Genomic DNA, 55395 nt, shown 5'->3' with positions numbered 1-55395 from the left:
CCGCATCCCGGTGTCCGTGATGATCACCCCGGCCTCCCGCTCGTCGGCGACCCGGCGCAGCAGCCGGTCCAGGCCGCCCCGCCGCCACTGCCGCCGCTCCACGAAGACGTGGCAGTAGGTGCGGAACTCCGGCTCGGGGTCGTCGCTCTGGAGCCAGGTGCGCCAGTGCCTGGCGTCCCGGTGCATGCGGGGGACGCTCGTCCTGCTCGTCCACCGGGGCGTGAGGACGTACACCTCGGCGCCGGCGAACAGCTCGTCCAGCACGGTGTTGTGGCGTTCCAGGACGATCGCGTACTCGCGCTCGTCGTCGGGGTACCGCTTGGACTCCGGCAGGCTGTGGAAGCGCACCCAGACGTCCCGCGCCCGGCTGTCGATCTCGTGCCCGACGGGCTCCGTGCCGGGCCACCGCCGCTCCCAGAGCGCGGTCAGCGCCTCGCGATCCACCTGGTTCCCTCCTCCGTTCCGACGGGCGAGTCTGCCACATCCGTCCCACCAGCCCCGGCCTGGTGAAATCCCCTCGTCACGGCCGCCCGGCTCCCGTAGCGTGGTTCGGTCGATCTTGAGGGCAGAACGGGGCACCACATCATGCAGCAGCACCACGGCTGGGCCGACGAGCGCTTCGGCGCCGTCGCGGACGCCTTCGCCGCCAACTTCACCGAGTTCCCCGAACTGGGCGCCGCCGTCACGGTGTTCTCCGGCGGCCGGAAGGTGGTCGAGCTGTGGGGCGGCACGGCCGACGACCGCACCGGCCGGGCCTGGACGCAGGACACCGTCGTACCGGTGTTCTCCTGCGCCAAGGGCCCGGTGAGCATCTCCGCGCACCTGCTCGCCCAGCAGGGCCGGCTCGACCTGGACGCGCCGGTCGCCCGCTACTGGCCGGAGTTCGCCCGGAACGGCAAGCAGGCCGTCACCACCCGGATGATCCTCGGCCACCGCGCCGGCCTCCCGGCCCTGGACGCGGCGCTCTCCTTCCAGGAGGTCGCCGCCTGGGATCCGGTGATCCGGGCGATCGAGGCGCAGCGGCCGCTCTGGGAGCCGGGCTCCACCCACGAGTACCACGGCCATGTGTTCGGCTTCGCGGTCGGCGAGGTGATCCGCCGGATCACCGGGCTGACCCCGGGCACGTTCCTGCGCGAGGAGATCGCCGAGCCGCTCGGGCTGCCGGTCCGGATCGGCCTGCCGGAGAGCGAACTGCCGCGCCTGGCCCGACTGGTGGAGGCCGAGGGCCGCCGGCCGATGCCGGGCCCGGAGCACCTGCTCACCCGGATCGTCACCATGAACGGCGCCCTGGTCTTCCCCGGCCTGGACGTGCCGCACGGCTGGAACGACCCCGACCTGCACGCGATCGAGCTGCCCGGCGCGGGCGCCGTCGCCTCGGCCACCGGCCTGGCGGGCCTCTACGCGGCGGCGGCCACCGGCCTGGACGGCGGCGAGCGACTGCTCTCCGCCGACACCGTGACCGACGCGGTGCGCGAAGTCTCCTCCGGCGCGGGCTTCCTGGGCTTCGACCTGGGCGCCCGCTGGGGCTCCGGCCTGCTGCTGGACTCCCCCGCCTTCCGACCGCTGCTCGGCGCGCGCAGCTTCGGCAACGACGGCGCCGGCGGCCAGTTCGCCTTCGGGGACGACGAGTTCGGCGTCGGCTTCGGCTACGTCGCCAACCGGATGATCGGCCACGGCGACGCCCGGGCGAACCGCCTGATCGAGGCGGTGCGCGGGTGCCTGGGCTGACGGGCTTCCTCCCGCTCGTCACCGGCCTGGCCACCACCGGCGGCCTCGGCGAGCTGCGCTACGGTGCCTCGCTGCCCGAACTCGCCGCCCACTACGGCGATCCGTGGGACGGCGGCCGCGTCCACCGCGGCCACCGGTGGCCGCACGCCTTCGGCTGGGGCGACGTGCAGACGGTGTTCTGCCGCTGCCGCCGGCTCCACGCGCTGTCGCTGCCGGTCTGGCACGGCGAGCTCGACCTCCCCCGGCCGGGCGGCGGTTCGGTGACGGTCGACACCCACGTCTCCGAGCGCGACCTGATGGCGGCGCTGACCGCCACCGGCCGCAGCTGGCGGACGGTGACGTACGAGAACCTCCCGGGCCAGCGGAACCTGGAGTTCTCGCCGGCCGAGGAGGTCCGGGTCGAGCTGGTGCTCACCGACCGCGACGGCTACGACCAGCCGCCGCTTCCGGAGTGGGTGCTGCACAAGGCGGTGCTGTGGGGCTTCGAGCACGTCGAGTGCCCCGCGCCGGACGGAGACCTGCCGGACGACGGCTGGGGCGCCGGCGACCGCTAGCCGCCGCCGACCGCTAGGGCGGCCACCGACCGCCCGGGCCGCGCGGGTCGCGGTGGGCCGTTCCGTCCCCTGTGCGCAACGGCCCACCGCCGACCGTCCGCTACTTCAGCAGGAAGTCCCGTTCCCGGCGGACGGTCGGCCCGCCGCAACCGCGACGGCGCGCCTCAGCCCAGCGCCCTCGGCAGCACCACGCGCACCCACTCCTCCGGCTGCGAGAGGTGCGGGGCGTGCCCGGCGCCCGCGTACAGGTGGCGTTCCGGCTTGGGCAGGGCGAGGTCGATCAGGTCCAGCACCTCGCCGAACATCGGGGCGCTGTCATCGCTCTGGGTGAGCAGCGCGGGTTCGCCGAACCGCGCGAGCCCGGTGAGGTCGAGGTCGAGCGCGTCCGGGTCGCGCAGCTCGTCCAGGTAGGTGGGCGCGTTGCGGATGTAGGTGTGCCGGACCGGCGCGGGCAGCTGCTCCCAGGCGCCGGGGCCGAGGGCGAGGCTGTCCACGTACAGTTCGGCGGCGGCGGCCGACTCCGCCTGCTCCAGCAGCTCCCGGACGGCGGCGATCCGGCCGGCGAAGGCGGTGCCGATCGGGCGCAGGTCCGGGTCCGCGAGCAGGATGCCGGTCCCCGGCGGCTCGTGCACGGCGATCCCGCGCAGCAGGTCGGGCCGGGCGGCGGCGAGCCGGAGGGTGACCAGCGCCCCGTAGGAGTCGCCGTAGGCGAAGGCGGGCGCCAGGCCCAGCTCCTGGATCAGCCCGGCCAGGTCGGCCGCGTCCTCGTGCACCGAACCCTGGGTGAGCGGGTCCTCGCTGCGACTGTGCCCCCGGCGGTCGTAGGCGACCGCGGTGGTGGACTCGGCCAGGCCCGGCAGCACCCGCGCCCAGGAGTCCGCGTCGCTCCAGGAACCGTGCACCAGGACGACGCCGGGGCCCTCACCACGGGCCTCGTAGTGCAGCGCCACCCCGTTCACCCTGATCTCGGCCATCACGAGTCTCCCGATCTCGGCGGTGCTCCCCCACCAGCGTGACACAACCGCCCGGAAGGCTCAGGTCCTCCGGTGGCGGGCCCGCCGAGGGCGGCCGGGCGGATCGCGAGGGCCGCCTCCGCTGGTGGTCGGGCGGATCGCGAGGGCCGCCTCCGCTGGTGAATCGGGCGCCGCGCGGCCGTGCCGGACCGCCGTCCCCGGCCGGCGCGGTCGCCCGGCGCCCCGCCCACGGCGGTCACCCGGCGTCACCGGCCGCCCCGCCACCGCCCCATTGCGGTGACGGTCCGTTACCGGTTTCCCGGGCGCGGGCCTCAGCTCAGCACCCGCACCGGCGGCTCGTCCCGGGTCCCGTCCTCCGCGACCACCGTGAACCGCTCCGGGCCAGACACCGACAGGTCCACCGGGTAGAGCGACGCGGTGTCGTTGACGTCCAGCACGGCGCTCTGCCGCCCGGTCGCCACCTCCACCCTGGTCACCCGGCCCCGGGTCATCGCCCACACCGAGCCGCCGTCCACCACCAGGCCGGTCACCTGGTCGTCCAGCCCCGCCGTCCAGCGCCTGCCGCCGTCCGTGAGCGAGTACGCCAGCAGCCGGCCGGTGGCGGTCCGGCTCGGGTGCTTGCCGCCGCTGATGCCGATGTCGCCGGGCTTCTCCCCCGGCACGACGAACAGGTCCCCCACCACCACCCCGCCGAACAGCGGCCGGGCGGTGAACTCGTCGAAGGCGTGCAGCCCGCCCAGCATCACGTCCAGGTCGTACTCGTCCCCGGCGACCGGTATCGCCGCCCGCTGCCGGCCGGTCCGGTCGTAGCTGAGCACCGCGTGGGTGCCGCGCTCGGCCTGGGCGTCCACCCACACCGCGAGCGGGTCGACCGACACCACCGCGAGGTTCTTCAGCCCGCCAACCGCGGGCAGCGCGATCCGCTGCTGCTCCCGGCCGTCCGCCGGGGCCAGCGAGCGCAGCACGGGAGCGGTGTCGCCGCACTGCGCGACCGTGACGGCGTCCGCGGGGCCGCCCGCGACCTGCAGCGGGGTGCAGCCGGGATCGGCCGCGCTGTGCCAGACGTCCCGGCCGTCCGCCAGCCGTACGGCGCGCCAGCCGGCCTTCTCCTGGAGCAGGGCCTGCTGCCCGGCCACCGCGACCACGTCCGGCGCCGCGTCGTCCCCGTCCCGGGCGGGCGCGTCCACGGTGGCGGTCCAGCCCTCCCGGCCGTCGGCGAGGTCGAGTGCGGTGACGGCGGAGCAGGGCCCGTCGTGCGGCGAGTGGCCGATCAGGCCGAGGGCGTCGCCGCGGGCCGTCCCGTCGGGCCCGGTGCCCCGGCTCATCGCGCACACCGTGTCCTGCCCGGGCGGGGACCAGCTCCAGGCGACGGCCCCGGTGGTGCTGCGGTAGGCCACCACCAGGTCCGGGCGGACCCGCACCACGAGGTCCCCGCTGGTCCAGCTGCCCACCGCACGGACCGTGGAGGGCCGGTCCAGCGGCGCCTTCCAGGAGTCGTTGAGGCCGTCGCCGGCGAAGCCGACGAAGATCGTGAGCCCCAGCAGCGCCCCGACCGCGGCCGAGGGGAACCCGGCCTTCGGGTGGATCAGCGCCCAGACGAAGCCCGCACCGCAGGGCATCAGCCCGAGGATGCTAATGATCCCCATGTATGCGAGGCTCTCGCCGCCGAACCCGTTCGCCGGGCCGAACAGCACCGCGAGCCCCATGCTCGCGAACATCGCCCCCAGCACCCCGCCGGAGACCACCATCCAGGTCTCCTTGTCCCAGGCGAACCTGGCTCCCCACCTCGCCCGGACGACAGTGTCCTCGGGCCGAACGGCCATGCCGGTCTCTCCCCTGCGACGCGCCGCCCACCGCGTCGGGGCGACGATCATCGGATCGTCGCAGAGCGCGCCATGATCCGGAACAAAGAGCAGGGAAAACCCCGGCCATGACCCGCACATACCAGGCCCCGAGCGCAGGGACCGTGACGAACCCTCCCCCGCGCGCCGGCGGCCGCCCGTCCGCGCCCCGTCCACCGTCGGCCCTGTCCGGCCCCTGTCCGACCCCTGTCCGACCGCCGTCCGGCCCCGTCCTGCCCCTGTCCCACCGCCGTCCGGCCGCCGGAAATCGATTGCCCGCCACTGGGGCGCTGGCTAGCGTTGCCCGACATGACCGCGACCCCCGCCATCCCCGACTGGCGCACCGCCAACCGTGCGAACTGGGACGAGCGCGTGCCCGTCCACGCCACCGGCCCGTTCTACGACCTGCCCGGCTTCGTCGCGGGCCGTGACACCCTCCAGGACTTCGAGCCCGCCGAGGTCGGCGACGTCACCGGTCGCACGCTGCTCCACCTCCAGTGCCACCTCGGGCTCGACACCCTCTCCTGGGCCCGCCGCGGCGCCGTCGTCACCGGACTGGACTTCTCCGCCCCGGCCGTCGCGGCCGCCGCCGACCTCGCCACCCGGATCGGCGCCGACGACGCCCGGTTCGTCACCTCCGACGTCTACGAGGCCGCCGAGGCGCTCGACGGACGGACGTACGACATCGTCTACACCGGCTTCGGCGCGCTCTGCTGGCTCCCCGACCTCGCCCGCTGGGCCCGGACGGTCGCCGCGCTCCTCACCCCCGGCGGCTTCCTCTACCTCGCCGAGCACCACCCGGTGGCCGACGTCCTCTCCGACGACGGGCGCAGCTTCGAGGAGGACTACTTCGAGCGCACCCCGATCCTCGTCGACCACCCCGGCACCTACGCCGACCCGGACGCCCGGCTCGACGCCACCGTCACCGTCCAGTGGCAGCACGGCCTCGGCGAGGTCGTCACCGCGCTGGCCGAGGCCGGGCTCCGTCTGGACTTCCTCCACGAGCACGCCCACGCCCACTACCGCGTCCCCGCCGGCTCCCCCGCGCCGCAGTCCTACTCCCTGCGTGCCACCCGGCCCCGCTGAGCCGGCCGCCGCACCCCTCACCGTCCTCGCGGCCCGCGCCGCCGTCGAGACCCCCGTTCCCTACGCCGACCCGCCCCCACGGCTCCACTGAGCGCGGTCCCCCTCATGCTCACGGCGGGCACAGATGTGCCCCCTCAGCTCCAGCCCGTGTCCCCGCCCGGCACCCAGTTGCCGTGCAGGCCCAGCGGTACCCGCACCGGCAGGTGGACACGGGCGAGGGGCTCGCCGGTGAAGTCCTGGGCGGCGAGGATCACCAGGTCCGCCGCGCCCCGGTCCGGGTCGTGGACGTAGGCCATCAGATAGCCGTCGTCCTCCGCCGTCGGCGACTCCGCGGGCACGAACACCGCCTCGCCCACCGCCCCGTCACGCCCGAAGTCGTGGACCTCGACGGTTCCCCGGCTCAGGTCGTGCTTGAGCAGGGCGTTGCGGAAACCCTCGTCCGGGCGGCCGCCCCCGGGGCCGGCCGCGGGCGCGTAGAGCTCGACGGCGGCCGCGTAGCCGTAGCGGTGAGGGCGCCCGGTGTGACGGGAGTTGACGCGCGGGAAGTCCTGGACCCGGTCGTCCAGCCGCTCCTCCCGCACCGTCCCCGCCGCCAGGTCGATCGTCCAGCGGTCGAGCGTGGGCCGGCTCGCGCCGATGTCGCGCAGGTCGAGGCCCGGCGGGTGCCGCACGACGTCGACCACCAGTGAATCCGCCGTCCGCTCGTACGCGTTGAGGGTGTGGCCGACCAGGTGCGGCGCGAGCTCGAACCACCGCACCGCGCCGCCCTCGCGCGGCATCACCCCGATCCGCGCGGCGCGCCGCCCGTCCCAGGTGAAGGGCACCCCGGTGGCCAGGTGCGCCGCACTGAACACCACCGGCGTGTCGTACAGCAGCACGAACCGCTCGGTGAGCGCGAAGTCGTGCATGTACGGGTTCCCGGGCACCTCGATCAACGTGCTGCGCCGGACGGCGCCGGCGGCGTCCATCACGATGTGCTGCACCCGGTCGGAGCCGTACCGGAAGGCCAGCGAGTGCAGTTCCCCGCTGTGCGGGTCGAGGATCGAATGGGCGTTGGCGCTGAACCCCTCCGGTGTGGCGCCCAGTTCGCACGGCCCCACCGTGTCCAGCTCGTAGGTGAGTTCGTACGGGCGGAGGCCGCCTTCGATCAGCGCGTAGGTGCGCCCGGCGAGGCCCGCGACCTGCACGTTGGGGGAGATGTCCAGCCGTTCGTCGACGGGCGTGCCACGCCGGGGCTCGCCGAGCCGGTCGGCGACCGCACCGGAGCGGACCCAGCGGTTGCGGTACCACTCGGCGCGCCCGTCCCGGATCCGGACGCCGTGCACCATGCCCGCGCCGAGGGTCCACAGGTGCGCGGCCGGGTCCTCGATGCCCAGCGGATTGGGGCCGTTGCGCAGGTAGCGCCCGTCGAGGTGGGCCGGTATGCGGCCGGTGACGGGCAGGTCGTGAGCGGTGGTCTCCTCGGTCACCGGGGCGAAGTTCCCGCGCAGGAAGCGGTTGCGGCTCGTGCCGTCACGGTCCGGACCGTCGGTGCTCATGGTGTCGACCTCTCGTCAGGTGATGGGGAGGCGGCGAAGGCCCGTCCCAGCGCGGCCATCAGCGCCTCGTAGCGCGCCCCGGCCTCGGCCGGCGCGAAGTGGCCGGCGAGTTCCAGGCTCACCGCGCCGTGGGTGGCCGCCCAGAAGAGCTTGGAGACCTCGTGGGCGTCGCCGGGCCGGAAGACCCCGGCCGCGATGCAGGCCTCCACGGCAGTCACCGAGGCACCGAACGCGCCGTCCGCGACGGCCAACGCCTCGGCGCCCGGCCGGAATCCGGGGACCGGCTGCTCGAACATCACCCGGTAGTAGGCGGGTTCGGCGATCGCCCGCTCCCGGTAGGCCCGGCCGAGCGCGGTCAGAAAGGCCAACGGGTCGTCCCCGCGGGGGACTTGCTCCTGCGCCCGGCGCAGCCGAGCGAAGCCTTCCCGGTACAGCGCGTCCAGCAGCCCCTCCTTCCCGCCGAACATCGTGTACAGCACCTTGGTCGAGGAGCCGATCTCGGCGGCGATCCGGCGCACGGTCAGTGCGGCGGGGCCTTCGGCGACGAGGAGGACGATGGCGCGGTCGAGGATCACGGCGCGCACGGCATCCTGGCCGACCCGCTGCGCGTCCTGGTAGGGCGTGCTCATGGGTAACAACGTAACTAGCGGGAAACAGTGTTACCAGCCTTTGCGTGCAACGGATTTCGAAACCCACCCGGCCCGACCGTCCGGCCACCCCGACTAGACTGGCGCGCTCGAAGCCGAGGGAGTCAGCGATGAGCGGTGCCACCCGCTGCGACCAGGTCGCGGCCGAGGCGGGCCTGGGTGAACGGCGACGGCTGTACCGGACGAGCCGCCGGATCGGCGACGGAGTGGGCAAATGGGGCCTGGGGCTGCCCGGCATCCTCGTCGTCGCCGCCTCCGGCTGGACCTGGTGGGGCGCCGTCCTCGCGGTCGCCGCCGTAGTGGCGGCCGCCTGGGCCTACAAGAACGTGCCGCCGCGCTCCGGGCTGGTCGCCGTGGCGCGCTACGAGGGCGGCCTCGTCCTCCACCACGCCGGCGGCGACTTCCGCGCCCTGCCCTGGGAGGCCATCGAGAGCTACGAGTACATACCCTCCCGGATGGAGTTCCGCGGCAACCTGGGCATCGAGCACTTCGGCCGCGTCGTCATCCTGGCGCGCGGCCGCGAAACCCCCTTCGTGGTCTCGAAACTGGCGGGCCGTTATGAACCGGGGCTGGCCGAGGCCATCCGCGCGGGGCTGATGCCGCGCCGCACCGCGCCGCTGCACGAGCGGTTCGAGGCGGAGGGGCACGTCGTGTTCGGGACGGTGCTCGCCGTGCTGCCCGCGGGGCTCCTCCTCGACCCCGGCAGCGACCACCTCGCGGCCCCGCTGCCGTGGAGCGAGCTCCAGGACGTCACCGCCGAGGACACGCGCGAGCTCCGGATCACGGCGCGCACCGAACCGGGCCCGGGCGGACGGGTCGTCACCCGCGTCCTCACCGATGCGGACGTCGTCGCGGCGTTCCTCCGGGAGACCCGGGAGAAACTCCTGCCGGAGCAGCACGCCGAGTGACCTGGCCGCGCGACCGGAGCCGCGCGACCGGAGCCGCGCAACCGGGGCCGCGGCCCCACCCCGAGCGCACCGGTCGACTCGACCGCCGTTCGCCAGGGCGCGCCAACCCCGCGCCACGGTGCGACCGTTGACATGCGCCGGGCATCCGTCGCGGCACCGGCGGCACCGGGTCCGCGAGCCGTGCTGCGCCGACCGGGTCAACCTCGGCACCGGACTGTACGCGGACGCCCGGTCGGCTCGTTCTGCTGTACATGCCTCCCCCGATCCCGACGCCACCACCGCTGCCCGCGCACAGCACCGCACGGAACGCCGCTCGGAGGTTCCCGTGGCCGTGATCGGCCGTGCGGCGGCCACCGTGGTCGCGCTGGGCATCCTGCTCATCCCGGCCGCCGTCACGGCGGGCACCGACCTGCCGCCCGAGCTCGGCGCGGGCTGGTGGGAGGTGTCGGCCAACGCCGCCAACGTCCGGGTCGACCACTTCGGCGAGGAGACCGTCATCGGGTTAGCCCGTTCGGGTGACCGGGTCGAGGTCGTGGACACCTGGACCTCACCGCTCGGCGCCCGCTGGGCGAAGGTCATGGTGGTGCGCACCCGGGACTCCGGCTGGGTCCTGTGGTCCCTCCTCGCGCACCGGGACCCGTCCTCGGAACCGTAGAATCCGCCTGTACACATCAGGAGGGATTTCGCGTGTTCCGAGCGCAGCGTCCGCGCACCGCAGAGCTGACCCCACGACCGGGCGAGGAGCCGGTCACCGGCGTCGCCCTGCTGCTGCCGGGCGGATTCCTCCGTAGCCGGCGCGCACCGATGAAGGTCGCCGAGCTGGGCCTGCGGGACCTGGCCGCCGAGCTCACCGACCGCGGCCGTCCGCACGGCCTCGCGGTGCACCTGCTGCGCTACCGCCACGGCGGCTGGAACGGCGCGGACGCCGACACCGCCGTCGACACCCTGTGGGCGCTCGACGAGCTGGCCCGGCTGTACCCCGGCGCACCCGTCGTCCTGATCGGCAACTCGCTGGGCGGGCGCGCCGCCTTCTGGTGCGCCGGGCACCCGTCCGTGGTCGGCGTGGCCGGGATCGCCCCCTGGCTGCCCAGCGGCGACCCGGTCGACCAGCTGGCCGGGCGGCGGGTGCTGATCGTCCACGGCACCGGGGACCACAGCTCCGCCAGTGCCACCCAGTCCCTGGAGTACGCGCTGCGCGCCCGCCGGGTCGTCCCGGACCTCGCGCGGTACGAGGCCCCGGGCGCCAACCACCTGCTGATCCGCGAGTCCCGCGACATCAGCGCGCTGACCACCGCGTTCACCCTCGCCACCCTGGGCGCCGAGCCCGCACCGCTGATGACGGGAGCGGTCTGCACCCGGCTCCCGGCCCGGGTGTAGGCCCCGGCCGGGAGCACCCCGCCGCGCCCCGCGCCGTCCAGCGCCGTCCCGCACCCCGGGCCTCCCCTGCCGATCGGCAGGGGAGGCCCGGTCGCTTTCCGGCAGGATTCCTGCCGATCGGCACATGCGCGAACGGGGTTCCGGCGATCAGTCTTGGAGTCACCGCGACGGCGGCCACCCGGGCCGCCGTGGAAGGGAGTCTCCACCGTGTTCCCCGACCACGATCTCCACCTCCGCACCGATCGGATGCAACTGAACGACCGTCAGCTTCTTGTTCTCCGGGGCGGATCACTCCGCCCCTCACTCGTCCTCACGACACCGGAGAACCCATGCCCGTCACCAAGCCTGCCGCCCTCGCGCTCGACCTCGCCGCCCTGCTCCTCACGGCCGTGCCTGCCGCACCCGCCCTCGGCCAGGCGCCGCCCGGCGGTCCCGATCCGGCCGTCCTCGATGCCGCGATCGCCGCCCGGCCGGGAGACCCTGCCGCGGGTGTGATCGCCCGGGTGACGGTCGACGGCCGGGCCTGGCGCGGCAGCGCCGGCGATCCGGTGAGCGGGCGGCCGGTGGCAGCGAACGCCGCGTTCCGGATCGGCAGCATCAACAAGACCTTCGTTGCCGCGGTGGTGCTCCAGCTCGCCGCCGAACAGCGGATCTCCCTGGACGGCACCGTCCAGCAGTACCTGCCCGGCACGCTGCCCGCCGGCTTCACCCTGCCGATCACCGTACGTCAACTCCTCGACCACACCAGCGGACTGCCACAGGTCGTCGAGGGTCCGGACACCCAGGATCCCGACGAACTGATAGCGCGCCGCTTCGGGCTGGAGACGCTCGACCAGGTCGTCCAGAAGACGCTCCACCCCGAGGACGGGCACGAGGTCACTCCGTCCTTCGCCCCGGGAGCCGCCCAGGAGTACAACAACTTCAACTACCGGCTGGCGGGCCGGATCATCGAGCAGGTGACCGGGCACACGATCAGGGAGGAAGTGACGGCCCGCATCCTGAAGCCGCTCGGCCTGCGGCACACCGAGGTGCCGGAGGGCAGGCCCACGATGCCCGAGCCCCACCTGACCGGCTACTTCGCCGACAGGGCCGGCACCCCGGTCGACGTCTCCGAGCAGGGCGGCAACTCGGAGTCGATGGTGTCCACCCCGGCCGACCTGGACGTCTTCCTGCGCGCCCTGCTGGACGGCGAGCTCCTGCCGCCCCAGCAGCTGAACGACCTGCTCACCCTGCCGCGGGACGCCTCCGGCCGGCTGCTGCCCGTACGCGGAGCCGGCGAGTGCCGGTTCGGTCCGGACAAGGGACGGGCCTGCTACAGCGCCGGGCTGATGGCCATCCCGCTGCAGGACGGCACGGTGCTCTGGGGCAAGACCGGGCACGACCTCGGGTACTCCGACGGCCTCTTCACCACCCCGGACCTGCGCAGGAGGCTGGTCTACTCCGTCGGCACCGGGGACGGCACCCCGGCACCGGCGCTCCGCCTCGCCGCCACGACCTTCGGGCCCTTCGCGCCCTGAGCCCGACCGAACCAGCGACGACCGAACCTAACCGCCCCCTCCTCCCCCACCATCGAAGGGAACCGAATGATCAGCATTCCCGGCGGGCTCGCCCGCGCCACCGTCGACCGCGAGGGAGCCCCCGGCGCGGCCTGGATCGCCGAACTCCCCGGCCTCGCCGCCGAGCTGCTGGAACGCTGGGGCTGCGTGCCGGACGGCGCCGCCACCCACGGCGGGGTCGGCCTGATCCTCCCGGTCCGGCAGGCGGCCGAGCGCGCGGCCGTACTGAAGATCTCGTTCCCGCACCCGGGCAACGTGCACGAGCCGGACGCCTTCGCGGTGTGGGCGGGCCGGGGCGCCGTCCGGCTCTACGAACGGGACGACGAGCGCTTCGCGATGCTGCTCGAACGGGCGAGCCCGACCACGCTCGCGGAGGTCCGGGACGGCGACGAGGTGCTGACGGTCGCCGGGCGGCTCAGCCGGCGGCTCGCCGTCCCGGCGCCCCCGGGCCTGCCCCGGCTGAGCGGGCAGGCCGCGGAATGGGAGGCCGGCCTGCGTACCGACGCGGCCTCCCTCTCCCACACCCTGCCGGCCCGCACGGTCGGCGCCGCCCTCGCGACCGTCCGCGAACTCGCCCGCGTCCAGCCGGAGGTGCTCGTCCACGGCGACCTCCACCCCCGCAACATCCTGCGGGCGGAGCGCGAACCCTGGCTGGCCGTGGACCCCAAGGGCTGCGTGGGAGACCGCGCCTACGACGGCGGCACCCTGCTCAAGGTCCACGCCCTGACCCTGCTCGACGCGCCGGACCGGCAGCGCGCACTCCTCCGCGCGCTCGACGTCTTCTCCGAGGCCGCCGAGCTGGACCGCGAACGCCTCCGCCGCTGGGCCCAACTCCACGCCGTCCAGGCCGCCTTCCACGGTCGGCGGCACGGCTTCCGGCGCGCCCGGGAAGGCCCCGGGATCGACCGGCTCACCCGGTACGCGGACGGGCTCGCCGAAGCACTCACCCCCGACTGACCGGCGCACACCACCACCGACCACCACCGACGACCGCCTACGGGCACCCACGGAGGCCCGCGACCACCGACCGCCACCGAAAAACGCCCGGCCCAGGAATCACGTTGGCGGCCGGCGGCCCGCACTGCCTATGGTCGGGGGATGACCACTCGAACCTTCCGCATCATGGTGCGCGGCGTCTTCGACGGCCTCACCGACGAACAGCGCGCCGAACTGCTCGCCGCCGCACCCGCGCACGACGTGCTGCACGCCGCCTTCACCCGCGAGGGCCACCTCAGCTACGACCTCTCCGCACGGGCCGCCTTCACCTTCCGCTTCCTCGACGAGGGCGAGGCCGAGAAGGACATCCTGGAGGCCACCGAACGGGCCGAGCAGTCGGCGCGGGACTGGCTGACCGAACGCGGCTACGGCTGCAAGAACCTCCGCTCCCAGGCCGAGGACCTCTCCCAGGCGCCGCTCGGCAAGCGTCAGCGCCGCGCCGCCGCCACCGGTCGCTGAGCCGACCCCCTCCCCCTCCGCCACCTCCTTGACGGCTTCCTCCCGGGATATACTTGAGCAGTCAAGGAGGTGGCAATGACAGACCAGCCGGTCCAGCCCGAGCAGTCGGACCGATCGAAGCAGGTGGGACCCGTGCAGCAGACCGAGACCGCACCGGCCACGCCGGGCCCGAGCCCCGACCCGTTGGACACCGCCCTGCGGCTGGTCCGCGCCCAGACGGCCGTGGTCAAGCGCTTCGACGCGAGCCTCAGCGGCCTGCACGGCGTCAGCCTGGCCGACTTCACGATGCTGCTCCACCTCTCCCAGGCCCCCGGCGGCCGGATGCGCCGGGTCGACCTCGCCGAAGCCCTCGGGCTCACCGCCTCCGGCGTGACCCGCGGCCTCGCGCCGCTGGAGCGGATCGGCCTGGTCGCCCGCGAGGCCGCCGCCCGCGATGCCCGAGTCGCCTACGCCGCCCTCACCCCGACCGGCCGTGAGCGTCTCGCCGAGATGCTGCACACCGCCCGCCAGGTCGCCGCCGAGCACTTCGCGGCCGAGCAGTGGAGCCCCGAGGACCTCGGCCGGCTGTCCACCCTGCTCACCCGCCTCGGCGGCACCGCCCCCGGCCAGCGCCTCACCTGATCCACCCGGACCGCGCACCCACCACCCGCCCACCCTGCCCGCACGCACCGCCACCACCCCCGCCAGTCCCGCCGTCGGACCCCACCTCCTAGGCTGGCCCCGCACGACCCGTACCGCCCGCACCGACAGCACCACCCGCACCGACAGCACCGCGCGCACCGCACCACCCCGCGAAGGGCAGCACCATGACCGACACCCCCGGCACCGGGCCCGGCCTGGAAAGCGCCCTCGCCGACGCCCAACGCGCGCACTGGCAGCAGACCTACGCCGCCAACCCGGGCATGTACGGCGAGCGGCCCTCGGCCCCCGCCGAGTACGCCGCCGAGGTGTTCGCCGCCGCCGGGGCCCGGGACGTACTGGAACTCGGCGCCGGCCACGGGCGCGACGCGCTGCACCTCGCCCGTACCGGCTTCCGCGTGCTGGCCGCCGACTTCAGCCCGACCGCCCTGCACCAGCTGCGCACCGCCGCCACGGACCAGGGACTGGCCGACCGGCTCTCGGTCCTCGCCCATGACGTCCGCGACCCGCTGCCCCTTCCCGACGCCTCCGTCGACGCGGTCTTCGCCCACATGCTGCTCTGCATGGCGCTCTCCACCGAGGAGATCGAGGCGCTCGTCACCGAGGTCCGCCGGGTCCTGCGCCCGGGCGGCACCTTCGTCCACACCGTCCGCCACACCGGCGACGCCCACTACGGCGCCGGCACCGGCCACGGGGACGACATCTGGGAGCACGGCGGCTTCGCCGTCCACTTCTTCCCCCGCGAGCTGGTGGACGCGCTCGCCGAAGGCTGGCGCCTGACCGACGTCCATCCCTTCGAGGAGGGCGAACTGCCCCGCCGCCTCTGGCGCATCACCCAGGAGACCCCGCGATGACCGCACCCGACGCCGCCGCCCCCGACGCCGCCGCCCCCGACCTCACCGTCGACGGCACCGGCCTGCTCTGCGTCCAGCTGCTGCTCCGGCTGTGCGCGCAGATCGCACACCTCCCGGCCGGCGCCGTGGTCCACATCCACACCACCGACCCCGCCGCCCCGCTCGACCTCCCCGCCTGGTGCCATCTGACCGGCCACGCCTACCTCGGCCAGGTCCCGTACGAGGCCACCGACCGCGAGGTGTACGCGCTGCGGCTCACCTCCGCCCCGGTCCGCACCCGCCCCGACCGCCCCTGGCACCCGGCACCCGCCACCGACTGACCGACCCCACCCTCCGCTCGCCCCACGCCGCCGCTCGCGCCGTCCCGCCGGACGCCCACCCCGCCCGACCGCGTCGCCCGGAAACCCCGCGCATCCATCCCCACCGCCGGGACAGACTGCGTCCATGCCCGCAGCCGACGCCACACCCACACCCGCACCCCCGCACTCACCCGCACCCCCCACCGCCAACCACCTCCTCGGCCACCCGCCCGACGCCCGCCTCCTGCTGCTCAACTGCGACGACCTCGGCCTGGACGAGTCCGTCAACCTCGCCGTGGTCGACGCCGTCCGGAACGGCATCGCCGCCTCCTGCAGCCTGATGACGCCCTGCGCCGCCGCGCCGCACGCGCTCCGGCTGCTGCGCCGGCACCCGGAGGTCCCCTTCGGCGTCCACCTCACGCTGGTCTGCGAGTCCGCGGACCGCCGCTGGGGGCCGCTCGCCGCCCGTGACCGGGTGCCCTCCCTCCTCGACGCCTCCGGAGGGTTCTTCGCCCCTACCCCCGCCGGACGCGCCGCACTGCTCGCCCGGGCCCGACTCGACGACGTCGAGCGCGAGTTCCGCGCCCAGATCGACGCGGTCGCGGTGGCCGGCCTCGCCCCGACCCACCTCGACTTCCACTGCCTGGCCGACGGCGGCCGCGAGGACGTCCTCGACCTCACCCTCGCCCTCGGCGCCGAGTACGGCCTGGCGGTCCGGGTCTGGCTGCCGCCCGCACTCGCCCGGCTGCGCGCGCAGGGCCTGCCGGTGGTGGACCACGGCTTCCTCGACAGCTTCACCGTCCCTCTGGACGACAAGCCCGCCCACTACGCCCGCCTGCTCGCCGCGCTCCCCCCGGGCCTCACCGAGTGGGCCCTGCACCCCGGCACGGCCGACCCGAGGACAGACCCGAACCACCACGCCCCGGAGGACGGTTGGCGCGTCCGGCACACCGACCACGCGTTCCTCGTGTCCCCCGGGGCCCGCCGGCTGCTCACCGAGCTCGGCATCACCGTCCTCGGCTACCGCACGCTCCAGGAGGCCTGGCAGCGTGCCCGAGGACGGCTCACGGCCGAGGCCCCCGGGCCGCCCGGTGTGCCACGATGAGGAGGTACGAACGATCCAGCGCCACAGGGAGGTTGACCGCCGTGGACCCGATCATCAGCTGCCGTTGGCAGGACCCGAACGGCGAGTGGGCCCTGACCGTCGGCCACAACGGCGACGACTGGGAGCTGCTCGCCTCCGCCCCCGCCTGGTCGGAGTCGATCCCCTTCTCGCACCCGGACGAGGTCCGCCGGCTCGCCCAGGCGCTGCTGGACCTGCCCGCCGACCCCGAGCCTTACGAGTTCGAATGGCAGCTCTCCCGCGCCGGTTCGGCCCGGGCCGAGGGCAAGCAGCAGCCGCACTTCGCGACCTTCGCCGTCGGCCTCGACCCCACCGACGACCACCGCCCCTACCTCGCCTACCAGTCCTACTACGACCTGGGCCGGGCGACCGGAATCGGCCTGGAGGTGATCTGCGAGGACCCGCCGGTCGACCACCTCCGCGCCCAGGCCCACGCCTTCCTCACCACCTTCCCCGGCCCCGCCCGCCGATAGCCCCACCCCACCCTCCGGCACCCCCAGCCGCATCCGCACCCGCCGTCACGCTGCCCCGACCCCCGCGCCGGCTCACGCCACGGCGCGCACCGCCCAGTTCACCTCGGCCGCCCAACTCTTCGGTGCGGACCAGTCGTTGACCACCGCCAGCAGCTCCAGGTACCGCTCCCGCCGCGGATCGGCCATCGCCCCCAGCCGCTCCGCCAAACGGCCACGCAGCGCCCCGGCATCTCCCGGCACCGCCCCCGCGCACCACCGCCCGTACCGCTCCACCAACTCCGCGACGACGGCCGCCGCCTCCACCGACTCCGGCTCCACCCCGGCCGCGACCGCCGGTCCGGCCAACTCCCTCACTGCCACGGCCAGTCCGGGCCTCGGCACATGCGCAGCGGCCCGCACCGCCCCGGCCACCTCCTCCGCCGCCGCCGCTTCCGCCTCGGCCGCCTCGGCCGCCTCGGCCTCGGCGAGCCCGCGCAGCAGCGCCCGGAACCCGGTGTCCCCCGCCAGCCGCGCCAACTCCACCCAGGCCTCGACCTGTTCGACCGACGGTTCCTCCGGCAGCTCCGGCGTCAACGAACGCGCCGCGGCGGCGAACCGCCCGCCGTTCCCGATCCCGCCGTCCCCGATCCCACCGCCCCCTGTCCCGCCGTCCCTGATCCCGCCGAACACCCCCGCCAGGAACTCCCCGATCAGGTGCCCCCGTTCGTCCTCCGTGAGCCGGGCCAACTGGTGCACGAGCGTCAACTCCTCAGGCGTCGACCCGAGCCTGGCCACCGTCCCGAGCACGGCCCGCCGCAGTCGCAACACCCGGATCTGGACGTCGATCGCCTCCGCCTGCGCGGCGGCGACATCGGCCGGCGTCAGTTCGCGCTCCACCACCCGCCGGATCGCGGGCAGTCCGAGCCCGAGCTCCCGCAGGGTGCCGACCAGTTCCAGGCGGGCGACGGCGTCGGCGCCGTACCGCCGGTGGCCGGCCGGGTTGCGGTCGGCCGGCGGCACGATCCCCTGGTCCGAGTAGAAGCGGACGGTCTTGACCGTCAGCCCCGTCCGCCGGGCCAGCTCACCGATGGTGTAGGTCGTGTCGCCGTTCATGGCACCACCCTGCTACCTCCCCCCACGGGAGGTGCAAGCCTCCTCACCCGCGAGGCCCGCGAGGCCTGCGAGGCCCCTGGGACCCCTGGGACCGGTGGGGCCCGTCGGGCCCGCGCCGGTGCTCGCCCTCCCGCCCGGAGCGCCCGGAGCGCCCGGACCGCCGGGGCGTCCGCCAGGCGGCGAACAGCACGCCCGCCGCGCCGATGACCGCCTGGAGTGCCCCCGCACCGGCCGTCAGGCAGATCAGGGTGCACACCGCCAGGATCGCCATCAGCGCGATCAGGTCGAGCTTCCGGCCGTCCGTCACGACCCGGCGCACCCCGGATCCCCGGGCGCCGTTCCCCGAGCCGGCGGGTTCCCGCTGCGGCCGCTGAATCTCCGATGACACTGCGCGTCTCCCAGGGTCCGGGAGGGCAGCCGCCGGGGAACGCGCCCAGCACGCAGAACAGCCGCTTCGCGCCGCATGTCTCGTGGGGTTGCTTCCCCGGCTCCGCCGCGCGACGCGACGAAGCCTGCCCCCCAAAGATCATGCAGCCGAGCGGCTACACGAGAACCATGGAAACCGACGCCTGACGCGGTGTCAACCCGCCCCGGGCCGACGTCGGATCCCCGACGGAACGAGCCGCCGGGGTCGCCTCCCCGCCGGGGGGAGGCGACACCGGAAGGGCCTCAGGCGGTGCGGCGCAGCAGCGCCAGGTACATCGCGTCGGTCCCGTGCAGGTGCGGCCACAGCTGCACGTCCGGCCCGTCGCCGAGCGCCGGGACGCCGGGCAGCAGCGGGCGCGCGTCGATCCACTCGACCCGGCCGTCCTCGGCCCGCAGCACGTCGTCCACGACCGCGCGGGTCTCCGCGAGGTGCGGCGAGCAGGTCGCGTAGCCGACCACGCCGCCGACCCGGGTGGCCTCGATCGCCGAGCGCAGCAGGTCCCGCTGGAGCGGGCCGAAGGCCGCGACGTCGGCCGGCCGGCGCCGCCAGCGCGCCTCCGGGCGGCGGCGCAGCGCGCCGAGGCCGGAGCACGGCACGTCGACCAGCACCCGGTCGAAGCCGCCGGACCGCCAGGCCGGGCGCGTCCCGTCGGCCGCGATCACGGTGTACGGGCCGGGGTTGCCGGCCAGCGCCCGCGCGACCAGTCGGGCCCGGTGCGGCTGCTTCTCGCTCGCGACCAGGGCCGCGCCCCGCTCGGCGGCGAGCGCGCCGAGCAGCGCGGCCTTGCCGCCGGGGCCGGCGCAGCCGTCCAGCCAGAGCCGGTCCGGCCCCTCCAGCGGCGCCGCCGCCAGCGCCAGCGCGACCAGCTGGCTGCCTTCGTCCTGAACGCCCGCCCGGTTCTCCTGCACTGCCTCGATCGATCCCGGGTCGCCGCCCTCGGCGAGCCTCAGCGCGAACGGGGACCATCGGCCCGGCTCGGCCTCCGGCAGCGCCTCGGCGAGCTCGCCGACGGTGGCCCGGCCGGGGCGTGCGACCAGGGTGACCTCGGGCCGCTCGTTGTCGGCCCGCAGCAGCTCCTCCATCGCGGTGCGCCCGGAGGCGTCCGGCTGCCAGCGGCCGAGCGAGTCCCAGAGCGCGGAGACGACCCAGCGCGGGTGCGAGTGGACGACGGCCAGGTGGTCCTCGGCGTCCTTGTCGTACGGCGGGGCGACCTTCTCGATCCAGGCGTCCAGGTCGTTGGCGCTGATCCGGCGGAGCACGGCGTTGACGAACTTGGCCTTGCCGTCGCCGAGCACCACCCGGGCCAGTTCGACGGTCGCCGAGACGGCCGCGTGGCTGGGGATGCGGGTGGTGAGCAGCTGGTGCGCGCCGAGCGAGAGCACGTCCAGCACCGGCGGGTCGACCTTGCCGAGCGGCCGGTCGATGCAGGCGGCGATGATCGCGTCGTAGGTGCCCTGCAGGCGCAGGGTGCCGTAGACCAGCTCGGTGGCGAGGGCGGCGTCGCGCCGGTCCATGCCCTTCTGCTCGGCCTCGCGGAGCAGCGAGGGCAGGATCAGGTTGGCGTACGCGTCCCGCTCGTCGACGGCGCGCAGGGCGCGGAACGCGACGATCCGGGCCGGGTCCTTCTTCGGGCGGCGGTGCGGGCGGGGGGCGCGGTTGGCGCTGGGGGTGGTCACAGGTGCCTCAAGGTGCTGCGGTGGTTATCGACGTACTCGGACGAACAACAGATTTGAACGAACAAGGGCGATCTCAATCGATCTCAAACGAACAGTAGCGCCAAACCGGAGCGTCAGCCCCCGAGGCGCTCCCCCTCCTCCAGCCGTGCGCCCCGGGCCCAGTCGGCGGCCCGCATCTCCTTCTTCCCCTGCGGACGCACCTCCCCCAGCTCCACGTCGTGGCTGCCGGTGCCGACCCGGACGCTGTTCTTGCCCGCCATCGCGACCTCGCCCGGCGCCAGCTCGGCGGAGTCCGGCAGCAGCCGGACCGGCCCGGTGACCTTCAGCCGCTCGCCCCGGAACTCCGTCCAGGCGCCCGGCGCCGGCGCGCAGCCGCGCACGACCCGGTCGATCCGCAGCGCGGGGTGGCTCCAGTCGATCCGCGCGTCCTCGACGGTGATCTTCGGCGCGAGCGTGACGCCCTCGGCCGGCTGCGGCACGGCGTGCAGGGAGCCGTCCGCGATGCCGTCCATGGTGGCCGCGAGCAGTCGCGCGCCGGAGAACGAGAGCCGGGTGAGCAGCTCGCCACTGGTGTCGGCCGGGCGGATCTCCTCGGTGATGACGCCGTAGACCGGGCCGGAGTCCAGGCCCTGCTCGATCAGGAAGGTGGACGCGCCGGTGACCTCGTCGCCGGCCAGCACCGCGTGCTGGACCGGGGCCGCGCCGCGCCAGGCCGGCAGCAGCGAGAAGTGCAGGTTGACCCAGCCGTGCTTGGGGATCTCCAGCGTGCCGGGGCGCAGCAGGGCGCCGTAGGCGACCACCGGGCAGCAGTCGGGCGCGAGTTCGGTGAGCCGGGCGACGAAGTCCGGGTCGCTCGGCTTCACCGGCTTGAGGACCTCGATCCCGGCCTCCTCGGCGCGCTGGGCGACGGGGCTGGCGACCAGCTTGCGTCCGCGCCCGGCCGGAGCGTCCGGGCGGGTGACCACCGCGACGACCTCGTGCCGGTCCGAAGCGAGCAGGGCGTCCAGGGCGGGAACGGCGACCTCGGGGGTGCCGGCGAAAACGAGTCGCATCAAGGGCCTTTCTGCAAAAAGAAGTTCGAGAAGCCGGCGGAACCCGACCGGAGTCGGCGAGGAGCCGGCGGACGTCTGCCGAGCCCGGCCGACGTCAGCGGAAATCAGCCGGAACCGGCGGAAGTCAGCGGGCGGAACCGAAGGTGCTGTGCGGCGAGACCTTGACCACCGGAGCCGACCCGCCGTCCCAGTCCGCCTCCCGGATCGCCTTCAGCGCGGCCTTGCGCTGCTCGCGGTCGAGCCGGTCGATGAAGATGATGCCGTCCAGGTGGTCGGTCTCGTGCTGGATGCACCGGGCGAGCAGCTGCGTGCCCTCCAAGGTCACCGGATCGCCGTACATGTTGAAGCCCTTGGCCACCACGCCGTACGCGCGCTTGGTGTCGTAGCGCAGGCCGGGCAGCGACAGGCAGCCCTCGGGGCCGTCCTGCTCCTCCTCGCTCAGCGACAGGTCCGGGTTGATCAGGTGCCCGGTGACGCCGTCCACGTGGTACGTGAACACCCGCAGGGAGACGCCGAGTTGGGGCGCGGCGAGGCCGGCTCCGGGAGCGTCCAGCATGGTGTCGGTGAGGTCGTGGACCAGCTTGCGCAGTTCCTTGTCGAAGGTGGTCACCGGCTTCGCGGTGGACCGCAGGACTGGGTCTCCGAAGAGACGGATCGGCTGGATCGCCACGGGGTACGGGCTCCTGTCCGTAGGGGCGCGGGCTGCGGTCGGCCGCTGGTTCACCCGCCAGTCTATGCAACCCCTGCGGCCGTCCGCCGGGGGCTTCCCCGGGGCCCGGATCGACAGCCGGCAGGGCCCGACTGTGCCCAGCCGCGTTACCCCGGCCCCCGCTTCGGCGTTGGTCAAGAGAGATTGACCGGGCCGGGCGCACGGGACACCGCGTGCCGGCCGAGCCGAACCGTACGGAAGGTGGCACGTAGGCCATGGCCGAGCAGATCAACCACGACGCACGGGCGCGGGCGAGCCTGCACCTGCTGGTGCGGGACATCGAGCGGGTGAGGCGGCAGGTCGACGCGCTGCGGACGCTCACCGCTCAACTGGGCAACGTCTACCGTCCGCGCCGACCGAGCACCTCGGCCGGCTTCGTGGTGTACGGGCGGGCGCCGGCGCCGACCGTACGCCTGGCGCAGGAACTGCGGGAAAGCGTGGAGACCCTGGTGGCGGCGGCGGTCGAGTTCGACCGCGCGCTGGGCTTCTCCTGGGACTCGGTGGGCTCCGCCCTCGGGGTCACCAAGCAGGCCGTGCACCGGCGCTACGGCATGCGCCGCCCGACCAGCGAGCTCCTCGCCGCGAGCGGTGGCGTCCCTGGCCAGAGCCGCCCGGACCGCGTCGACGAGCTGCCCCCGGCCGTCGAGCGCACCGGTCTGGCCACGACCGTCCCGGCGGCCCGCCAGGGCGGCCTGGACCGCAGCAGCCTGGACCGCGGCGCCCTGGAGCGCAGCACGATGGACCGCACCGCGATCGACCGCACCGCGATGGACCGCACCGCGATCGAGCGGGCAACGATCGACCGGACGGCGATCGACCGCGGCCCGATGGAGCGCACCCCCGTCGACCGCGGCACGCCCGACCGCGGCACCCCCGCCGACCGCCCCCAGGCGGACCGACCCGGCATCCCGCTGCGCGGCTGACCGAGCCGCCGCAGCCGGGCCGTCCGGGGCGGGGTGGCCCACTCACCCCGCCCCACCCGCCCACCACCCTCGCCCCCGACCAAGCCCCCGCCTCCGACCAGGCCCCGACCAGCCCCCGGCCGACGCCGCTCAGCCGATGTCCGTCGGATCCACCCGCACCCGCACCGGCTCCGCCGTCCGCAGCGCGATCCGCGCGATCTGCGCCGCCTTGAGCGCCTCCGCCAGCGCGGCCCCCTGCCCGGGCGGCACCCGCAGCAGCGCGCGTTCCTGCTCCTCCCCCCGCAGCGCCGGTACCGGCACCGGCCCGAGCACGTCCGCCCCCTCGGGCAGCCGGATCAGGTTCAGCAGGTCCGTCACCGCCGAGGGGGTCCCGCTCACCGAGGCCATCCGGGAGACCGGCGGGAAGTGCAGCTGGGCCCGTTCGTCCCGCTCCAGCCCGGCGTGCCCCAGCGGGTCCCAGCGCACCAGCGCCTGTACCGGACGGGCCGAGGGCTCGGCCACCACGACCACAGTCCCGCCGTCCGTCGAGGGCCGCACCAGCGCGGCCGCCGCGAGCCAGAGCCGCAGCGTCTCCTCCCCCGCCCGCAGGTCCGGCCGGCCGAGCAGCGCCCAGCCGTCCAGCAGCAGCGCGGCCCCGTACCCGCCGCCGCCCTCCACGACCGGCTCCGCACCGGGTGTGGAGATCACCAGTGAGGGCTCGTCGGGCACGGTGGTGAGCACCGCTTCCCGGCCCGAGGTCCGCACCGGGAGGCGCGGGAACGCCTTGCCGAGTTCCTCGGCCGTCCGCCGGGCCCCGACCACCTGGGCCCGCAGCCGGAAGGACCCGCACTCGGGGCAGTGCCAGTCGTTCTCCGCCTCCCCGCACCAGCCGCAGCACAGCGGGGCGTCCGCCGAGGGCGCCTCCAGCGGCCCTTCGCAGCGCCGGCAGCGCGCGGGGGTCCGGCAGCGCCCGCAGGCCAGCCGGGGCACGTAGCCGCGCCGGGGCACCTGGATGAGCACCGGGTGCCCGGCGGCCAGCGACTCCCGGGCGGCCTCCCAGGCCACCGAGGGCAGCCGGGCGGCCTGGGCGGCGGCGTCCCGGTGCTGGTCCTGGTCGGTGACGGTCCGCACCCGGGGCGCGACCTGCCGCACCGTCTCCCGGTCCGCGACCAGCGGGCGCGCCCAGCCGGTGCTGACCAGCTGGGCGCCCTCCACCGTCACCGCGTGCCCGCCGAGCAGCACCGCCGCGCCCTCCTCGGCGGCGCGCAGCAGCGCCACCTCGCGCACGTGCGGGTGCGGGGCGCGCGGGTCGCTGTGGCTGCCGTCCCCGTCCGACCAGACGACGACCAGCCCGAGGTCCCGGACCGGCGCGAACATGGTGGCCCTGGTCCCGATCACCGCGTGCACCGAGCCGCGGCTCACCGCGAGCCAGCGCTTGTAGCGCTCGCGCGGGCCGAGGTCGGCCTCCAGCGCCACGTGCATCCCGGGGCCGAGCAGTTCGGTCAGCGCCTGGTCGACCCGGGCCACCGAGCGTCCCTCCGGGAGCACGACCAGCGCGCCGCGCCCGCCGGCGAGGGTCGCGGCCACCGCCCGGGCGATCTCGTACGGCCAGCCGGGGCCGGGCAGCGCCGCCCAGACCGCGCGCGGCGCGCCGCCCCCGGCGAGCGCGGCGAGGAAGTCGGGCCCGGCCGGGTAGCGCTGCCAGCCGCCGGGGGCCGGGGCGGCCGGGCGCGGCAGCGGCGGCGGCGAGGGCTCGGCCTCGGCCTTGGCGTGCCGGGGCGGGACGGCCAGCTGGAGCACGTCGGCCAGCGTCCCGGCGTACCGGTCGGCGACGGTCCGGCACAGCCGCAGCAGCTGCGGGGTGAGCACCGGCTCGGGCGAGAGCACCTGGGCCAGCGGGGCGAGCGGTCCGGCGAAGTCGCTCTTCTCCAGACGGGCGACGATGAACCCGTCGTGCAGTTCCCCGCCCTCGCGCTGGCCCTTCACCACCCGTGCCCCGAACCGCACCCGCACCCGCACCCCGGGCTGGGCCTCCTCGGCCATGGCGGCCGGCACCTCGTAGTCGAAGAGCTTGTCGATGGTGAGCACGCCCTTGTCCACCACGACCCGGGCCACCGGCAGGTGCTCGGCCCGCTTGGCCCCGTGCCAGGTGCGCGGCTTGGCCCGCTTGACCGTCTCCCGGATGAACGCCAGCTGCTCCGGCTCGGCGGCCCCGTTCTCCCCTGTGCTGCTCATCGCCACCAAGTACTACCAGGTCACACCGACAATGCACGAAGCGGCGCCCACCCCCGTTCGGGGGCGGGCGCCGCTTCAGGCGCTACGGACGCACGGGCCACGGGCGCACGGGCCGCGGGCGCGCGCCACTGGCGACGAGCCGCGGACGTCAGTCCTGGACGGCGGCCTTCAGCTGCTCCACCCGGTCGGTGCGCTCCCAGGTGAACTCCGGCAGCTCACGGCCGAAGTGGCCGTACGCCGCGGTCTGCGAGTAGATCGGGCGCAGCAGGTCCAGGTCGCGGATGATCGCGGCCGGACGCAGGTCGAAGACCTCGGAGACGGCCTTCTGGATGGTGAGGACCGGCACGGTCTCGGTGCCGAAGGTCTCCACGAACAGGCCGACCGGCTCGGCCTTGCCGATCGCGTACGCGACCTGCACCTCGGCGCGGCGGGCGAGGCCGGCGGCGACGATGTTCTTCGCCACCCAGCGCATCGCGTACGCGGCCGAGCGGTCCACCTTGGACGGGTCCTTGCCGGAGAAGGCGCCGCCGCCGTGGCGGGCCATGCCGCCGTAGGTGTCGATGATGATCTTGCGGCCGGTGAGGCCGGCGTCGCCCATCGGGCCGCCGATCTCGAAGCGGCCGGTCGGGTTGACCAGCAGGCGGTAGCCCTCGGTGGTCAGCTTGATGCCCTGCTCGGCCAGCGCCTTCAGCTCCGGCTCGACCACGAACTCGCGGATGTCCGGGGTGAGCAGCGACTCCAGGTCGATGTCACTGGCGTGCTGGGTGGAGACGACGACGGTGTCCAGGCGGACGGCCTTGTCGCCGTCGTACTCGATGGTGACCTGGGTCTTGCCGTCGGGGCGCAGGTAGGGGATGGTCCCGTTCTTGCGCACCTCGGTCAGGCGGCGGGAGAGGCGGTGCGCCAGGGTGATCGGCAGCGGCATGAGCTCGGGCGTCTCGTCGGACGCGTAGCCGAACATCAGGCCCTGGTCACCGGCGCCCTGCTTGTCCAGGTCGTCCTCGTCGCCCTCGACACGGGCCTCGTACGCGGTGTCGACGCCCTGCGCGATGTCGGGCGACTGGGCACCGATGGACACCGAGACGCCGCAGGAGGCGCCGTCGAAGCCCTTCTTGGAGCTGTCGTAGCCGATCTCCAGGATCTTGTCCCGGACGAGCTGGGCGATCGGCGCGTACGCCTTGGTGGTCACCTCGCCGGCCACGTGCACCTGGCCGGTGGTGATGAGCGTCTCCACGGCGACCCGGGACGTCGGGTCCTCCCGCAGGAGAGCGTCAAGGATGGTGTCGCTGATCTGGTCAGCGATCTTGTCGGGGTGTCCCTCGGTCACGGACTCCGAGGTGAACAGGCGGCGAGACACAGCGCTCCCTGGGGTTGCAGCGGCTGCTGACTGAAGTTCCCCGGGGCGACCCGGGGAACTCCGGAAAGACTTGATTCCTGGAGTCTAACGGTCTGGTTCCGCCGAACGTCACCCGCTTCAGGAATTCTCGACCGCCGCGCGAGCGGTTCCGATCAGTTGCCGCCCGTTTCCAGCCGCTTTGCGACCAGATCCCAGACCACGTCCGCGAGCGCCTCCTTCGGACCCACCGGAACGGCCGTCTCACTGCCGTCCGAGCCCAGTACCACGGCCTCGTTGACGTCCGCGCCGAAGGCCTTGCCGTTGCCCACCTCGTTCACCACGAGCAGGTCACAGCCCTTGCGGGCGAGCTTGGCCCGACCGTTGGCGAGCACGTCGTCGGTCTCCGCCGCGAAACCCACCACGAGTTGACCCGAACGGGCCCGGTGGGCCGACAGTTCGGCCAGGATGTCCGGATTGCGGACCAGAGCGACGGGCGCCGGCTCGACGCCCTCGACCTTCTTGATCTTGCCGGTCGCGTACTCGGCGGGCCGGAAGTCCGCCACCGCCGCGGCCATCACCACGACGTCCGCGTCCTGGACCGCCTTCAGCGCCGCCTCGCGCAGCCCCAGCGCGGTCGACACGTGCACCACGTCCACCCCGGCCGGGTCCGGCAGCTCGGCGTTGGCCGAGAGCAAGGTCACCCGGGCCCCGCGCGCCGCGGCCGTCACGGCGAGCGCGTAGCCCTGCTTGCCGGAGGACCGGTTGCCCAGGTAGCGCACCGGGTCCAGCGGCTCGCGGGTGCCGCCGGCCGAGACCACCACGTGCCGGCCCGCCAGGTCGGTCGGCACCGCCCCGCCGCGGCGCAGCACGGCCCGGCAGGCCTCGAAGATCGCCGACGGCTCGGGCAGCCGGCCCTTCCCGGTGTCCTTGCCGGTCAGCCGCCCGACGGCCGGCTCCAGCACGATCACGCCCCGGCGGCGCAGCGTGGCCACGTTCTCCCGGGTGGCCGGGTGCTCCCACATCTCGGTGTGCATGGCGGGCGCCACCACGACCGGACAGCGGGCGGTGAGCAGGGTGTTGGTGAGCAGGTCGTCGGCGAGGCCGTGGGCGGCCTTGGCGATCAGGTCGGCGGTGGCCGGGGCGACCACCACCAGGTCGGCCTGCTGCCCGATCCGCACGTGCGGCACCTCGTGCACGCGCTCCCAGGTCTCGGTGGCGGCCGGGCGGCCGGACAGCGCCGCCCAGGTCGCCTCGCCGACGAAGTGCAGCGCGGCGGCGGTCGGCACGACGGTGACCTGGTGGCCGGACTCGGTGAAGCGGCGCAGCAGCTCGCACGCCTTGTACGCGGCGATCCCGCCGCTCACGCCGAGGACCACGCGGGGGGCGTCCGCACTCAGGGTCATCTACCGGCCTCTCTCCGCCTCGGGAACGCATCGGGAACGCGTCGCGGCCGTGCCGCGAACGCGCCCACCCTACGGCCCCCCGGTCGACCCCCGCACCGCGCCCTGCCCTCCGGCGAACACCGGAGGGTCGCCGGCGAGCGCCGAAGGGCGGGCCGTCGGGGAACACCCGAGGACCACCGGGAATGCCGAAGGGCCCGGCGGAAACGATTCCGCCGGGCCCTTCCGAAATTCTGCGACTGCCTCAGGCAGCCTCGATCGCCTCGGCGGTCAGCATGCCCGCGTTGATCTCGCGCAGCGCGATCGACAGCGGCTTCTCGTGCACGTGGGTGTCGACCAGCGGGCCGACGTACTCCAGCAGGCCCTCGCCGAGCTGGGAGTAGTACGCGTTGATCTGGCGCGCGCGCTTGGCGGCGTAGATCACGAGGCTGTACTTGGAGTCGGTGGCCTCGAGCAGCTCGTCGATCGGCGGGTTGATGATGCCCTCGGGCGCGGTCATGGAAGAGGACACGCTAAAACCTTCCGAAAGGGTGGAAAAGACAGACAGGTCAGGCTACACCGAGCAAGGCTAGCAGTTCGGCCGCTACCTGCTCGACGGAGGTGTTGACAAGGGTCGTGTCGAACTCGGGCTCGGCCGCGAGCTCGACCTTGGCCGCCTCCAGCCGCTTCTCGATCACGTCCTGCGGCTCGGTGCCCCGGCCGGTCAGCCGGCGGACCAGCTCGTCCCAGCTCGGCGGAGCCAGGAAGACCAGCTGCGCCTCGGGCATCGACTCGCGCACCTGCCGGGCGCCCTGGAGGTCGATCTCCAGGAGCACCGGCTCGCCGCGCTCCAGCTTCTCCTGCACGGCCGCACGCGGGGTCCCGTAACGGTTCCCGGCGAACTCGGCCCACTCCAGCAACTCGCCGTTGGCGACCAGCTTGTCGAACTCGTCGTTGTCGACGAAGTGGTACTGGACCCCGTTCTTCTCGCCCGGCCTCGGGCGCCGGGTCGTCGCCGACACCGAGAGCCAGACCTCGGGGTGCATCTTCCTCATATGAGCGACGACCGTGCTCTTGCCGACCCCCGAAGGGCCGGAGAGCACGGTCAGCCGCGGACGCTCACTCATGCACCGATTATCCCGGATCGCGGAGGATCCTGGGACCACGGGGGCACGGTCAGGCGGCGCCACCGCCGAACTCCCGCTCCAGGGAAGCGATCTGGTTCGTACCGAGGCCGCGGACACGCCGGCTCTCGCTGATGCCGAGGCGCTCCATGATCTGCTTGGCACGGACCTTGCCGACGCCCGGAAGGGACTCCAGCAGAGCCGAGACCTTCATCTTGCCGATGACGTCGTTGTCGGCCTTTCCGGCCTTGATCACCTCGTGCAGGGAGGCGCCGGAGTGCTTGAGCCGGTTCTTGACCTCGGCGCGCTCCCGGCGAGCCTCGGCGGCCTTGGCGAGCGCGGCGGTGCGCTGTTCAGGGGTAAGGGGCGGAAGGGCCACGCCGTTCACCTCAGGGTGTGGATGGATGGATTGAGCTAGGACTGGTTCGGTACCGAGGACACCGTCCGCAAGGGGAACCACAAGGCCCTGACCTGCGGGAGCCACGGAAATAGCGGCTCGCCGATGACCTATCGCCGGACACTACCCGGATTGCGGCGCCACGTCAGGAAAAGAACACGAAAAGTCCTGGTCAGCCAAGGCCGACCAGGACTTTCCAGGGCAAAATGACCGCGATTGCGAGACTTTGGCGGTGCCGATGTGACGGCGCTCACGTCTCTTCCGCGGCCACCGCGCGGTCCTGCGGACACTCCGCAGGGTCACCGCACGGCTACCTGAAGGACGGGTTCCGCTACTTGACGGCGTCCGCGAACTCGCCGACGAAGCGCTCCGCCGCCTCCCGCAGCGCCGGCACCGAGGGGCCGTGCTTGAGCACGTCCCGGCTGACGCTCGGCACCACGTTGATCACCGAGGCGCCGAACACCCGCGGCAGGTCGGCCATGGTCGCGCCCTGGGCGCCGATCCCGGGGGCCAGCAGCGGGCCGTTGATGGCCAGTTCCACGCCCGCGTCGGCCAGCGTCGCGCCGACCACCGCGCCGAAGGAGCCGAGCGGCGCGGCGCCCTCGTTCTCGGCCGCCAGCTGGCGCAGCACCGAGGCCGCGACCGGCTCGCCGTCCGCGCCCACCGCGCGCTGCACCTCGGCGCCCTCCGGGTTGGAGGTGAGCGCCAGCGCGAACACGCCGCAGCCCTGCTCCCGGGCCAGGTCCAGGGCCGGGCGCAGCGAGCCGAAGCCCAGGTACGGGCTGACCGTCACCGCGTCCGAGAACAGCGGGCTGCCCGGCGACAGGAAGGCCTCGGCGTACGCGGCCATGGTGGAGCCGATGTCACCGCGCTTGGCGTCCATCAGGACCAGCGCGCCGGCCGCCCGGGCCTCCTCGACGGTCTTCTCCAGCACCGCGACGCCCTTGCTGCCGAAGCGCTCGAAGAAGGCCGCCTGCGGCTTGAGCACGGCCACCCGGTCGGCGAGCGCCTCGACCACGGTGCGGCTGAAGGCCTCCAGCCCGGCGAGGTCGTCGCCGAGCCCCCAGGCGGCGAGCAGGGAGGCGTGCGGGTCGATGCCGACGCAGAGCTGGCCGCGGGTGTCGAGGGCCTGGCGCAGCCGGGCGCCGAACGGGGCGAGGGTCATGTCGTCTCTTTCCGGAGGGGTGGGGAGGGGGTTCAGGAGCTGCGCACGGCGCTGCCGACGGCGTCGGCCAGGCTGCGGAAGCCGCCCGCGCGGACCTTGGCGGACAGGCCCTTGTGGATCCGCCGGCACCAGAACGGGCCCTCGTAGATGAAGGCGCTGTAGCCCTGGACCAGGTCGGCGCCGTGGACGATCCGCTGCCAGGCGTCCTCGGCGGTCTCGATGCCGCCGACCGAGACCAGGGTCAGCCGGCCCTCGGTGCGGGCGCGCAGCCGCTGGAGCACCTCCAGGGCACGGGCCTTGAGCGGGGCGCCGGACAGGCCGCCCATGCCGATCTCCGCGACCCGCCCGGCGTCGGTGCGCAGGCCCTCGCGGCCGATCGTGGTGTTGGTGGCGATGATGCCGTCCAGGCCCAGCTCCAGCGCGAGGTCGGCGACCGCGTCGACGTCCTCGTCGGCCAGGTCGGGGGCGATCTTGACCAGCAGCGGCACCCGGTGGGCGGTGCTGCGGTCGGCGGCCTCGCGGACGGCGGCGAGCAGCGGCCGCAGGTGGTCCACGGCCTGGAGGTTGCGCAGCCCGGGGGTGTTCGGCGAGCTGACGTTGACCACCAGGTAGTCGGCGTACTTGGCCAGCCGCTCGGTGGACTTCACGTAGTCGGCGACGGCGTCGGCCTCCTCGACCACCTTGGTCTTGCCGATGTTGACGCCGATCACCGGGGTGGAGCTGGTGTGCGGGCGGGCGGCCAGCCGGGCCGCGACCCGGGCCGAGCCCTGGTTGTTGAAGCCCATCCGGTTGATCAGCGCGCGGTCCTCGACCAGGCGGAACAGCCGGGGCGCCGGGTTGCCGGGCTGGGGCTCGCCGGTGACGGTGCCGATCTCGACGTAGTCGAAGCCGAGCATCGACAGGCCGTCGATGCCGACGCCGTTCTTGTCGAAGCCGGCCGCCAGGCCGAACGGGCCGGGCAGGTCGAGGCCGAGGGCGCGGGTGCGCAGGGCCCGGTCGCGCGGGGCGAGCACCAGCCGCACCAGGGTGCGCAGGCCGGGCACCGAGGAGCCGAGGCGGATCCAGAAGAAGGCGAGGTGGTGGGCCTTCTCGGGGTCCATCTTCTTGAAGACCAGGTCGAACAGAAGCTTGTACAAGGGTGGTTCAACTCCCGGAGCGGAGAGAGCAGACGGGCGCGGGCGCCGCCCGTCGGAGGAAGGGTGGCGGTGGGTGGCGGGCGGGGCGGTCATGGCAGTGGGGGGCACCCGGCTGTTCCGGTGCCCCCCACTGCGGTGGTGCTACTTGCGGCCGGCGTTGATCAGCTCGGCGTGCTCCTGGAGCGACATCACCCCGACCTCGTCGCGCAGCAGCGCGTCCATGCCCTGCACGGCCGCGCCCATCGCCTGGACGGTGGTCAGGCAGGGCACCGCGCGGGCCACGGCCGCGGTGCGGATCTCGTAGCCGTCGAGGCGGCCGCCGGTGCCGTACGGCGTGTTGATGATGAGGTCGACCTCACCGTCGTGGATCAGCTGGACGATGGTCCGCTCGCCGTTCGGGCCCTCGCCCTCGCTGTGCTTGCGCACCAGCGTGGACGGGATGCCGCCGCGCTGGAGCACCTCGGCGGTGCCGGCGGTGGCGAGCACCTCGAAGCCGAGGTTGACCAGCGCGCGGGCCGGGAAGACCAGGTTGCGCTTGTCCCGGTTGGCCACCGAGACGAAGACCTTGCCCTTGGTCGGCAGCGCGCCGTACGCGCCGGACTGCGCCTTCGCGTAGGCGGTGCCGAACACCTTGTCGATGCCCATGACCTCGCCGGTCGAGCGCATCTCCGGGCCGAGCACCGTGTCCACCCCGCGGCCGTGGATGTCGCGGAAGCGGCTCCACGGCATCACGGCCTCCTTGACCGCGATCGGCGCGTCGGCGGGCAGCGTGCCGCCGTCGCCCTCGGCCGGGAGCAGGCCCTCGGCGCGCAGCTCGGCGATGGTGGCGCCGAGCGAGATCCGGGCGGCGGCCTTGGCCAGCGGCACGGCGGTCGCCTTGGAGGTGAACGGGACGGTGCGGGAGGCGCGCGGGTTGGCCTCCAGCACGTAGAGGATGTCGCCGGAGAGGGCGAACTGGATGTTGATCAGACCGCGGACGCCGACACCGCGCGCGATGGCCTCGGTGGAGGTGCGCAGGCGCTTGATGTCGTGGCCGCCGAGGGTGATCGGGGGCAGCGCGCAGGCGGAGTCGCCGGAGTGGATGCCGGCCTCCTCGATGTGCTCCATGACGCCGCCGAGGTAGAGCTCGGTGCCGTCGTAGAGCGCGTCGACGTCGATCTCCACCGCGTCGTCGAGGAAGCGGTCGATGAGCACCGGGTGCTCGGAGATCAGGCCGGCGTGGCGCTCCAGGTAGGAGGCGAGCGAGGCCTCGTCGTAGACGATCTCCATGCCGCGGCCGCCGAGCACGTAGGACGGGCGGGCGAGCACGGGGTAGCCGATCTCGTCGGCGATCGCCTTGGCCTCCTCGAAGGAGAAGGCGGTGCCGTGCTTGGGGGCCGGCAGGCCGGCGTCGCGCAGGACGCGGCCGAAGGCGCCGCGCTCCTCGGCGAGGTCGATCGCCTCGGGCTGGGTGCCGACGATCGGCACGCCGTTGTCCTTGAGCGCCTGGGCCAGGCCCAGCGGGGTCTGGCCGCCGAGCTGGACGATCACACCGGCGAGCGGGCCGGCCTGCTGCTCGGCGTGGACGATCTCCAGCACGTCCTCCAGGGTGAGCGGCTCGAAGTAGAGCCGGTCGGAGGTGTCGTAGTCGGTGGAGACGGTCTCCGGGTTGCAGTTGACCATGACGGTCTCGTACCCGGCCTCGGCGAGCGCGAAGGAGGCGTGCACGCAGGAGTAGTCGAACTCGATGCCCTGGCCGATGCGGTTCGGGCCGGAGCCCAGGATGATCACGGCGGGCTTGGTGCGCGGGGCGACCTCGTTCTCCTCGTCGTAGGACGAGTAGAAGTACGGGGTCTTGGCGGCGAACTCGGCGGCGCAGGTGTCGACGGTCTTGAACACCGGGCGGATGCCGAGGGCGTGGCGCACCTCGCGGACCACGTCCGGCTTCAGGCCGCGGATCTCGCCGATCTGCTGGTCGGAGAAGCCGTGCCGCTTGGCGTGGCGCAGCAGGTCGGGGGTGAGCTCGGCGGCCTCGGCCAGCTCGCCGGCGATCTCGTCCAGCAGGAAGAGCTGGTCGACGAACCACGGGTCGATCTTGGTGTACTCGAAGACCTCCTCCGGGGTGGCGCCGGCCCGGACGGCGTCCATCACGGTGTTGATCCGGCCGTCGGTCGGCACGACCGCCTTGGCCAGCAGCTCCGCCTTGTCGCCGACGGGGCCGGTCCAGGAGAACTGGGAGCCCTTCTTCTCCAGCGAGCGCAGCGCCTTCTGGAGCGCCTCGGGGAAGTTGCGGCCCATGGCCATGGCCTCGCCGACGGACTTCATGGTGGTGGTCAGGGTGGCGTCGGCGCTCGGGAACTTCTCGAACGCGAACCGCGGCACCTTGACGACGACGTAGTCGAGGGTCGGCTCGAAGGAGGCCGGGGTCTGCTCGGTGATGTCGTTGGGGATCTCGTCCAGGGTGTAGCCGACGGCCAGCTTGGCGGCGATCTTGGCGATCGGGAAGCCGGTGGCCTTGGAGGCGAGCGCCGAGGAGCGGGAGACCCGCGGGTTCATCTCGATGACGATGACCCGGCCGTCCTCGGGGTCGACCGCGAACTGGATGTTGCAGCCGCCGGTGTCGACGCCGACCTCGCGGATGACGGCGATGCCGATGTCGCGCAGGATCTGGTACTCGCGGTCGGTGAGGGTCATCGCCGGGGCGACGGTGATCGAGTCACCGGTGTGCACGCCCATCGGGTCGAAGTTCTCGATGGAGCAGACGACCACGACGTTGTCGTTCTTGTCGCGCATCAGCTCCAGCTCGTACTCCTTCCAGCCGAGGATGGACTCCTCCAGGAGCACCTCGGTGGTCGGCGAGAGGGTCAGGCCCTGGCCGGCGATGCGGCGCAGGTCCTCCTCGTTGTGGGCGAAGCCGGAGCCGGCGCCGCCCATGGTGAAGGAGGGGCGCACGACGACCGGGTAGCCGCCGAGCGTGTCGACGCCGGCCAGCACCTCGTCCATGGTGTGGCAGATGACCGAGCGGGCGGACTCGCCGTGGCCGATCTTGGCGTTGACGGCCTCGACGACGCCCTTGAAGAGCTCGCGGTCCTCGCCCTTGTTGATCGCCTCGACGTCGGCGCCGATCAGCTCGACGCCGTACTTCTCCAGCGTGCCCGCCGCGTGCAGCGAGATCGCGGTGTTGAGCGCGGTCTGGCCGCCCAGGGTCGGCAGCAGCGCGTCGGGGCGCTCCTTGGCGATGATCTTCTCGACGAACTCCGGGGTGATCGGCTCGACGTAGGTGGCGTCGGCGATCTCCGGGTCGGTCATGATCGTGGCCGGGTTGGAGTTGACCAGCACGACCCGCAGGCCCTCGGCCTTGAGGACCCGGCAGGCCTGCGTACCCGAGTAGTCGAACTCGGCGGCCTGGCCGATCACGATCGGGCCGGAGCCGATCACCAGGACGGACTTGATGTCACTGCGCTTAGGCACGCTGGCCCTCCATGAGCTTCACGAAGCGGTCGAACAGGTAGGCGGCGTCGTGCGGACCGGCGGCCGCTTCGGGGTGGTACTGCACGCTGAAGGCGGGGACGTCGAGCGCCTGCAGGCCCTCGACCACGTCGTCGTTGAGGCAGACGTGGGAGACCTCGACCCGCCCGTAGGGGGTGTCGCTCACCTTGTCCAGCGGGGCGTTCACGGCGAAGCCGTGGTTGTGGGCGGTCACCTCGACCTTGCCGGTGGTGCGGTCCTGCACCGGCTGGTTGATGCCGCGGTGGCCGTACTTGAGCTTGTAGGTGCCGAAGCCCAGGGCGCGGCCGAGGATCTGGTTGCCGAAGCAGATCCCGAAGAACGGGGTCCTGCGCTCCAGCACGCCCTGCGCGACGGCGACCTGGTGGTCGGCGGTGGCCGGGTCGCCCGGGCCGTTGGAGAAGAAGACGCCGTCCGGGTTGACGGCGTAGACGTCCTCCAGGGTGGAGTTGGCCGGCAGCACGTGCACCTCGATGCCGCGCTCGGCCATCCGCTGCGGGGTCATCGCCTTGATGCCGAGGTCCAGCGCGGCGACGGTGAAGCGCTTCTCACCGATCGCGGGCACCACGTACGGCTCGGTGGTGGCGACCTCGGCGCACAGGTCGGCGCCCTTCATCTCGGGCGACTGCTGCACCCGGGCGAGCAGGGCGGCCGGGTCGGCCAGCGCCTCGCCGGAGAAGATGCCGCAGCGCATCGCGCCGCGCTCGCGCAGGTGGCGGGTCAGCGCGCGGGTGTCGATGCCGCTGATGCCGACGACGCCCTGGTTGACGAGTTCCTCGTCGAGCGAGCGGCGGGAGCGCCAGTTGGAGGCGACCCGGGCGGGGTCGCGCACGACGTAGCCGGCGACCCAGATCTGCTTGGACTCGTCGTCCTCGTCGTTCCAGCCGGTGTTGCCGATCTGCGGGGCGGTCATCACGACCACCTGGCGGTGGTACGACGGGTCGGTGAGGGTCTCCTGGTAGCCGGACATGCCGGTGTTGAAGACCGCCTCGCCGAAGGTCTCGCCGATGGCGCCGTAGGCCTGTCCGCGGAAGGTCCGGCCGTCCTCCAGGACGAGCACGGCAGGCACTCGTTCCCGCCGTTGGCGCTGCGTGGTGGGGGCAGGTGCGGTCATTGCGCGGCCTCTTCCGTCTTCGTCTTCGTACGTGTTGCGAGTTGAGCGATCGCCTCGACCCAGGCGGCGTGCTCGTCGGGGTGGTCGGCCCGGAAGCCGGAGTCCAGCTCGGTGCCCTCGTGGGCCCAGCTGACGACGAGCAGTCCGGAGGGGACGACCTTGCCGGCGATCCCGGAGTCCGTGCGGGCACCGGTCAGGTGCTCGGCCGGGATCCAGAAGTCGACGTCACCGGGGCGCTGCACCAGCAGACCGTTCTCGCCGAGGGTGAGGTCGGCGCGGCTGCGGGTGCCCAGGCCGTGGGCGACGACCCGGTCGAGCCAGTTCCCGGCGGTGGTCGTGCCGTGGTACCGGCCGCTGGTCTCCAGGATGGTGCGCCCGGCGCGGTCCGGCACGGCCGGCAGCGGCGGGATGCCGGACTGCAGGGTGCGCCGCCAGTTCCAGCCCTGGCGCATCAGCCAGTAGATCAGGCCGATCACGATCAGCAGGCCGACGGACCAGCCGATGTAGCCGGGCCAGTCGGTGACCTTCGCCTGCTCCTGGGCGAGCGTGGCGTGGAGCATCACTCCGTGCCGCCCTGCTCGGCGAGCTCCCCGGCCAGCACGGTGGCGCGCCCGCGCAGGAAGGTGGCGTGCACCCGTCCGGGCAGGTCCAGGCCCTTGTAGGGGGTGTTGCGGCTGCGGGTGGCGAAGCTGTCCGGGTTCACGGCTCCACGGTACGCGGGATCGAACAGCACCAGGTTGGCGGGCTCACCCACCGAGATCGGCCGACCGTGGCCGCTGAGACGGCCGATCCGGGCCGGGCGGTGCGACATCCGGTTGGCGACGGCCTCCCAGTTCAGCAGGCCGGTGTCGACCATGGTCTGCTGCACGACCGACAGCGCGGTCTCCAGGCCGACCATGCCCATCGCGGCCACGGCCCACTCGCAGTCCTTGTCCTCGGCCGGGTGCGGCGCGTGGTCGGTGGCGACGGCGTCGATGGTGCCGTCGGCCAGCGCCTTGCGCAGCGCCTGGACGTCCTCGGCGGTGCGCAGCGGCGGGTTCACCTTGTACACCGGGTCGTAGGTGCGGACCAGCTCGTCGGTGAGCAGCAGGTGGTGCGGGGTCACCTCGGCGGTGACGTCCCAGCCCTTGGACTTGGCCCAGCGGACGATCTCGACCGAGCCGGCGGTGGAGAGGTGGCAGACGTGCAGCCGGGAGCCGACGTGCGCGGCGAGCAGCACGTCGCGGGCGATGATCGACTCCTCGGCGACGGCCGGCCAGCCGCCGAGCCCGAGCTCGCCGGAGACCTGGCCCTCGTTCATCTGGGCGCCCTCGGTCAGCCGCGGCTCCTGGGCGTGCTGGGCGACGACGCCGTCGAAGGCCTTGACGTACTCCAGGGCGCGGCGCATCAGCACCGCGTCGTCCACGCACTTGCCGTCGTCGGAGAAGACCCGGACGCCCGCGGCGGACTCGTGCATCGCGCCGAGCTCGGCGAGCTTCTTGCCCTCCAGGCCGACGGTGACGGCGCCGACCGGCTGCACGTCGCAGTAGCCGGACTCCTGGCCGAGCCGCCAGACCTGCTCGACCACGCCGGCGGTGTCGGCCACCGGGGTGGTGTTGGCCATCGCGTGCACGGCGGTGAAGCCGCCCATCGCGGCGGCCCGGGTGCCGGTGAGCACGGTCTCGGCGTCCTCGCGGCCGGGCTCGCGCAGGTGGGTGTGGAGGTCGACCAGGCCGGGCAGGGCGATCAGCCCGGTGGCGTCGATCTCGATGTCCGCCTCGACCGTCAGGCCGGTGCCGATCTCCTGGATCACGCCGTCGGCGAGGTGGAGGTCCTGCGGGGCGCCGCCCAGGATCTTGGCGTTGCGGATCAGGTAGCTGGTCACTGGGCGGTCTCCACGGAGTCGGTGCGGGCGGTGTCGGCGAGGGTGGCTCCGCCGAGCAGCAGGTACAGGACGGCCATCCGGACGGAGACGCCGTTGGCGACCTGCTCGATGGCGGTGCAGCGCGGCGAGTCGGCGACCTCGGCGGTGATCTCCATGCCGCGGACCATCGGGCCGGGGTGCATCACGATCGCGTGGTCCGGCAGCTGGGCCATCCGGCGGCCGTTCATGCCGTAGCGGCGGCTGTACTCGCGCTCGGTCGGGAAGAACGCGGCGTTCATCCGCTCGCGCTGCACCCGCAGCATCATCAGCGCGTCCGTCTTGGGCAGCACGGCGTCGAGGTCGTAGCTGATCTCGCAGGGCCAGTTCTCGACCCCGATCGGCAGCAGCGTGGGCGGGGCGACGAAGGTGACCTGCGCGCCGAGGGTGTTCAGCAGGTGGACGTTGGAACGGGCGACCCGGCTGTGCAGGACGTCGCCGACGATGGTCACCCGCCGCCCGGCCAGGTCATTGGCGCTGCCCGGGTTGAGGTGGCGGCGCATGGTGAAGGCGTCGAGCAGCGCCTGGGTGGGGTGCTCGTGGGTGCCGTCACCGGCGTTGATCACGCTGCCGTGCAGCCAGTCGGACTGGGCCAGCCGGGCCGGCGCGCCGGAGGCGTGGTGGCGGATGACCACCGCGTCGGCGCCCATCGCCTGGAGGGTCAGCGCGGTGTCCTTGAGGCTCTCGCCCTTGGAGACCGAGGAGCCCTTGGCGGAGAAGTTGATGACGTCGGCCGAGAGGCGCTTCTCGGCGACCTCGAAGGAGGTCTTCGTCCGGGTGGAGTCCTCGAAGAAGAGGTTGACGACGGTGCGGCCGCGCAGCGTGGGCAGCTTCTTCACGGCCCGGCCGGAGAGCTGGGCGAGCTCCTCGGCGGTGTCCAGGATCAGCAGCGCGTCGTCGCGGCTGAGATCGGCGGCGGAGACGAGGTGGCGCTTCACGCGGGTTACTCCGGGAGGTGCGGTTCGGAAGACTGGGGTGCCAGGGCCTGCGAGCTGCGGGCGGCGAAGTCGCGGTCGCCGACCAGGACGGCGTCCACGCCGTCGCTGTCGGACAGGCGCACCTGAACGGCCTCGCGCAGCGAGGTGGGGAGGTTCTTGCCGACGTAGTCGGCGCGGATCGGCAGCTCGCGGTGGCCGCGGTCGACCAGGACGGCGAGCTGGACGGCGCGCGGGCGGCCGATGTCGTTCAGCGCGTCGAGCGCGGCGCGGATGGTCCGGCCGGAGAAGAGCACGTCGTCGACGAGGATGACGAGCTTGCCGTCGATGCCGCCGGGCGGGATCTCGGTGTGCTCCAGGGCGCGGGCGGGCTTCAGCCGCAGGTCGTCCCGGTACATGGTGATGTCCAGGGTGCCGAGCGGGATCTCGCGCCCGGTGATCTGGGCCAGCCGGCCGTGCAGGCGGCGGGCGAGGTGGACGCCCCTGGTGTGGATGCCGAGCAGCACGACGTCCTCCGCGCCCTTGGCGCGCTCGACGATCTCGTGCGCTATCCGGGTGAGCACCCGGGCGATGTCCGTGCCGTCCAGCACCTGGTGCGGTGCCCGGGGCGTCGGTTCATGGTGTGTGGTCATGCCGAAGCGGACCTCCTTCCCCGCCTCACGGGACGGGTCTTAAAGGATGTCTGGGACTGCCCCCGCCGACCGGGCGCGGGCTTCGGGCCATCCTAGCAGCGCGCCGGATCGCAAACAGACGGCCATCATTCCGCTTCCCGGGGTTAACACTCCGGACGCGCCGACGATGCGGGCCATTCGCACGACTGCCCCATTCGGCTTGACGCAACTACCTTACTCTACGTAACCTCACAGTGAGTTACGAGACGGACGTCGGACCCACCGGTAACGGCGTCGGCAATCGCCCGTGACCCACCACTGAACGCGAAGCAATCTCGTCCGGGGAGATCAATGTCCAGCGACTACGCGAAGCAACTCGGAGGCAAGCTCCGAGCGATCCGCACTCAGCAGGGTCTCTCCCTGCACGGTGTCGAGGAGAAGTCCCAGGGGCGCTGGAAGGCAGTCGTCGTCGGCTCGTACGAGCGCGGTGACCGTGCGGTCACCGTGCAGCGGCTGGCCGAACTGGCGGAGTTCTACGGCGTCCCGGTGCAGGAGCTGCTGCCCGGCGGTACGCCCGGCGGCGCGGCCGAGCCGCCGCCGCGCCTGGTCCTCGACCTGGAGAGACTGACCCAGGTCCCTTCCGAGAAGGCCGGCCCGCTGCAGCGCTACGCGGCGACCATCCAGAGCCAGCGCGGTGACTACAACGGAAAGGTGCTGTCGATCCGTCAGGACGACCTGCGCACCCTGGCCGTCATCTACGACCAGTCGCCGTCGATCCTCACCGAGCAGCTGATCTCCTGGGGCGTGCTGAACCCCGACGCGCGCCGCGCGGTGCGCGAGGAGGACGCGAGCTGAGGCTCGCCGCACCGGCTCCCGCCGGCGGATCCAGGGACGACCCGGCCTGATTTCCGGTCGTACCCGCAAGCAGAAACGTCACGGCGCGGCTCCCCTGACCGGGGGGCCGCGCCGCGGTGTCGGGGCCCCGGGACGGGGCCCCGCGGCGGAGCCGTCAGCAGACCGTTCCCAGGCTGTAGCCGGGCTGCGCCGCCACGCCGTCCAGCCGGACCGGCCGCTCGGCCGGCGCCCACTCCTGCCCGCCGCTCGACCAGGCCCAGGAGGCCTGCAGGTACTCCCCGCAGGAGGCGGCCGAGCCCTGCGAGCCGTGCAGCACCGCGACGCCCGGCAGCTCCAGGGCCAGCCCGGTGCAGAGCACCGCGCAGACCAGCTCCAGGTCCTCGTCGTTGATCCGGACCACGCCGTCCTCCCACTGGAGGACCCGGGCCGCGGCGGTCAGCTTCCCGCCGGGCGCGTCCACCCGCAGGCGCAGCTCGTACACGCCGGCCCCCGCGCCGACCAGCATCCGGCGGAACACCTCGCCGCCGCGCTGGTAGGCGGCGCGCACCCAGGCGGCGTGCTCCTCGTCGGGCGCGCCCGCGCCCCCGTACAGGCCCCCGTCGAGCAGCAGGTCGGCGTGGCAGAGCGTCAGCCCGTTCTCCCGGGCGCGCACCAGGCGGGGCACGAAGTCCCCGGCCAGTTCCTCGCCCTGATAGGCCATCAGCTGGGTCTGCAGGGCCGGGTTGACCAGGTAGCGGTCGCGGGCGGCGGGCTCGGCCGGGTCCAGCCCGTGCAGCACGCAGAACTCCTCGAAGTCCTGCGGGTGGAACATCCGGGCCCGGACGGTGTCGAACCGCTCCAGCGCCTCGGCCAGCAGCTCGGCGGTGTCGGCCAGGTAGCGCTCGTGGTCGGGGGCGTCGGAGATCCCCCAGGCGCGGGCCCGGGCGAAGTCCGCGGCGTTGGTCAGCACCCCGATGACAAAAGCCTGCTCGGCGCCGCCGGCCCGCTGTGGCCGGTGCGACGCCCGCACCGCGGGCCGCGAGCCGCCGGCGGTGCAGTCGGAGTTACGGCGGGCGCGACCCTTTTGACTCATCGGTGGCTCCTGGCTTCGGGGGTTGACGGTCCGCGGCACGCTCGCCGCTGACCGTCTTCCTCCCCATCCGCGCGCGCCGCACACGTACGGCGTGTCACAGGAATGTAACCACCGGTAATGCGGGGCCGCCGGGTCAGGGGCGGGGCGCCCGGGCCAGCTGGCGGGACTGCGCGACCAGGCGGCCGGACTCGTCCCAGACCTCCGCGTCCTCCTCGAAGTAGCCGCCGGCCAGGTTGCGGGTCGCGTGGGTGACCCGCAGCCAGCCGGGCACGGGCCTGGCGCGCAGGTGGACGGTCAGCTCGATGGTGGGCGCCCAGCCCGGCATGCCGAGGTCGAAGGTGACCGGCGGCAGCGCGTCGGCGACCAGCAGGAGCAGCAGCGGGTCGGGCTCGCGGCCGTCGGCGAGCCGGAACCAGCCCTGGATCCGCCCGTTGCCGGAGGGCTGCCCGAGCGCCCAGCCGATGGTGGCCGGGTCCAGCCGCAGGTCGAACCGCTCCAGCAGGGCGGCCTGGGCGATCAGCTCCTTGGGCGCGTGCTCGACGCCGATGCACTGGTCCGGCGGCGGCAGCTGCGGCGGCCGCGCGCTGGTGCGCACCTCGCCGTCGGCGGTGGCGAGGTCGCCGTGGCTGGCCACCACCCGCAGCCGCTCGACGCCGTCCTGGCTGAGCGAGGCGGTGCCGGTGGACAGGCCGCGGCCGGTGCGCAGCACCTCGGTGCGGACGGTGGCCGGGCCGGGGGTGGAGGCGGACAGGTAGTAACCACTGATCGACACCGGGTCCGGGTGGGTGCCGTGCTCCAGCGACAGCGCGTGTCCGGCCACCGCGAGCAGCAGTCCGCCGTTCACCCCGCCGCCGATCTGCCAGCCGGCGCCGAGCTCGGCGTCGTAGCGGCCGGCCTCCTCGGGGTGCCTGGTCAGGGCGATGCCCTGGTCGAACTCGCTGCGGATCGCGGTGGTCATCTGGGGGGACCTGCCCTTCACGCGTGGTTCCGGACGTCAAGTTACTGACAAGTAGGTCCCCACCCTACGCCGACCGGGTGAAACGCGGAACGGCCGCCGGACACCTGTTCGGGTCCGACGGCCGTCCGCGAGGTCCACCCGCCTACCGGCGGATGCTCGGCTTCAGCTCGAGGAAGCGGGCGAGCATGCCGTTGACGAAGGCCGGGGAGTCGTCCGTGGAGAACTCCTTGGCGATCTCGACGGCCTCGTCCAGGACGACGGCGTCCGGGACGCCGTCCTCCCAGATCAGCTCGTAGGCACCGAGCCGCAGGACGTTGCGGTCCACGATCGGCATCCGGTCGAGCGACCAGCCGACGGAGTACTGCTCGATCAGGTCGTCGATGCGACGAGCGTGCTGGACGTACCCCTCGATGAGCTCCATGGTGTACTCACCGACCTGCGGGGTGCCCTCGTCGGGCCTGGGCTCGCGGGCGCGGGCCACCCAGTCGGCGAGGACCTGCTGCGGGTCGACCCCGCGGTGGTCGGCCTCGAAGAGGATCTGGAAGGCCCTGGTGCGGGCCTTGCTGCGTGCGGCCGACACGGACTTACTTCACCCGGCCGAGGTAGCTGCCGTCGCGGGTGTCGACCTTGACCTTCTCACCCTTGGTGACGAAGAGCGGCACCTGGATCTCGGCGCCGGTCTCCAGGGTGGCCGGCTTGGTGCCACCGGTGGAGCGGTCGCCCTGGACGCCCGGCTCGGTCTCGGCGATGGTCAGCTCGACCGCGGCCGGGAGCTCGATGTAGAGGACCGAGCCCTCGTTCTGCGCGACGAGGGCCTCGAAGCCCTCCAGCAGGTACTTGGCGGCGTCGCCGACGACCGACGGCTCGATGGTCAGCTGGTCGTAGGTGTCCATGTCCATGAACACGAAGTTCTCGCCGTCCTTGTACGAGAACTGCATGCCGCGCTTGTCGACGTTGGCGGTCTCGACCTTGGTGCCCGCGTTGAAGGTCTTGTCGACGACCTTGCCGGTCAGGACCTCCTTGAGCTTGGTACGCACGAAGGCCGGGCCCTTGCCGGGCTTGACGTGCTGGAACTCGACGACGGACCAGAGCTTGCCGCCCTCCAGCTTGAGGACCATGCCGTTCTTGAGATCGTTCGTGGAAGCCACGGGCGCACTAACTCCTGTATAGCTGTCAAGGAACCAAGGGATTGCGTCCTGCCTCCCACGGCCCCGGGGGGCCGCGGTCACAGGGCGAGGAGCTCCTTGGTGGTGATGGTGAGCAGCTCGGGCCCGCCCTCTTCGAGGGGGCGCACGACGAGCGTGTCCTCGATCCGGACGCCGCCCCTGCCCGGGAGGTGGACCCCCGGACCGACGGTGACCGGCACGCGGCTGTCCAGTTTACCCATGTCCGACGGACCGAGGCGCGGCGCCTCCCGGATCTCCAGCCCGACGCCGTGGCCCACCGGGTGCGGGGAGGCCTCGGTGTGGCCGGCCGCCTCCAGGACCTGCCGGGCGGCCCGGTCGGGCACGCACTGCTCCACGCCCGGTCCGAGCGCCTCCCGCCCGGCCCGCTGGGCCCGGAAGACCAGCCGGTGCAGCTCCACCTGCCAGGGCGCGGGGGCCGCGCCGATCACGAAGGTGCGGGCGGTGGAGACGCCGTAGCCGCGGTACTGGGCGCCCATCACGACGGTCAGAAAGTCCCCCTCCTCCACCCGGCGGTCGGTGGGCTGGTGGGCGGCCTGGCCGGAGTGGCTGCCGGTGCCGACCGAGACCGGGAAGGCGGCCCGGTCGGCGCCGTGGTCGATCATCCGGCGCTCCAGCTCCATCGCCAGGTGCCGCTCGGTGCGGCCGACCAGGATCGACTCCAGCAGCTCGCCCAGCGCCTGGTCGGCGATCTCGGCGGCGATCCGCAGGTCGGCGATCTCGTGCTCGTCCTTGACCACCCGCAGCCGCTCGACCGTCTGGCCGAGGTCCACCAGCCGGGCCCCTTCGCTCAGGCCGCCCACCGCCCGGTGCCGGGTGACGGTCAGGTCGTGCTCCTCCACCGCCAGTCCCGACACCCCGGACCGCGCGGCGACGGCCGCGACGGCCAGCGCGGAGTCCGCCCCGGCCGCCACCGGGAGCCGGGTGACGTCCGGGGCGATCAGGTGCTCCCCGGTGTCGTCCGGCGGCAGGTCGTCCGGCAGCGCGAGCAGCGCCCGCTCCCTGGTCAGCAGCAGGCTCGCCCCGCAGGGCGCGCAGCCCGTCAGGTACCGCACGTTCGCCGCGCGGGTGATCAGCGCCGCATCGGCCCCGGCCGCACTGCAGTGCTCCCTCACCCGCTCCCGCCGCCCCGCGTACGCATCCGCCATGCGTCGAGCCTACGAACCCCCGGCCCGAAGCGCCCGCCGAGCACCCCCGGCAGAACCCCCAATACCCCTTGCACGCCCCCCTGCGCGACCGCGGCACCGTCCCCTCGGACCCGCGCCCCGCCCCCCACGCAGCGTGCCGCCCACCGCCCACCGCCCACGCAGCGTGCCGCCGAGGGGCCCCGCACCCCCCGGCGGCCCCTCGGACCCCGACCGGTCGCTACGCTCCGTCACGAATATGTCACTGCCGGTCCTGTGCGAGTACGACCCGGTCGCCCGGCCGGCACGTCGACTTCCGCGAGGAGCGCCGACCCGGGGCGCACCCGGCCCCCGGAACGCGAACGGCGCCTCCCCGCCGCGGGGAGGCGCCGTTCCGGCGTGCGCGGGCAGGCCGCTGCTCGCGGCCGGGTGGCTCAGGAGCCCTCGGGCGTCCAGCGCTTCTCGACCCCGGCGAGCTTCCAGTACCCGATCGCGATCGCCCAGACGACCACGAACAGCCCGGCGATGGCGTAGCCGACGTTGTCCAGCGAGATGTCGGCGATGAAGCCGGTGACCGGGTCGGTCAGATCGAGCTTCTCGTGCAGCACCCCGACCAGCTCGATGGTGCCGATGACGAAGGCCACCGCGATCGACAGACCGGTGATGGTCAGGTTGTAGTACACCTTCCGTACCGGGTTGGCGAAGGCCCACTGGTACGCGAAGTTCATGAACGTCCCGTCCAGGGTGTCGAACAGGCTCATCCCGGCCGCGAACAGCAGCGGCAGGCAGACGATCGCGTACCAGGGCAGCCCGGAGGCGGCGCCCGAGCCGGCCATCACCATCAGGGTGACCTCGGTCGCGGTGTCGAAGCCCAGCCCCAGCACCATGCCCACCGGGAACATCTGCCCGGGCCGGGTGATCGAACGGGTCGCCCGGTTCAGCACCCGGGCCATGAAGCCGCGCGAGTCGAGGTGCGCCTCCAGCTCCTTCTCGTCGAACTTTCCGGCCCGCATCGAGCGGAACACCCTGAGGATGCCGAGCAGCGCCGCCAGGTTGAGCGCGCCGATCAGGTAGAGGAACACGCCGGAGGTGGTCGTCCCGATCACGCCGAGCCACTTGTGGGTGGTCGACTCGTCGTCCATCAGGGTGTTCGCCAGCTGCGCGCCGCCCGCCACCAGGGCAGCCATCACCACCACCATCGAGGAGTGCCCGAGGGCGAACCAGAAGCCCACCGAGACCGGGCGCTTGCCGTCCGCCATCAGCTTGCGGGTGGTGTTGTCGATCACCGCGATGTGGTCGGCGTCGAAGGCGTGCCGCATCCCGAGGGTGTACGCGGTGATACCCAGGCCCACCCCGAAGACCTGGGTACCGACCGCGTACTTCTCGGGTGCGACCAGGAAGATCAGCGTGCCGAAGGCCACCACGTGCATGGCCACGATCACCGCCATCAGCCCGGCGGTACGGACGGTGTCCTCGCGCCGCCACTGGAAGCTGGGCAGCGCGGACGGGGCCGGTTCGGCCCCGGCGGCAACGGTTTCGGGCAGGGTCATCTGCGGATCACGCTCCAGCACCTCGTGGAAAACCTCGTGAGATGCCGTGGCCGGTCTCCTGGCTGACGGGACGCCCGTACCCGCCTTCCCAAGCGCGCGAGGCGCCCAGTGGCTCCATGGGTACGGACGACGTTCCTCCGCGGACGGAGGAACGACCCGATCACAGTGGCGAGGGCCGCTCCGGGCTGGGACCCCTGAGGGTCCGTCACCGGTCTTCCCGAGCACCACGGCGGGGAACACCGTAGGGGCCACGCCCCGACCCGTGCAAGGTTGCGCACCTGCGCAGGTGTCCAGGATCACAGACCGCCGCCTGCGAGAATGTCCGCATGCATCTCGTACCGGCCGACCGCGCGGGCCACCGCACCATCGACGGGCACCGGGTCTGCGAGGCCATCGCCGCGATCGGCGACCCGGCCCACGTCCGGTCCTGGGCCGAGCGGTTCTCCCTGCTCGCCGACCCCGGCCGGCTCGCCCTGCTGCTCGCCCTCCACCGGGCCGGGCCGCTCGCCGTCACCGACCTCGCGGTCGCCACCGGCATGCGCGACCCCGCCGTCTCCCAGGCCCTGCGGCTGCTCCGCACGGCCGGCGTGGTCACCGGCGACCGGGACGGACGCGTGGTGCGCTACCAGCTCGTGGACGAGGCCATGCGCCCCCTCCTCGACGAGTGCGCCGCCGGCGAACACCACGAGCCCACCGCGGCCACGGGCTGACCCACTGGCCCGGCCCCGGAACCGCGCCGCGGCCGGAGCGGATGAGTACGATCATGACGTGCCGTCCCGCCCCCACGCCTGGCCCGCCGACCGGTGGAACACCCGACCGGTCGGGGCCCGCGTGCTGGCGGTCGCCCGCACCCTCACCTCGGCCACCCGGGTCCTGGACGTCCTGACCCTGCTGAACCCGGACGGCATCGAGCGGTACTTCACCGTCAACCCCGGCTCCGCCTTCGCCGACCGCGCCCTGGACGAGTACCTGCACGGCCTGCCCGGCTTCACCGTGCTGGACTGGGAGGACGCCGTCAGCCGCCGCTTCGACCTGGCCGTCGCCTGCGCCGTCCACTCCTCCATGCACCGGCTGGACGCCCGCCTCGTCGTCCTCCCGCACGGCGTCGGCTACAACCGGCTGGTCACCGAGTCCACCGGCGACACGGTCACCGCCGCCGGCCTGTCCCGCAACGAACTCACCCACCGCGGACGGGTGTTCGTGGACGTCCTCGGCCTCTCCCACCCCGAGCAGCTGGACCGGCTGCGGGTCTCCTGCCCCGAGGCGCTGGACGTCGCCCGGGTGGTCGGCGACCCCTGCTTCGACCGGATGCTCGGCAGCCGGCGCTCCCGCGACGGCTACCGCGCCGCGCTCGGTGCCACCGGCGGCCGACGGCTCGTCGTCGTCAGCTCCACCTGGAGCGAGCACTCCTTGTTCGGCCGCCGCCCGGACCTCCCCCGGCGGCTGGTCCGCCGGCTCCCCGCCGACGAGTACACGGTGGCCGTCGTCCTGCACCCCAACGTGTGGAGCCGCCACGACCCCGAGGCGCTGCTCGACGACGCCCGCCGGATGGGCCTGCGCCTGATCCCGCCCCACCAGGGCTGGCAGGCCGCGCTCGTCGCCGCCGACTGCGTGATCGGCGACCACGGCTCGGTCACCGTCTACGGCGCCGCCCTGAACCACCGCACCCTGCTCGTCGCCACCGGCGCCGCCGAACTCGACCCCCGCTCCCCCGGCTACGCCTTCGGCCAGGCAGCGCCCGTCCTCGACCCGGACGGGGACCTCGCCGCCCAGGTCGAACAGGCCCTCGCCCGGGACCCGGCCGACCTGAGCGCGATCACCGACCGCTCGCTCGCCCACCGCGGCGAATCCGCCCGGCTGCTGCGCCCGCTGCTGCACTCCTTCCTGGCCGGGCTGGACGAGCCCGGGGACGAACCGGCCCTGCCGCCCTACCCCAGGCCGGCCCCGTGCCCCGGCACCGTCGACCGGCCCACCGCGTACGACGTCGAGGGCCGGAGCGAGGGCACCGAGGTCGGCCTGCGGCGCTACCCCTTCGACCCGCACGAGCACGCCCCGCGCGGCTTCCACGCCCTCACCGACGAGCACCCGGGCGACGCCCTGCGCTACACCGCCGAGGTCCTGGCCCGCACCGAGGTGCACGCCGAACTCCCCGCCGCCCGCTGGCTCGCCGACTCCGCCGCCGAACTCCCCGGCCTCGCCGTCGCGGTGGCCGCCCTCGGCCCGGCCCGCCACCTGCTCCGACTGCGCACCGGCCTGCTGCTGGAGGCCCGCGCCGAACCGGACTGGACCTGCCCCGACCCCGCCGTCGACCCGCTGCTGCTCGGCTCCGCCGTGGCCTGCTGGCTCGCCGACGGCGGCGACCCGGCCGGCCTCCCCCGGCACGGCCTCACCGTCCGCACCGGCGAGCACCGCACCCGGGTGTCCTTCCGCACCGGCCCCTGAGAAGGGCGCTACTCCGGCAGCTCCCGCAGCCGCGCCCGGCTGCGCTCCGCGAGCTCCGCGTCGTCCAGTTCCTCGGCGAGGGCGAGCAGCAGGGTGTGGGCCTGCGCCTCCTTCGCGTACTGGCCGCGCTCCTCGGCCCGCCGGGCGCAGTCGCCCGCGTGGGCGGCGGCGAGCTCCGGCTGCCCGAGCGCCCGGTGGGCCCGGGCGCGGACCAGCGGCAGCTTCATCAGCATGTCGTCGTCCCGTGTCCGCTCGGCCTGCGCGGTGGCCTCGGCCAGCCGGGCCAGCGCCTCCTGCGCGCGGCCGTCGGCCATCAGCGCCTGCGCCAGGTTGTAGCTCTGGACGATCTCGCCGTGCTCGTCGCCCCGGTTCGCCGCCAGGGCCAGCGTGAACCGCCGCACCGCGTCGCCCGGGCGGCCGTCGGCCAGGCAGAGCAGACCGTCCGTCTCGTGGAGCACACCCACCACCCGACGGTCGGTCACCAGCGGGACCTGCTCCGCGGCGAGCGCCAACTGCTCGGCGGCGAGCCGGTATTCCTTGCGGTCGAAGTGGGCCCGGGCGAGCTGGTTGCGCATCCGGACCACGGCGGCCGGCTGGTTGTCCCACTGGGCCGACTCGATGCCGAGCCGGTGGGTGGCGATCCAGTCCTGGTAGAGCCTCCGGTCGTGGTACAGCAGCCAGAGCGACTCGCACAGCCGCCACACCTCGCCGTGCCACCCCTGCCGGGCCGCCTCCTCCACCACCGCGCGGAAGTTGGCCCGTTCCGCGTACAGCCACTCCAGGGCCGCGGTGTCGGAGGCGAAGCGGGGCAGCTCGTCGCCGCTCGGGTCCTGCAGGCGGAGCCTGCTCCCGGCCATCGCACGGTCGGCGACCGAGGCCCGGCCCCGGTAGTACGCCACGACGGCGGCGAGGAGTTCGCCGCGGTCGGCCAGTTCCCGGGTCCGGCCGTAGGCGTGCAGCCGCACCACGTCGTGGGCCCGGAAGCGGTCCTCGCGGTCACCGTCCACCACCTCGTCCAGCACGTGAACGCCCCGCAGCTCCCCGATCGCCTGCCCGGCCCGCTCGACGCCGACCGCACGCGCCAGTTCGGCGGAGACGAAGGGGCCGGGGTGCACGCCGATCAGGTGGTAGAGCGCCCGGCCCGACGCCGACAGCCGCTCGTAGACCAGGTCGTAGGTCGCGCCGAGATCGCTCTCCTCGTCCTCCAGCATCGCCAACCTGCCCTCCCGGTCGTGCAGTTCGGCCACCACCCGGCCGACCGGCAGGTGGTCCCGGTCCAGCAGCTGGCTCCCGACCGCGTTCAGCGCGAGGGGCAGCCCGCCGCACAGCTCGACCAGTTCCGCCAGTTCCCCGTCGGTGCCCCGCCCCGGGCCCACCCAGCCGCGCACCAGCTCGGCGCCCGCCCTCGCGCTCAGCGGGCCGAGCCGGCGCACCACGGCGCCGTCCGTCCGCAGCGCCGGCAGCCGCCGCCGGCTCGCGACCACCACCAGCCCGCAGGCCGGGAGCAGCGCACGGACCTCCGCGGCGTGCTCGACGTTGTCCAGGAAGAACAGGCACCGGCGCTCGGCGGTGGCGGTGCGGAACGCCGTGAACCGCTCGGCCTCCGCGGCCGGGGGCTCGGTGCCGAGGGCGCGCAGGAATCCGGCCAGCAGCTCGGGGAGGTCCACCCCGCCCTGGTGCCGGTAGGCCTTCAGGTCGGCGTAGAGGTCCCCGCCCGGGAACTGCTCCCGGTGCTCCTCGGTGAACCTCGCGATCAGCTCGGTCTTCCCGACCCCGCCGAGGCCGGTGAACACCACGACCCCGAGTCCGCCCTCCACGACCCGGCCCAAGGCCTCGGTCAGCGCGGCGAGTTCCGGCTCCCGATTGACGAACGGGCCGTGCGGGGACCGGATCTGATGCGGCCTCGGCACCGCCCGCGGCTGGTGCAGGTGCAGCGCCCCGATGCTCCCGGCCTGCACCACGTGGCCGCCCACCGTGGCCCCCGACACGGTGTTGGCCACCTCGTGCCGCTCCATCCGCCTGCTCCCTCCGGCCGGTCGGCCCCAGCCTACGGGCTGGGCACCCGGCCGGAGGGGCACTCGGACGTCACCGGGGGGTGATCTCGCCCATCTCCGCCCAGCCGTCCAGGCCGGGGATCTCGGTCGAGACGATCCGGGGCTTGGCGGCCACCGCGTACGACAGCTCCTCCATGGCCTTGGCGAAGTGCGCGGACTCCACGTGCTCCTTGCCCGCGTCGCCGTCGCGGAACGCCTCGACCAGGACGAACTCGTTGGGGTCGTCGACGCTGCGGGACCACTCGAAGAAGAGGTTGCCGGGCTCCTGGCGGGTGGCCCGGGTGAACTCGTCGACCAGGCCCAGCCACTCGTCGGCGCGCTCGGGGCGGACCGGGAACTTGACCGTGATGAAGATCATGGGACTTCCTTTCGCTCCACGTTCACACGTGGCCGTGCGGACAGGGGCGCGCGACGCGGCGCGCTCGACGTCCATCGTCGCAGCTCAGAAGGGCTGTCCACGACACGGGGGCAACACGCGTCACGACCGGGCGCCCGTCACGCCGACTGGCAGCCCGGGCACCAGAAGAGGTTGCGGGCGGCGTGCTCCTCCGTCCGCACGTCGGTGCCGCAGACCAGGCAGGGCATGGCGGCCCGCCGGTAGACGTACACCTCGCCGCCGTGGTCGTCCACCCGGGGCGGGCGGCCCATCGCCTCGGGGGTGTGCTCCGGGCGGACGGTGTCGATCCGGCCGGCGGTGACGCCCTCGCGCATCAGGGCGACCAGGTCGGCCCAGACCGCGTCCCACTCCCGGCGGGTGAGGTCGCGCCCGGCCCGGTGCGGGTCGATGCCGTGGCGGAACAGCACCTCGGCCCTGTAGACGTTGCCCACCCCGGCCAGCACCTTCTGGTCCATCAGCAGCGCCGCGACGGTCGTCCGGCTGCCCGATATCCGGCGCCAGGCGGCCTCCGGGTCGGCGTCGGCGCGCAGCGGGTCGGGGCCCAGCCGGGCGGCGACGGCGGCCTTCTGCCCCTCGGTGACGAGCGCGCAGGTGTTGGGACCGCGCAGGTCGGCGTAGCCGTCCTCGCTCTCCAGCCGCAGCCGGATCAGCCCGACCGGCTCGGGCGCCGGGCCGGTGCCGAAGGTGAAGCCGCCGTAGAGGCCGAGGTGGACGTGCACCCAGGCGCCCTCCTCGAAGCCGAGGAAGAGGTGCTTGCCGGTGGCCTCCGCGCCGGTGAGCAGCTGCCCGTCGATCACCTTGGCCTCGTCGGCGAACCGGCCCTGCGGGCTGGAGACCCGCACCGGGCGGCCGCCGAAGGCCTTCCGGTTCTCGGTGGCGAGGCGGTGGATGATGTGGCCTTCGGGCACGGGCGTCGGCTCCTCCGGGCGCGGCGACATGACCCGTCCATCATCGCAGCCGGCTCCGACAGCTCCGCGACGCCGCAGGCCAAGCGGCCCGGCGGGGCCGGGGCGGCGGTTCAGCGGACCGGGATGCCCATTAGCCGGGCCAGGATGACGCGGTCCAGCTCGGCGGCCGTCCCGGCCACGTCCAGGGAGGAGTTGTCGATGATCGGCAGCCCGGAGTTGTACCAGCCGGCCATCCGCCCGTGGATGCGGGCGACCTCCTCGTCCCCGAGGCGGCGGTTGCCGCTGCGCCGGGCGTTGCGGTGCAGGACGGAGTCCAGGCTGGGCAGCAGGACGACCGGGATCATGCCGGGGCCGATGTGCCGCTTCCAACCGCCGAGGCCGATCGCCGGGCGGTCCGGGAAGACGGCGTCGTCGATGATGCAGGAGATGCCGTTGGCCAGGTAGTTGCGGCAGGCGAAGCCGCAGGTGCGGCGGGCCAGCCGGTACTGCGCCTCGGAGGCGTTGTTCCAGCCGGACTGCGGGTTGGCGAAGCCGGACTGCACCCACTCGCGGACGTCGTCCAGGCTGATGTGCGCGGTCGGGGTGGGCCGCCGCTCGGCCCAGTGGCGGGCGACGGTGGTCTTGCCGGCCCCGGCCGGTCCGATCAGCAGGACGGCGATCGGCCCGGTGGCCGCGTGCTGCCGCGGCGGGTGGGTGGGCAGTTGGACGGGCGCGCCGGACGGCAGCACGAAGTGCCCGGTGCCGCCGGCGGGCACCGGGGCGCTCGGCACGGGTGCGGCCGCGGGGGCCGGAGCGGAACGGACGACGGGCCCGGGAGCGGCGGGGGCCGCGGGTGCCGGCCGGACCGGCGGGGACGGAGGGGCGAGCGGCGCCCCCGGCGACGTCCCCCGTGTCCCGCCCCCCGGCGGCACCGGTGGAGCGACGGGACGCGGCGGGACCTGCCCACCTCCGGCGTACTGCGTCACGGCACCTCCCGACACCTCTCAGCGGGGACACTACACGGCGGCCCGGCGGCGGGCACAGTCCGCCGCCGGGCCACCGCCCGTACCCTCAGCGGGTGGTGAGCCGCTCGGCCAGCGCGCGCAGCGCCAGCTCGTAGGAGCCGAGCCCGAAGCCGGCGATGGTGCCGGAGGCGACCGCGGCGATCACCGAGGTGTGCCGGAAGGTCTCCCGGGCGTACGGGTTGGAGATGTGCACCTCGATCAGCGGCGCGGTGCGCTGGGCCGCTGCGTCCCGCATCGCGTACGAGTAGTGGGTGAACGCGCCGGGGTTGATCACCACCGGCACCTGCCCGTCGGCCGCCTCGTGCAGCCACTCCACCATCTGCTGCTCGGAGTTGGTCTCGTGCACCTCGACCTCGAAGCCGAACTCCTTGCCCAGCGCGGTGCAGCGCTCGACCAGTCCGGCGTACGAGGTGGCGCCGTAGACGTCCGGCTCCCGGCTGCCCAGCCGGCCCAGGTTGGGGCCGTTGAGCACCATCACCCTGGTCACGCCGAGACCTCCGCGTACGCGGCGACCAGCAGCGACGGGTCGGGGCCCTCCAGCACCGAGGTCTTGCCCAGGCCGTCCAGCACGATGAAGCGGATCAGGTCGCCGCGCGACTTCTTGTCGATCTTCATCGCGTCCAGCAGCTTCGGCCAGGCGTCCGCCCGGTAGCTCAGCGGCAGGCCGACCGAGGCCAGCACGGTGCGGTGCCGGTCGGCCGTCTCGTCGTCCAACCGCCCGGCCAGGCGGCCGAGTTCGGCGGCGAAGACCATGCCGATGGAGATCGCGGCGCCGTGCCGCCACTTGTACCGCTCGTTGCGCTCGATGGCGTGGCCGAGGGTGTGGCCGTAGTTGAGGATCTCGCGGCGGCCGGACTCCTTGAGGTCCCCGGAGACCACGTCGGCCTTGACCTGGATGGCCCGGCGGATCAGCTCGACGGTGTGCGGCCCGGCCGGCGTCCTCGCGCCCTCCGGGTCGGCCTCGATCAGGTCGAGGATGGCCGGGTCGGCGATGAAGCCGCACTTGATGACCTCGGCCAGGCCGGAGACGTAGTCGTGCTTGGGCACGGTCTCCAGGGTGCCGAGGTCGGCCAGCACGCCCACCGGCGGGTGGAAGGCGCCGACCATGTTCTTGCCCTCGGCGATGTTGATGCCGGTCTTGCCGCCGACGGCCGCGTCGACCATGCCGAGCAGCGTGGTGGGCATGGAGATCCAGCGCACCCCGCGCAGCCAGGTGGCGGCGACGAAGCCGGCCAGGTCCGTGGTGGCGCCGCCGCCGAGGCCGACGACGACGTCGCTGCGGGTGAAGCCGGTCTGCCCGAGCACCGACCAGCAGTACGCGGCGACCTCGACGCTCTTGGCTTCCTCGGCGTTGGGCACCTGCAGCGCGATGGCCTCGTAGCCCTCGCCGACCAGGTCGTCGCGGATCGCGTCGGCGGTGGCGGCCAGCGCCTCCGGGTGGATGATCGCGACCCGCTTGGCCCGGGTACCGATCAGCGGCGCCAGCTCACCGAGCAGCTGGTGCCCGATCAGCACGTCGTACGGGTCGTGGCCGGCGCTGCCGCCGACGTGGATCCTGACGGTGGTGTCAGTCATGGGGGGTCTTCAGCTCCAGTGCTTCCAGTACGGCGTCCGCGACCTGCTCCGGGGTGCGCCCGGCGGTGTCGACCACGGCGGTGGCCACCTCCAGGTAGAGGGGGCGGCGGGCCTCCATCAGCTCGCGCCAGCGGGCCCGCGGATTGACGGCCAGCAACGGGCGCGGGGCGTCCAGGCCGACCCGCTTGACGGCGTCGGCGAGCGGCACCTCCAGGAGGACCACCGGCAGCTCGTGCAGCAGCGCGCGGGTGGCCTCGGCCAGCACCGCGCCGCCGCCGAGCGCCAGGACCCCGTCGTGCCCCTCGGCGGCCGCGCGCACGGCCGCCGCCTCCAGCGCGCGGAAGTGCGGCTCGCCCTCGTCGACGAAGATGTCCGGGATGGGCTTGCCGACGGTCGCCTCGATGTCGGCGTCGGTGTCCCGGAAGCCCACGCCCAGGCGCTCGGCCAGGACCCGCCCGACGGTGGACTTGCCACTGCCGGGCGGGCCGACCAGCACCACAACGGGACTGGTCATCGGATGATCAGGTTGTCGAGGTAGCTCTGC

55 protein-coding genes, 1 pseudogene and 1 riboswitch (2 of these 57 cut by a window edge) are annotated in these 55395 nt (G+C 73.8%); of the genes and pseudogenes, 18 read left to right on the top strand and 38 right to left on the bottom strand.

From position 1 onward, the window contains the following. Nucleotides 1–444, bottom strand: partial view of a hypothetical protein gene (locus tag ACFVVA_RS22780; protein ID WP_387692032.1) — the 5' portion only. The gene continues 117 nt to the left of window position 1, outside the view; the window shows 444 of its 561 coding nt (coding positions 1–444); the start codon lies at nt 442–444; the stop codon falls past the left edge of the window. Nucleotides 445–585: 141 nt separating this feature from the next. On the opposite strand from ACFVVA_RS22780, the gene ACFVVA_RS22775 reads away from it, so the two are divergent. After that, a complete protein-coding gene (locus tag ACFVVA_RS22775; RefSeq protein ID WP_387692030.1) occupies nt 586–1728 on the top strand; it encodes a serine hydrolase domain-containing protein in 1143 nt (380 codons plus the stop codon). Then, complete coding sequence (locus tag ACFVVA_RS22770) at nt 1716–2282, top strand: hypothetical protein (protein WP_387692028.1); 567 nt, start codon at nt 1716–1718, stop codon at nt 2280–2282. Before ACFVVA_RS22775 ends, ACFVVA_RS22770 begins: the two co-directional genes overlap by 13 nt. 164 nt (nt 2283–2446) lie before the next feature. Here the strand turns inward: ACFVVA_RS22770 and ACFVVA_RS22765 are convergent, their stop codons facing one another. Both ACFVVA_RS22765 and ACFVVA_RS22760 read right to left on the bottom strand, forming a co-directional pair. Further along, the gene (locus ACFVVA_RS22765; protein WP_387692026.1) at nt 2447–3256 is read right to left on the bottom strand and encodes an alpha/beta fold hydrolase; all 810 of its coding nucleotides are present in this window, start codon (nt 3254–3256) and stop codon (nt 2447–2449) included. Between the two features lie 311 nt (nt 3257–3567). Continuing rightward, nucleotides 3568–5079: a PQQ-binding-like beta-propeller repeat protein gene (locus tag ACFVVA_RS22760; RefSeq protein WP_387692024.1), complete on the bottom strand. Its 1512-nt coding sequence runs from the start codon at nt 5077–5079 to the stop codon at nt 3568–3570. A gap of 327 nt (nt 5080–5406) precedes the next feature. Here ACFVVA_RS22760 and ACFVVA_RS22755 point away from each other — a divergent pair, with 327 nt between their 5' ends. Next, on the top strand, nt 5407–6183 hold the full coding sequence (locus ACFVVA_RS22755) for a class I SAM-dependent methyltransferase (protein ID WP_387692022.1): 777 nt from the start codon (nt 5407–5409) through the stop codon (nt 6181–6183). A gap of 134 nt (nt 6184–6317) precedes the next feature. Here ACFVVA_RS22755 and ACFVVA_RS22750 read toward each other — a convergent pair whose 3' ends face one another. Then, the gene (locus ACFVVA_RS22750) at nt 6318–7721 is read right to left on the bottom strand and encodes a carotenoid oxygenase family protein (protein WP_387692020.1); all 1404 of its coding nucleotides are present in this window, start codon (nt 7719–7721) and stop codon (nt 6318–6320) included. Beyond that, nucleotides 7718–8350 carry a TetR/AcrR family transcriptional regulator gene (locus tag ACFVVA_RS22745; RefSeq protein WP_387692018.1) on the bottom strand — a complete coding sequence of 211 codons (633 nt, stop codon included), beginning with the start codon at nt 8348–8350 and terminating at the stop codon, nt 7718–7720. The genes ACFVVA_RS22750 and ACFVVA_RS22745 overlap by 4 nt, the downstream gene beginning before the upstream one ends. A gap of 128 nt (nt 8351–8478) precedes the next feature. Here ACFVVA_RS22745 and ACFVVA_RS22740 point away from each other — a divergent pair, with 128 nt between their 5' ends. From ACFVVA_RS22740 to ACFVVA_RS22690, 11 genes are all read left to right on the top strand, one after another. Beyond that, nucleotides 8479–9276: a hypothetical protein gene (locus ACFVVA_RS22740; protein WP_387692016.1), complete on the top strand. Its 798-nt coding sequence runs from the start codon at nt 8479–8481 to the stop codon at nt 9274–9276. Between the two features lie 325 nt (nt 9277–9601). Next, nucleotides 9602–9931 carry a hypothetical protein gene (locus ACFVVA_RS22735; RefSeq protein WP_387692014.1) on the top strand — a complete coding sequence of 110 codons (330 nt, stop codon included), beginning with the start codon at nt 9602–9604 and terminating at the stop codon, nt 9929–9931. Between the two features lie 32 nt (nt 9932–9963). Further along, on the top strand, nt 9964–10653 hold the full coding sequence (locus ACFVVA_RS22730) for an alpha/beta hydrolase (protein WP_387692012.1): 690 nt from the start codon (nt 9964–9966) through the stop codon (nt 10651–10653). 329 nt (nt 10654–10982) lie between these two features. Then, nucleotides 10983–12170: a serine hydrolase domain-containing protein gene (locus ACFVVA_RS22725; protein WP_387692010.1), complete on the top strand. Its 1188-nt coding sequence runs from the start codon at nt 10983–10985 to the stop codon at nt 12168–12170. Between the two features lie 66 nt (nt 12171–12236). Next, nucleotides 12237–13166, top strand: a complete 930-nt coding sequence (locus tag ACFVVA_RS22720; protein WP_387692008.1) for an aminoglycoside phosphotransferase family protein — start codon at nt 12237–12239, stop codon at nt 13164–13166. 141 nt (nt 13167–13307) lie between these two features. Further along, the gene (locus ACFVVA_RS22715) at nt 13308–13664 is read left to right on the top strand and encodes a DUF6204 family protein (RefSeq protein ID WP_387692006.1); all 357 of its coding nucleotides are present in this window, start codon (nt 13308–13310) and stop codon (nt 13662–13664) included. Nucleotides 13665–13739: 75 nt separating this feature from the next. After that, nucleotides 13740–14285 carry a MarR family winged helix-turn-helix transcriptional regulator gene (locus ACFVVA_RS22710; protein ID WP_387692004.1) on the top strand — a complete coding sequence of 182 codons (546 nt, stop codon included), beginning with the start codon at nt 13740–13742 and terminating at the stop codon, nt 14283–14285. Between the two features lie 185 nt (nt 14286–14470). Continuing rightward, nucleotides 14471–15157 (top strand): methyltransferase domain-containing protein, encoded by a 687-nt coding sequence (locus ACFVVA_RS22705; RefSeq protein ID WP_387692002.1) that lies wholly within the window; start codon nt 14471–14473, stop codon nt 15155–15157. Continuing rightward, nucleotides 15154–15477: a sulfurtransferase TusA family protein gene (locus ACFVVA_RS22700; RefSeq protein ID WP_387691999.1), complete on the top strand. Its 324-nt coding sequence runs from the start codon at nt 15154–15156 to the stop codon at nt 15475–15477. The genes ACFVVA_RS22705 and ACFVVA_RS22700 overlap by 4 nt, the downstream gene beginning before the upstream one ends. Nucleotides 15478–15601: 124 nt before the next feature. After that, the gene (locus ACFVVA_RS22695) at nt 15602–16561 is read left to right on the top strand and encodes a polysaccharide deacetylase family protein (protein WP_387691998.1); all 960 of its coding nucleotides are present in this window, start codon (nt 15602–15604) and stop codon (nt 16559–16561) included. A 41-nt stretch (nt 16562–16602) separates the two neighbouring features. Then, the gene (locus ACFVVA_RS22690; protein WP_387691996.1) at nt 16603–17052 is read left to right on the top strand and encodes a hypothetical protein; all 450 of its coding nucleotides are present in this window, start codon (nt 16603–16605) and stop codon (nt 17050–17052) included. Between the two features lie 72 nt (nt 17053–17124). On the opposite strand, the gene ACFVVA_RS22685 is transcribed toward ACFVVA_RS22690, so the two are convergent. The 5 genes from ACFVVA_RS22685 to def form a co-directional block, all read right to left on the bottom strand. Then, nucleotides 17125–18144 (bottom strand): MerR family transcriptional regulator, encoded by a 1020-nt coding sequence (locus ACFVVA_RS22685; RefSeq protein WP_387691993.1) that lies wholly within the window; start codon nt 18142–18144, stop codon nt 17125–17127. 43 nt (nt 18145–18187) lie between these two features. Further along, on the bottom strand, nt 18188–18451 hold the full coding sequence (locus ACFVVA_RS22680; protein ID WP_387691991.1) for a hypothetical protein: 264 nt from the start codon (nt 18449–18451) through the stop codon (nt 18188–18190). A 362-nt stretch (nt 18452–18813) separates the two neighbouring features. Further along, nucleotides 18814–20247 carry an RsmB/NOP family class I SAM-dependent RNA methyltransferase gene (locus tag ACFVVA_RS22675; protein WP_387691990.1) on the bottom strand — a complete coding sequence of 478 codons (1434 nt, stop codon included), beginning with the start codon at nt 20245–20247 and terminating at the stop codon, nt 18814–18816. 113 nt (nt 20248–20360) lie between these two features. Then, a complete protein-coding gene (gene fmt / locus ACFVVA_RS22670; protein WP_387691988.1) occupies nt 20361–21299 on the bottom strand; it encodes a methionyl-tRNA formyltransferase in 939 nt (312 codons plus the stop codon). Between the two features lie 124 nt (nt 21300–21423). Then, nucleotides 21424–21969 carry a peptide deformylase gene (gene def / locus ACFVVA_RS22665; protein WP_387691986.1) on the bottom strand — a complete coding sequence of 182 codons (546 nt, stop codon included), beginning with the start codon at nt 21967–21969 and terminating at the stop codon, nt 21424–21426. A 254-nt stretch (nt 21970–22223) separates the two neighbouring features. Here def and ACFVVA_RS22660 point away from each other — a divergent pair. Then, nucleotides 22224–22569: pseudogene (locus ACFVVA_RS22660) on the top strand (hypothetical protein); the annotation flags it as partial. A gap of 491 nt (nt 22570–23060) precedes the next feature. On the opposite strand, the gene ACFVVA_RS22655 reads toward ACFVVA_RS22660, so the two are convergent. The 14 genes from ACFVVA_RS22655 to pyrR all read right to left on the bottom strand — a co-directional run bounded on the left by ACFVVA_RS22655 (nt 23061) and on the right by pyrR (nt 39749). Next, nucleotides 23061–25145 carry a primosomal protein N' gene (locus tag ACFVVA_RS22655; protein ID WP_387691984.1) on the bottom strand — a complete coding sequence of 695 codons (2085 nt, stop codon included), beginning with the start codon at nt 25143–25145 and terminating at the stop codon, nt 23061–23063. Between the two features lie 148 nt (nt 25146–25293). Then, nucleotides 25294–26502 (bottom strand): methionine adenosyltransferase, encoded by a 1209-nt coding sequence (gene metK / locus ACFVVA_RS22650; protein WP_359897416.1) that lies wholly within the window; start codon nt 26500–26502, stop codon nt 25294–25296. 152 nt (nt 26503–26654) lie between these two features. Then, nucleotides 26655–27884 carry a bifunctional phosphopantothenoylcysteine decarboxylase/phosphopantothenate--cysteine ligase CoaBC gene (coaBC, locus tag ACFVVA_RS22645; RefSeq protein ID WP_387691981.1) on the bottom strand — a complete coding sequence of 410 codons (1230 nt, stop codon included), beginning with the start codon at nt 27882–27884 and terminating at the stop codon, nt 26655–26657. Nucleotides 27885–28125: 241 nt separating this feature from the next. After that, nucleotides 28126–28392, bottom strand: coding sequence for a DNA-directed RNA polymerase subunit omega (rpoZ, locus tag ACFVVA_RS22640; protein WP_030240625.1), 267 nt, complete (start codon nt 28390–28392; stop codon nt 28126–28128). A 37-nt stretch (nt 28393–28429) separates the two neighbouring features. After that, nucleotides 28430–28987, bottom strand: a complete 558-nt coding sequence (gene gmk, locus ACFVVA_RS22635; RefSeq protein ID WP_359897418.1) for a guanylate kinase — start codon at nt 28985–28987, stop codon at nt 28430–28432. Nucleotides 28988–29036: 49 nt separating this feature from the next. After that, on the bottom strand, nt 29037–29363 hold the full coding sequence (mihF, locus tag ACFVVA_RS22630) for an integration host factor, actinobacterial type (protein ID WP_030056187.1): 327 nt from the start codon (nt 29361–29363) through the stop codon (nt 29037–29039). A gap of 349 nt (nt 29364–29712) precedes the next feature. Continuing rightward, on the bottom strand, nt 29713–30546 hold the full coding sequence (gene pyrF / locus ACFVVA_RS22625) for an orotidine-5'-phosphate decarboxylase (RefSeq protein WP_387691979.1): 834 nt from the start codon (nt 30544–30546) through the stop codon (nt 29713–29715). A gap of 32 nt (nt 30547–30578) precedes the next feature. Next, nucleotides 30579–31682: a quinone-dependent dihydroorotate dehydrogenase gene (locus ACFVVA_RS22620; RefSeq protein WP_359897420.1), complete on the bottom strand. Its 1104-nt coding sequence runs from the start codon at nt 31680–31682 to the stop codon at nt 30579–30581. Between the two features lie 141 nt (nt 31683–31823). Then, nucleotides 31824–35132 carry a carbamoyl-phosphate synthase large subunit gene (gene carB, locus ACFVVA_RS22615; RefSeq protein WP_387691977.1) on the bottom strand — a complete coding sequence of 1103 codons (3309 nt, stop codon included), beginning with the start codon at nt 35130–35132 and terminating at the stop codon, nt 31824–31826. Further along, a complete protein-coding gene (gene carA, locus ACFVVA_RS22610; protein ID WP_387691975.1) occupies nt 35125–36282 on the bottom strand; it encodes a glutamine-hydrolyzing carbamoyl-phosphate synthase small subunit in 1158 nt (385 codons plus the stop codon). The genes carB and carA overlap by 8 nt, the downstream gene beginning before the upstream one ends. Then, nucleotides 36279–36842 (bottom strand): hypothetical protein, encoded by a 564-nt coding sequence (locus ACFVVA_RS22605; protein WP_387691973.1) that lies wholly within the window; start codon nt 36840–36842, stop codon nt 36279–36281. Before ACFVVA_RS22605 ends, carA begins: the two co-directional genes overlap by 4 nt. After that, nucleotides 36842–38146 carry a dihydroorotase gene (locus ACFVVA_RS22600; protein WP_387691971.1) on the bottom strand — a complete coding sequence of 435 codons (1305 nt, stop codon included), beginning with the start codon at nt 38144–38146 and terminating at the stop codon, nt 36842–36844. Before ACFVVA_RS22600 ends, ACFVVA_RS22605 begins: the two co-directional genes overlap by 1 nt. Further along, entirely contained in the window at nt 38143–39120 is a 978-nt protein-coding gene (locus tag ACFVVA_RS22595; RefSeq protein ID WP_387691970.1) for an aspartate carbamoyltransferase catalytic subunit, read from the bottom strand. The genes ACFVVA_RS22600 and ACFVVA_RS22595 overlap by 4 nt, the downstream gene beginning before the upstream one ends. Nucleotides 39121–39125: 5 nt before the next feature. Next, complete coding sequence (pyrR, locus tag ACFVVA_RS22590; RefSeq protein ID WP_359897432.1) at nt 39126–39749, bottom strand: bifunctional pyr operon transcriptional regulator/uracil phosphoribosyltransferase PyrR; 624 nt, start codon at nt 39747–39749, stop codon at nt 39126–39128. Nucleotides 39750–40079: 330 nt separating this feature from the next. Here pyrR and ACFVVA_RS22585 point away from each other — a divergent pair, with 330 nt between their 5' ends. Further along, entirely contained in the window at nt 40080–40583 is a 504-nt protein-coding gene (locus ACFVVA_RS22585; protein WP_030056198.1) for a transcriptional regulator, read from the top strand. A gap of 154 nt (nt 40584–40737) precedes the next feature. Here ACFVVA_RS22585 and ACFVVA_RS22580 read toward each other — a convergent pair whose 3' ends face one another. The 6 genes from ACFVVA_RS22580 to ACFVVA_RS22555 all read right to left on the bottom strand — a co-directional run bounded on the left by ACFVVA_RS22580 (nt 40738) and on the right by ACFVVA_RS22555 (nt 46471). Further along, entirely contained in the window at nt 40738–41655 is a 918-nt protein-coding gene (locus ACFVVA_RS22580) for a hypothetical protein (protein ID WP_387691968.1), read from the bottom strand. A gap of 133 nt (nt 41656–41788) precedes the next feature. Next, a complete protein-coding gene (locus ACFVVA_RS22575) occupies nt 41789–42613 on the bottom strand; it encodes a thioesterase family protein (RefSeq protein WP_380542683.1) in 825 nt (274 codons plus the stop codon). A gap of 142 nt (nt 42614–42755) precedes the next feature. After that, a complete protein-coding gene (gene nusB, locus ACFVVA_RS22570; RefSeq protein ID WP_359897437.1) occupies nt 42756–43193 on the bottom strand; it encodes a transcription antitermination factor NusB in 438 nt (145 codons plus the stop codon). 4 nt (nt 43194–43197) lie between these two features. After that, complete coding sequence (gene efp / locus ACFVVA_RS22565) at nt 43198–43761, bottom strand: elongation factor P (protein WP_359897438.1); 564 nt, start codon at nt 43759–43761, stop codon at nt 43198–43200. 77 nt (nt 43762–43838) lie between these two features. Further along, complete coding sequence (locus tag ACFVVA_RS22560; RefSeq protein WP_387691965.1) at nt 43839–44945, bottom strand: M24 family metallopeptidase; 1107 nt, start codon at nt 44943–44945, stop codon at nt 43839–43841. A gap of 410 nt (nt 44946–45355) precedes the next feature. Continuing rightward, nucleotides 45356–46471 (bottom strand): HoxN/HupN/NixA family nickel/cobalt transporter, encoded by a 1116-nt coding sequence (locus ACFVVA_RS22555; RefSeq protein ID WP_387691963.1) that lies wholly within the window; start codon nt 46469–46471, stop codon nt 45356–45358. Nucleotides 46472–46501: 30 nt separating this feature from the next. Then, a riboswitch (cobalamin riboswitch) is annotated at nt 46502–46715 on the bottom strand. Nucleotides 46716–46797: 82 nt separating this feature from the next. On the opposite strand from ACFVVA_RS22555, the gene ACFVVA_RS22550 reads away from it, so the two are divergent. Together ACFVVA_RS22550 and ACFVVA_RS22545 are read left to right on the top strand one after the other, a co-directional pair. Then, a complete protein-coding gene (locus tag ACFVVA_RS22550; RefSeq protein WP_359897441.1) occupies nt 46798–47181 on the top strand; it encodes a metalloregulator ArsR/SmtB family transcription factor in 384 nt (127 codons plus the stop codon). 58 nt (nt 47182–47239) lie between these two features. Next, entirely contained in the window at nt 47240–48913 is a 1674-nt protein-coding gene (locus ACFVVA_RS22545; RefSeq protein WP_387691961.1) for a hypothetical protein, read from the top strand. Nucleotides 48914–48921: 8 nt separating this feature from the next. Here ACFVVA_RS22545 and ACFVVA_RS22540 read toward each other — a convergent pair whose 3' ends face one another. The 8 genes from ACFVVA_RS22540 to aroC all read right to left on the bottom strand — a co-directional run. After that, nucleotides 48922–50928 carry an AAA family ATPase gene (locus ACFVVA_RS22540; RefSeq protein ID WP_387691959.1) on the bottom strand — a complete coding sequence of 669 codons (2007 nt, stop codon included), beginning with the start codon at nt 50926–50928 and terminating at the stop codon, nt 48922–48924. A 70-nt stretch (nt 50929–50998) separates the two neighbouring features. Beyond that, nucleotides 50999–51325, bottom strand: a complete 327-nt coding sequence (locus ACFVVA_RS22535) for a putative quinol monooxygenase (RefSeq protein WP_359897444.1) — start codon at nt 51323–51325, stop codon at nt 50999–51001. A 137-nt stretch (nt 51326–51462) separates the two neighbouring features. Further along, nucleotides 51463–52272: an Fpg/Nei family DNA glycosylase gene (locus tag ACFVVA_RS22530; protein WP_387691957.1), complete on the bottom strand. Its 810-nt coding sequence runs from the start codon at nt 52270–52272 to the stop codon at nt 51463–51465. A gap of 110 nt (nt 52273–52382) precedes the next feature. Continuing rightward, complete coding sequence (locus ACFVVA_RS22525; RefSeq protein ID WP_387691956.1) at nt 52383–53252, bottom strand: AAA family ATPase; 870 nt, start codon at nt 53250–53252, stop codon at nt 52383–52385. Nucleotides 53253–53322: 70 nt separating this feature from the next. After that, nucleotides 53323–53751 carry a type II 3-dehydroquinate dehydratase gene (gene aroQ, locus ACFVVA_RS22520; protein WP_049653999.1) on the bottom strand — a complete coding sequence of 143 codons (429 nt, stop codon included), beginning with the start codon at nt 53749–53751 and terminating at the stop codon, nt 53323–53325. A gap of 8 nt (nt 53752–53759) precedes the next feature. Continuing rightward, the gene (aroB, locus tag ACFVVA_RS22515) at nt 53760–54851 is read right to left on the bottom strand and encodes a 3-dehydroquinate synthase (RefSeq protein ID WP_387691954.1); all 1092 of its coding nucleotides are present in this window, start codon (nt 54849–54851) and stop codon (nt 53760–53762) included. Then, the gene (locus ACFVVA_RS22510) at nt 54844–55365 is read right to left on the bottom strand and encodes a shikimate kinase (protein WP_359897447.1); all 522 of its coding nucleotides are present in this window, start codon (nt 55363–55365) and stop codon (nt 54844–54846) included. The genes aroB and ACFVVA_RS22510 overlap by 8 nt, the downstream gene beginning before the upstream one ends. Then, nucleotides 55362–55395, bottom strand: the end of a protein-coding gene (gene aroC, locus ACFVVA_RS22505) for a chorismate synthase (RefSeq protein WP_380351179.1). 1151 nt of this gene lie beyond the right edge of the window; only the last 34 of its 1185 coding nucleotides appear in the window; its start codon lies beyond the right edge, outside the window — the gene reads right to left on this strand; the stop codon is at nt 55362–55364. The genes ACFVVA_RS22510 and aroC overlap by 4 nt, the downstream gene beginning before the upstream one ends.

The sequence above is a fragment of the Kitasatospora sp. NPDC058048 genome (assembly GCF_042885555.1).
GTDB lineage: Bacteria > Actinomycetota > Actinomycetes > Streptomycetales > Streptomycetaceae > Kitasatospora > Kitasatospora lactacystinica.
Note: the sequence above shows the minus strand (reverse complement) of the source record. Positions and strands in the feature narration are given on the sequence as shown.

Excerpts from the sequence above, each read along its gene's own strand:
- ACFVVA_RS22775 (WP_387692030.1), top strand. The coding sequence starts at position 586 with ATGCAGCAGCACCACGGCTGGGCCGACGAGCGCTTCGGCGCCGTCGCG.
- ACFVVA_RS22765 (WP_387692026.1), bottom strand. The coding sequence starts at position 3,256 with ATGGCCGAGATCAGGGTGAACGGGGTGGCGCTGCACTACGAGGCCCGT.
- ACFVVA_RS22760 (WP_387692024.1), bottom strand. The coding sequence starts at position 5,079 with ATGGCCGTTCGGCCCGAGGACACTGTCGTCCGGGCGAGGTGGGGAGCC.
- ACFVVA_RS22755 (WP_387692022.1), top strand. The coding sequence starts at position 5,407 with ATGACCGCGACCCCCGCCATCCCCGACTGGCGCACCGCCAACCGTGCG.
- ACFVVA_RS22750 (WP_387692020.1), bottom strand. The coding sequence starts at position 7,721 with ATGAGCACCGACGGTCCGGACCGTGACGGCACGAGCCGCAACCGCTTC.
- ACFVVA_RS22745 (WP_387692018.1), bottom strand. The coding sequence starts at position 8,350 with ATGAGCACGCCCTACCAGGACGCGCAGCGGGTCGGCCAGGATGCCGTG.
- ACFVVA_RS22740 (WP_387692016.1), top strand. The coding sequence starts at position 8,479 with ATGAGCGGTGCCACCCGCTGCGACCAGGTCGCGGCCGAGGCGGGCCTG.
- ACFVVA_RS22725 (WP_387692010.1), top strand. The coding sequence starts at position 10,983 with ATGCCCGTCACCAAGCCTGCCGCCCTCGCGCTCGACCTCGCCGCCCTG.
- ACFVVA_RS22720 (WP_387692008.1), top strand. The coding sequence starts at position 12,237 with ATGATCAGCATTCCCGGCGGGCTCGCCCGCGCCACCGTCGACCGCGAG.
- ACFVVA_RS22715 (WP_387692006.1), top strand. The coding sequence starts at position 13,308 with ATGACCACTCGAACCTTCCGCATCATGGTGCGCGGCGTCTTCGACGGC.
- ACFVVA_RS22710 (WP_387692004.1), top strand. The coding sequence starts at position 13,740 with ATGACAGACCAGCCGGTCCAGCCCGAGCAGTCGGACCGATCGAAGCAG.
- ACFVVA_RS22705 (WP_387692002.1), top strand. The coding sequence starts at position 14,471 with ATGACCGACACCCCCGGCACCGGGCCCGGCCTGGAAAGCGCCCTCGCC.
- ACFVVA_RS22700 (WP_387691999.1), top strand. The coding sequence starts at position 15,154 with ATGACCGCACCCGACGCCGCCGCCCCCGACGCCGCCGCCCCCGACCTC.
- ACFVVA_RS22695 (WP_387691998.1), top strand. The coding sequence starts at position 15,602 with ATGCCCGCAGCCGACGCCACACCCACACCCGCACCCCCGCACTCACCC.
- ACFVVA_RS22685 (WP_387691993.1), bottom strand. The coding sequence starts at position 18,144 with ATGAACGGCGACACGACCTACACCATCGGTGAGCTGGCCCGGCGGACG.
- fmt (WP_387691988.1), bottom strand. The coding sequence starts at position 21,299 with ATGCGACTCGTTTTCGCCGGCACCCCCGAGGTCGCCGTTCCCGCCCTG.
- ACFVVA_RS22655 (WP_387691984.1), bottom strand. The coding sequence starts at position 25,145 with ATGAGCAGCACAGGGGAGAACGGGGCCGCCGAGCCGGAGCAGCTGGCG.
- coaBC (WP_387691981.1), bottom strand. The coding sequence starts at position 27,884 with ATGACCCTGAGTGCGGACGCCCCCCGCGTGGTCCTCGGCGTGAGCGGC.
- gmk (WP_359897418.1), bottom strand. The coding sequence starts at position 28,987 with ATGAGTGAGCGTCCGCGGCTGACCGTGCTCTCCGGCCCTTCGGGGGTC.
- pyrF (WP_387691979.1), bottom strand. The coding sequence starts at position 30,546 with ATGACCCTCGCCCCGTTCGGCGCCCGGCTGCGCCAGGCCCTCGACACC.
- carA (WP_387691975.1), bottom strand. The coding sequence starts at position 36,282 with ATGACCGCACCTGCCCCCACCACGCAGCGCCAACGGCGGGAACGAGTG.
- ACFVVA_RS22605 (WP_387691973.1), bottom strand. The coding sequence starts at position 36,842 with ATGCTCCACGCCACGCTCGCCCAGGAGCAGGCGAAGGTCACCGACTGG.
- pyrR (WP_359897432.1), bottom strand. The coding sequence starts at position 39,749 with ATGACCACACACCATGAACCGACGCCCCGGGCACCGCACCAGGTGCTG.
- ACFVVA_RS22585 (WP_030056198.1), top strand. The coding sequence starts at position 40,080 with ATGTCCAGCGACTACGCGAAGCAACTCGGAGGCAAGCTCCGAGCGATC.
- ACFVVA_RS22580 (WP_387691968.1), bottom strand. The coding sequence starts at position 41,655 with ATGAGTCAAAAGGGTCGCGCCCGCCGTAACTCCGACTGCACCGCCGGC.
- ACFVVA_RS22575 (WP_380542683.1), bottom strand. The coding sequence starts at position 42,613 with ATGACCACCGCGATCCGCAGCGAGTTCGACCAGGGCATCGCCCTGACC.
- ACFVVA_RS22560 (WP_387691965.1), bottom strand. The coding sequence starts at position 44,945 with ATGGCGGATGCGTACGCGGGGCGGCGGGAGCGGGTGAGGGAGCACTGC.
- ACFVVA_RS22555 (WP_387691963.1), bottom strand. The coding sequence starts at position 46,471 with ATGACCCTGCCCGAAACCGTTGCCGCCGGGGCCGAACCGGCCCCGTCC.
- ACFVVA_RS22550 (WP_359897441.1), top strand. The coding sequence starts at position 46,798 with ATGCATCTCGTACCGGCCGACCGCGCGGGCCACCGCACCATCGACGGG.
- ACFVVA_RS22540 (WP_387691959.1), bottom strand. The coding sequence starts at position 50,928 with ATGGAGCGGCACGAGGTGGCCAACACCGTGTCGGGGGCCACGGTGGGC.
- ACFVVA_RS22535 (WP_359897444.1), bottom strand. The coding sequence starts at position 51,325 with ATGATCTTCATCACGGTCAAGTTCCCGGTCCGCCCCGAGCGCGCCGAC.
- aroQ (WP_049653999.1), bottom strand. The coding sequence starts at position 53,751 with ATGGTGCTCAACGGCCCCAACCTGGGCCGGCTGGGCAGCCGGGAGCCG.
- aroB (WP_387691954.1), bottom strand. The coding sequence starts at position 54,851 with ATGACTGACACCACCGTCAGGATCCACGTCGGCGGCAGCGCCGGCCAC.
- ACFVVA_RS22510 (WP_359897447.1), bottom strand. The coding sequence starts at position 55,365 with ATGACCAGTCCCGTTGTGGTGCTGGTCGGCCCGCCCGGCAGTGGCAAG.